Annotated in this window: 48 protein-coding genes; 30 read left to right on the top strand and 18 right to left on the bottom strand. The window is 72.5% G+C overall.

Translation table 11 applies throughout. The features are described from left to right. Window positions 1-67 precede the first annotated feature (67 nt). Window positions 68-388, bottom strand: a complete 321-nt coding sequence (locus ACGFX4_RS35735) for a WhiB family transcriptional regulator (RefSeq protein ID WP_393083839.1) — start codon at window positions 386-388, stop codon at window positions 68-70. A gap of 265 nt (window positions 389-653) precedes the next feature. On the opposite strand from ACGFX4_RS35735, the gene ACGFX4_RS35730 reads away from it, so the two are divergent. After that, the gene (locus tag ACGFX4_RS35730; RefSeq protein WP_393083836.1) at window positions 654-1,400 is read left to right on the top strand and encodes a type 1 glutamine amidotransferase; all 747 of its coding nucleotides are present in this window, start codon (window positions 654-656) and stop codon (window positions 1,398-1,400) included. A gap of 189 nt (window positions 1,401-1,589) precedes the next feature. On the opposite strand, the gene ACGFX4_RS35725 is transcribed toward ACGFX4_RS35730, so the two are convergent. Together ACGFX4_RS35725 and ACGFX4_RS35720 are read right to left on the bottom strand one after the other, a co-directional pair. Beyond that, window positions 1,590-2,921: an RNA polymerase sigma factor gene (locus ACGFX4_RS35725; RefSeq protein WP_393083834.1), complete on the bottom strand. Its 1,332-nt coding sequence runs from the start codon at window positions 2,919-2,921 to the stop codon at window positions 1,590-1,592. Continuing rightward, entirely contained in the window at window positions 2,894-3,313 is a 420-nt protein-coding gene (locus tag ACGFX4_RS35720) for a YciI family protein (protein ID WP_393083831.1), read from the bottom strand. The genes ACGFX4_RS35725 and ACGFX4_RS35720 overlap by 28 nt, the downstream gene beginning before the upstream one ends. Before the next feature lie 417 nt (window positions 3,314-3,730). Here ACGFX4_RS35720 and ACGFX4_RS35715 point away from each other — a divergent pair, with 417 nt between their 5' ends. The 3 genes from ACGFX4_RS35715 to ACGFX4_RS35705 all read left to right on the top strand — a co-directional run bounded on the left by ACGFX4_RS35715 (window position 3,731) and on the right by ACGFX4_RS35705 (window position 6,965). Continuing rightward, entirely contained in the window at window positions 3,731-4,033 is a 303-nt protein-coding gene (locus tag ACGFX4_RS35715) for a hypothetical protein (RefSeq protein WP_393083828.1), read from the top strand. Between the two features lie 632 nt (window positions 4,034-4,665). Next, complete coding sequence (locus ACGFX4_RS35710; protein ID WP_393083825.1) at window positions 4,666-5,085, top strand: hypothetical protein; 420 nt, start codon at window positions 4,666-4,668, stop codon at window positions 5,083-5,085. A gap of 290 nt (window positions 5,086-5,375) precedes the next feature. Further along, window positions 5,376-6,965 carry an MFS transporter gene (locus tag ACGFX4_RS35705; RefSeq protein ID WP_393083822.1) on the top strand — a complete coding sequence of 530 codons (1,590 nt, stop codon included), beginning with the start codon at window positions 5,376-5,378 and terminating at the stop codon, window positions 6,963-6,965. Window positions 6,966-7,016: 51 nt separating this feature from the next. Here ACGFX4_RS35705 and ACGFX4_RS35700 read toward each other — a convergent pair whose 3' ends face one another. Beyond that, on the bottom strand, window positions 7,017-7,463 hold the full coding sequence (locus ACGFX4_RS35700; RefSeq protein ID WP_393083819.1) for an anthrone oxygenase family protein: 447 nt from the start codon (window positions 7,461-7,463) through the stop codon (window positions 7,017-7,019). Between the two features lie 90 nt (window positions 7,464-7,553). Here ACGFX4_RS35700 and ACGFX4_RS35695 point away from each other — a divergent pair, with 90 nt between their 5' ends. From ACGFX4_RS35695 to ACGFX4_RS35680, 4 genes are all read left to right on the top strand, one after another. Continuing rightward, window positions 7,554-8,144, top strand: coding sequence for a TetR/AcrR family transcriptional regulator (locus ACGFX4_RS35695; protein WP_393083816.1), 591 nt, complete (start codon window positions 7,554-7,556; stop codon window positions 8,142-8,144). Window positions 8,145-8,287: 143 nt separating this feature from the next. Further along, the gene (locus ACGFX4_RS35690) at window positions 8,288-9,715 is read left to right on the top strand and encodes a sialate:H+ symport family MFS transporter (protein WP_393083813.1); all 1,428 of its coding nucleotides are present in this window, start codon (window positions 8,288-8,290) and stop codon (window positions 9,713-9,715) included. Window positions 9,716-9,808: 93 nt separating this feature from the next. Then, entirely contained in the window at window positions 9,809-10,540 is a 732-nt protein-coding gene (locus ACGFX4_RS35685; RefSeq protein ID WP_393083848.1) for a FadR/GntR family transcriptional regulator, read from the top strand. Window positions 10,541-10,704: 164 nt separating this feature from the next. Beyond that, a complete protein-coding gene (locus ACGFX4_RS35680) occupies window positions 10,705-11,673 on the top strand; it encodes an acetylxylan esterase (protein ID WP_393083810.1) in 969 nt (322 codons plus the stop codon). Window positions 11,674-11,721: 48 nt separating this feature from the next. Here the strand turns inward: ACGFX4_RS35680 and ACGFX4_RS35675 are convergent, their stop codons facing one another. After that, window positions 11,722-13,326, bottom strand: a complete 1,605-nt coding sequence (locus tag ACGFX4_RS35675; RefSeq protein WP_393083807.1) for an ABC transporter substrate-binding protein — start codon at window positions 13,324-13,326, stop codon at window positions 11,722-11,724. A 225-nt stretch (window positions 13,327-13,551) separates the two neighbouring features. Beyond that, window positions 13,552-14,295: a FadR/GntR family transcriptional regulator gene (locus ACGFX4_RS35670; RefSeq protein ID WP_393083804.1), complete on the bottom strand. Its 744-nt coding sequence runs from the start codon at window positions 14,293-14,295 to the stop codon at window positions 13,552-13,554. Window positions 14,296-14,378: 83 nt separating this feature from the next. Here ACGFX4_RS35670 and ACGFX4_RS35665 point away from each other — a divergent pair, with 83 nt between their 5' ends. The 13 genes from ACGFX4_RS35665 to ACGFX4_RS35605 all read left to right on the top strand — a co-directional run bounded on the left by ACGFX4_RS35665 (window position 14,379) and on the right by ACGFX4_RS35605 (window position 32,956). Beyond that, the gene (locus ACGFX4_RS35665) at window positions 14,379-16,016 is read left to right on the top strand and encodes an ABC transporter substrate-binding protein (RefSeq protein WP_393083845.1); all 1,638 of its coding nucleotides are present in this window, start codon (window positions 14,379-14,381) and stop codon (window positions 16,014-16,016) included. A 110-nt stretch (window positions 16,017-16,126) separates the two neighbouring features. Further along, complete coding sequence (locus ACGFX4_RS35660) at window positions 16,127-17,077, top strand: ABC transporter permease (RefSeq protein ID WP_393083801.1); 951 nt, start codon at window positions 16,127-16,129, stop codon at window positions 17,075-17,077. A 1-nt stretch (window position 17,078) separates the two neighbouring features. Further along, window positions 17,079-19,028, top strand: a complete 1,950-nt coding sequence (locus ACGFX4_RS35655) for a dipeptide/oligopeptide/nickel ABC transporter permease/ATP-binding protein (RefSeq protein WP_393083798.1) — start codon at window positions 17,079-17,081, stop codon at window positions 19,026-19,028. Window positions 19,029-19,069: 41 nt separating this feature from the next. Beyond that, window positions 19,070-20,083: an oligopeptide/dipeptide ABC transporter ATP-binding protein gene (locus ACGFX4_RS35650; protein ID WP_393083842.1), complete on the top strand. Its 1,014-nt coding sequence runs from the start codon at window positions 19,070-19,072 to the stop codon at window positions 20,081-20,083. Next, the gene (locus ACGFX4_RS35645; RefSeq protein ID WP_393083796.1) at window positions 20,080-20,997 is read left to right on the top strand and encodes a dihydrodipicolinate synthase family protein; all 918 of its coding nucleotides are present in this window, start codon (window positions 20,080-20,082) and stop codon (window positions 20,995-20,997) included. Before ACGFX4_RS35650 ends, ACGFX4_RS35645 begins: the two co-directional genes overlap by 4 nt. Then, the gene (locus ACGFX4_RS35640; RefSeq protein ID WP_393083793.1) at window positions 20,994-21,923 is read left to right on the top strand and encodes an ROK family protein; all 930 of its coding nucleotides are present in this window, start codon (window positions 20,994-20,996) and stop codon (window positions 21,921-21,923) included. Before ACGFX4_RS35645 ends, ACGFX4_RS35640 begins: the two co-directional genes overlap by 4 nt. Next, window positions 21,896-22,570 (top strand): N-acetylmannosamine-6-phosphate 2-epimerase, encoded by a 675-nt coding sequence (locus ACGFX4_RS35635; RefSeq protein ID WP_393083790.1) that lies wholly within the window; start codon window positions 21,896-21,898, stop codon window positions 22,568-22,570. The genes ACGFX4_RS35640 and ACGFX4_RS35635 overlap by 28 nt, the downstream gene beginning before the upstream one ends. A 245-nt stretch (window positions 22,571-22,815) precedes the next feature. Further along, window positions 22,816-23,781: a DUF4862 family protein gene (locus ACGFX4_RS35630; RefSeq protein ID WP_393083787.1), complete on the top strand. Its 966-nt coding sequence runs from the start codon at window positions 22,816-22,818 to the stop codon at window positions 23,779-23,781. Next, window positions 23,778-25,049, top strand: coding sequence for an MFS transporter (locus ACGFX4_RS35625; RefSeq protein WP_393083784.1), 1,272 nt, complete (start codon window positions 23,778-23,780; stop codon window positions 25,047-25,049). The genes ACGFX4_RS35630 and ACGFX4_RS35625 overlap by 4 nt, the downstream gene beginning before the upstream one ends. Before the next feature lie 133 nt (window positions 25,050-25,182). After that, window positions 25,183-27,000 (top strand): exo-alpha-sialidase, encoded by a 1,818-nt coding sequence (locus tag ACGFX4_RS35620; RefSeq protein WP_393083781.1) that lies wholly within the window; start codon window positions 25,183-25,185, stop codon window positions 26,998-27,000. Window positions 27,001-27,192: 192 nt separating this feature from the next. Further along, a complete protein-coding gene (locus tag ACGFX4_RS35615) occupies window positions 27,193-28,290 on the top strand; it encodes a right-handed parallel beta-helix repeat-containing protein (RefSeq protein ID WP_393083779.1) in 1,098 nt (365 codons plus the stop codon). 899 nt (window positions 28,291-29,189) lie between these two features. Beyond that, on the top strand, window positions 29,190-30,923 hold the full coding sequence (locus ACGFX4_RS35610; RefSeq protein ID WP_393083776.1) for a NaeI family type II restriction endonuclease: 1,734 nt from the start codon (window positions 29,190-29,192) through the stop codon (window positions 30,921-30,923). 473 nt (window positions 30,924-31,396) lie between these two features. Further along, a complete protein-coding gene (locus tag ACGFX4_RS35605; protein ID WP_393083773.1) occupies window positions 31,397-32,956 on the top strand; it encodes an alkaline phosphatase family protein in 1,560 nt (519 codons plus the stop codon). A gap of 55 nt (window positions 32,957-33,011) precedes the next feature. Here the strand turns inward: ACGFX4_RS35605 and ACGFX4_RS35600 are convergent, their stop codons facing one another. Further along, window positions 33,012-33,593 (bottom strand): TetR/AcrR family transcriptional regulator, encoded by a 582-nt coding sequence (locus tag ACGFX4_RS35600; protein WP_393083770.1) that lies wholly within the window; start codon window positions 33,591-33,593, stop codon window positions 33,012-33,014. A gap of 102 nt (window positions 33,594-33,695) precedes the next feature. On the opposite strand from ACGFX4_RS35600, the gene ACGFX4_RS35595 reads away from it, so the two are divergent. Beyond that, window positions 33,696-34,931: an FAD-dependent monooxygenase gene (locus ACGFX4_RS35595; RefSeq protein WP_393083767.1), complete on the top strand. Its 1,236-nt coding sequence runs from the start codon at window positions 33,696-33,698 to the stop codon at window positions 34,929-34,931. Between the two features lie 32 nt (window positions 34,932-34,963). Here ACGFX4_RS35595 and ACGFX4_RS35590 read toward each other — a convergent pair whose 3' ends face one another. Both ACGFX4_RS35590 and ACGFX4_RS35585 read right to left on the bottom strand, forming a co-directional pair. Further along, complete coding sequence (locus ACGFX4_RS35590; protein WP_393083764.1) at window positions 34,964-35,245, bottom strand: hypothetical protein; 282 nt, start codon at window positions 35,243-35,245, stop codon at window positions 34,964-34,966. A gap of 624 nt (window positions 35,246-35,869) precedes the next feature. Then, window positions 35,870-36,388: an SsgA family sporulation/cell division regulator gene (locus tag ACGFX4_RS35585; RefSeq protein WP_393083761.1), complete on the bottom strand. Its 519-nt coding sequence runs from the start codon at window positions 36,386-36,388 to the stop codon at window positions 35,870-35,872. Window positions 36,389-36,603: 215 nt separating this feature from the next. Between ACGFX4_RS35585 and ACGFX4_RS35580 the strand changes: the two genes are divergently transcribed. The 5 genes from ACGFX4_RS35580 to ACGFX4_RS35560 all read left to right on the top strand — a co-directional run bounded on the left by ACGFX4_RS35580 (window position 36,604) and on the right by ACGFX4_RS35560 (window position 42,369). Further along, window positions 36,604-37,170, top strand: a complete 567-nt coding sequence (locus tag ACGFX4_RS35580) for a TetR/AcrR family transcriptional regulator (protein ID WP_393083758.1) — start codon at window positions 36,604-36,606, stop codon at window positions 37,168-37,170. Between the two features lie 8 nt (window positions 37,171-37,178). Next, window positions 37,179-37,463, top strand: coding sequence for a YciI family protein (locus ACGFX4_RS35575; RefSeq protein ID WP_393083755.1), 285 nt, complete (start codon window positions 37,179-37,181; stop codon window positions 37,461-37,463). Window positions 37,464-37,651: 188 nt separating this feature from the next. After that, on the top strand, window positions 37,652-39,406 hold the full coding sequence (locus ACGFX4_RS35570; RefSeq protein ID WP_393083752.1) for an FG-GAP repeat domain-containing protein: 1,755 nt from the start codon (window positions 37,652-37,654) through the stop codon (window positions 39,404-39,406). A 149-nt stretch (window positions 39,407-39,555) separates the two neighbouring features. Beyond that, on the top strand, window positions 39,556-40,434 hold the full coding sequence (locus ACGFX4_RS35565; RefSeq protein ID WP_393083749.1) for a hypothetical protein: 879 nt from the start codon (window positions 39,556-39,558) through the stop codon (window positions 40,432-40,434). Window positions 40,435-40,719: 285 nt separating this feature from the next. Then, window positions 40,720-42,369 (top strand): WD40 repeat domain-containing protein, encoded by a 1,650-nt coding sequence (locus ACGFX4_RS35560; protein WP_393083746.1) that lies wholly within the window; start codon window positions 40,720-40,722, stop codon window positions 42,367-42,369. A gap of 174 nt (window positions 42,370-42,543) precedes the next feature. On the opposite strand, the gene ACGFX4_RS35555 is transcribed toward ACGFX4_RS35560, so the two are convergent. Next, on the bottom strand, window positions 42,544-43,494 hold the full coding sequence (locus tag ACGFX4_RS35555) for an SDR family NAD(P)-dependent oxidoreductase (RefSeq protein WP_393083743.1): 951 nt from the start codon (window positions 43,492-43,494) through the stop codon (window positions 42,544-42,546). Between the two features lie 175 nt (window positions 43,495-43,669). Here ACGFX4_RS35555 and ACGFX4_RS35550 point away from each other — a divergent pair, with 175 nt between their 5' ends. Then, window positions 43,670-44,263 (top strand): TetR/AcrR family transcriptional regulator, encoded by a 594-nt coding sequence (locus tag ACGFX4_RS35550; RefSeq protein WP_393083740.1) that lies wholly within the window; start codon window positions 43,670-43,672, stop codon window positions 44,261-44,263. 66 nt (window positions 44,264-44,329) lie between these two features. Here ACGFX4_RS35550 and ACGFX4_RS35545 read toward each other — a convergent pair whose 3' ends face one another. The 4 genes from ACGFX4_RS35545 to ACGFX4_RS35530 all read right to left on the bottom strand — a co-directional run bounded on the left by ACGFX4_RS35545 (window position 44,330) and on the right by ACGFX4_RS35530 (window position 48,555). Then, entirely contained in the window at window positions 44,330-45,388 is a 1,059-nt protein-coding gene (locus ACGFX4_RS35545) for a LacI family DNA-binding transcriptional regulator (RefSeq protein ID WP_393083737.1), read from the bottom strand. A gap of 92 nt (window positions 45,389-45,480) precedes the next feature. After that, the gene (locus ACGFX4_RS35540) at window positions 45,481-46,476 is read right to left on the bottom strand and encodes an ABC transporter substrate-binding protein (RefSeq protein ID WP_393083735.1); all 996 of its coding nucleotides are present in this window, start codon (window positions 46,474-46,476) and stop codon (window positions 45,481-45,483) included. A 151-nt stretch (window positions 46,477-46,627) separates the two neighbouring features. Continuing rightward, window positions 46,628-47,704, bottom strand: a complete 1,077-nt coding sequence (locus tag ACGFX4_RS35535) for an ABC transporter permease (RefSeq protein ID WP_393083732.1) — start codon at window positions 47,702-47,704, stop codon at window positions 46,628-46,630. Further along, complete coding sequence (locus ACGFX4_RS35530; protein WP_393083729.1) at window positions 47,701-48,555, bottom strand: ATP-binding cassette domain-containing protein; 855 nt, start codon at window positions 48,553-48,555, stop codon at window positions 47,701-47,703. Before ACGFX4_RS35530 ends, ACGFX4_RS35535 begins: the two co-directional genes overlap by 4 nt. A 229-nt stretch (window positions 48,556-48,784) precedes the next feature. Here ACGFX4_RS35530 and ACGFX4_RS35525 point away from each other — a divergent pair, with 229 nt between their 5' ends. Continuing rightward, on the top strand, window positions 48,785-51,895 hold the full coding sequence (locus ACGFX4_RS35525) for a GH92 family glycosyl hydrolase (RefSeq protein ID WP_393083727.1): 3,111 nt from the start codon (window positions 48,785-48,787) through the stop codon (window positions 51,893-51,895). Between the two features lie 177 nt (window positions 51,896-52,072). Here the strand turns inward: ACGFX4_RS35525 and ACGFX4_RS35520 are convergent, their stop codons facing one another. Further along, window positions 52,073-52,984: a hypothetical protein gene (locus ACGFX4_RS35520; protein ID WP_393083725.1), complete on the bottom strand. Its 912-nt coding sequence runs from the start codon at window positions 52,982-52,984 to the stop codon at window positions 52,073-52,075. Then, window positions 52,981-53,514: a SigE family RNA polymerase sigma factor gene (locus tag ACGFX4_RS35515; protein ID WP_393083722.1), complete on the bottom strand. Its 534-nt coding sequence runs from the start codon at window positions 53,512-53,514 to the stop codon at window positions 52,981-52,983. The genes ACGFX4_RS35520 and ACGFX4_RS35515 overlap by 4 nt, the downstream gene beginning before the upstream one ends. Before the next feature lie 382 nt (window positions 53,515-53,896). Here ACGFX4_RS35515 and ACGFX4_RS35510 point away from each other — a divergent pair, with 382 nt between their 5' ends. Further along, window positions 53,897-54,295, top strand: coding sequence for a hypothetical protein (locus ACGFX4_RS35510; protein WP_393083719.1), 399 nt, complete (start codon window positions 53,897-53,899; stop codon window positions 54,293-54,295). On the opposite strand, the gene ACGFX4_RS35505 is transcribed toward ACGFX4_RS35510, so the two are convergent. Beyond that, entirely contained in the window at window positions 54,290-55,129 is an 840-nt protein-coding gene (locus ACGFX4_RS35505) for an IS5 family transposase (RefSeq protein WP_393083716.1), read from the bottom strand. The genes ACGFX4_RS35510 and ACGFX4_RS35505 overlap by 6 nt on opposite strands. Window positions 55,130-55,597: 468 nt before the next feature. Further along, window positions 55,598-55,892 (bottom strand): transposase (locus ACGFX4_RS35500; protein ID WP_393083713.1); only part of this gene is annotated, 295 nt, incomplete at its 5' end.

The raw sequence follows: 55,892 nt of genomic DNA, 5'->3' as shown, positions 1-55,892 counted from the left end.
GCGCGCGCCGCCCGGCCGGCCCCCCCCCCCCCCCCCCCCGCCGCCCCCCCCCCCCCCCACGGCGGGGTCAGCCGGCCAGCGGCAGCCCCCGCCGGGGCCCCGCGGTGTGCTCCGTGTGCTCCGCCCGGGCCCGGCGCAGGAGGTTGTCCCAGGACTCGACGGTCGGCCGACGCCGCAGCAGGGCGCGCCGCTCGCGGTCGGTCATGCCACCCCAGACACCGTGCTCGATCCGCTGGTCGAGTGCGTAGGCCAGGCACTCGGTGCGTACCGGACAGCCGGTGCACACGGCCTTCGCACGGTTCTGCCCCGCGCCGTCGACGAACAGGGCGTCAGGGTCCGAGGTCCGGCACGACCCGCGCTGGACCCAGTTGGCGTCGATGGTTTCCATGTCTCCCCCTCAGGTGACCGTCGCGCGGCGCGGATTCGCCGTCCGACGGAGCCCCCGACGCTAGGCCATGGACATGACGGACAGAAAGCGGACCATCACCCGATCGAGTGGTGAAGCGCCGGTTCCGCAGTCCCGGGCGCCATCCGCACCCCCGCCCCAAGGTCGCCGGCCACCCGTTCCGCCCCGAGCGGGGACGTGAGAGCATCGGCGCTCCCCGCGGGTACGCAATCGGGCCGCCCGCACCGGACCGGTGAGGTGGACGGCCGTGGCAGGAACGACGGGCGGCGCGCAGGTGCTGGTGGTACAGCACGAGGACGGCACCGGGCCCGGCCTGGTCGGCGAACACCTGGAGCGGACGGGCCTGCGCCTGCACACGGTCCATCCCTGGGCGGGCGAGATGCTGCCGGCCCGCCTCGACGGCTACGCCGGGCTGCTGGTCCTCGGCGGCGCACCCAACTGCGAGGACGACGACAGGGCGCCGTGGCTGCCGCAGGTCCGGGAACTGATCCGGCAGGCAGTCGCGGACCACGTCCCGCTGCTGGGAATCTGCCTGGGCGGGCAGCTGATGGCCGTGGCCCTCGGCGGCAGCGTCGCCCCCCGCGGCCGGGTGCCCGAGGTGGGCGCGATACCGCTGCGCCGACTCCCGGCCGCCGACCGGGACGCGGTGTTCGGAGCCGTGCCCGAAGGGGCACTCGCCGCCCAGTGGCACTGGGACGAGATCACCGCCCTGCCGCCGGACGCGGTGGCGCTGCTCGGCGGGGACGACTCCAGGCACCAGGCGTTCCGGGTCGGCGGATGCGGGTGGGGCGTGCAGTTCCATCCGGAGGTGCTGGCCGCCGTGATGGCCGACTGGGCGGGCTCCGACGGGCCCGCCGTGCAGGCCGCGGGCGGCGACCCGCAGACCGCGGTCGACTCGGTCCGCGCCGCGGAGCGGGAACTGCGCGCGGTCTGGGGCGCGATGGCCGAGGCCTGGGGCGGAGTCGTCCGCCGGACACGGCCGTCACCGGCGTGAGTCCCGGGAGGCGGGGGGAACGGACGGTCGGAAGTGCTGCCCTGCGCTACGGTTCCGCCGGGCCGTCCTCGCAGTGCGCACGGACGGGCAACCGACGACATGGCCGTGACCGGAGTGACGAATTCAGTGGTCGCTCGTGAGGCTGACCGGTCGAGGGGCAAGCAGGACGGCTGTGCTGCTCGGACGGCGTCACCCCAGGGCGGCCACCTTGCGCAGCAGCACCGCCCGCTCGGGGGCGTTGCGGCACAGGCGGGCGGCGAGTTCGAGCTCGGCGCGGGCCTCGGCGGTGCGGCCGAGGCGGACCAGCAGTTCGCCGCGCACGCTCGGGAGCAGGTGCGAGCCCGACAGGCGGCCGGAGGCGAGCAGGTCGTCGACCAGGGCCAGTGCCTCGTGCGGTCCGCTCGCCATCGCGACGGCCACGGCCCGGTTGAGCTCGACCACAGGTGACGGGGCCACGCGGCCGAGCGCCTCGTACAGCAGCACGATGCGTTCCCAGTCCGTCTCCTGCACCGAGGGCGCCGCTGCGTGGCACGCCGCGATCGCGGCCTGCAGGCCGTACGGCCCGAGGCCCCGCCCGAGGGCGGAGGCCCGGCCGAGGGCTGCCAGGCCACGCCGGATCGCGGAACGATCCCACCGGCGACGGTCCTGGTCCTCCAGCAGCACCGCCTCGCCGTCCGGCCCGGTGCGCGCCGGGAAGCGCGCGGAGGTGAGCTCGAACAGCGCGAGCTGGCCGTGCACCTCCGGCTCACCCGGCAGCAGGGCAGTCAGCATCCGGGCCAACCGCACGGCCTCGTAGGCGAGGTCGGGGCGCAGCAAGTCGTCGCCGGAGGTCGCCGTCGAGCCCTCGGTGAAGATCACGTACAGGACGCTCAGGACGGCGCCGAGCCGTGCCGGCCGGTCATGGGCCGACGGCAGTTCGAAGGGGACGCGGGCGGCGGTGATCGTCTTCTTCGCCCGGGTGATCCGCGCCTGCACGGTCGGGGTGGGAACGAGGAACGCCCGCGCGATCTCCTCGCTGGACAGGCCTCCCACCACACGCAGCGTGAGCGCCACCCGGGCCTCGGGCGAGAGGACCGGATGGCAGGCGGTGAACATCAGCGCGAGGACGTCGTCGTCGACCCGGTCGGGATCCCACGGCAGTTCCTGCGGAGCCGTCGGCGCGGCCGGCGCACCGGCGGTGAAGCCGCCGTCGGACAGCTCCGCCCCGAGCACCGCGTAGCGCTCCCCGAGTGCCGAGGCACGGCGGAAGGCGTCGATGGCCCGCCGCCGCCCGGTCGCCAGGAGCCAGCCCACCGGGTCGGTCGGTGTGCCGTCCCGCGTCCAGGCGACGAGCGCCTCCGCGACCGCTTCCTGGGCGGCGTCCTCGGCGAGTGCGAAGTCCCCGGTGTAGCGGGCCAGGGCGGCGACGATCCGCGCGGACTCGATCCGCCAGACGGCCTCGACGGCCCGCCGCGCCGCCTCGGCGACCGGCGGGCCGTCGACTGCTTCCGGCATCAGAGCTGGCCGGTCCGCTCGCGCCACGCCCGCTCCTTGACGATCCACTCGTTGTCCTGCGGGAACTCCTCGATGCCGGGCACACGGCGGACCTCGCACTTCGAACCGGGGAACGCCGGGAGCCGCTTGGCCCACTCGACCGCTTCCTCCTTCGACGAGACGTCGATCAGGTAGAAGCCGCCGAACAGCTCCTTCGTCTCACCGTACGGCCCGTCGGTGACCACCGGGGTCTCCCCGCCGAAGTCGACCACCACGCCCTGGGACGGGTCGTCCAGGCCCTCCGCGGCGACGAGCACTCCCGCCCGGATCAGCTCCTCGTTGAAGCGGCCCACCGTCTCCAGCATCTCCTCGAACGGCGTGGACATCATCTTCGCCATCGACTCGTCCGTACCACGCATGATCAGCATGTACTTCGCCATCATCGGCCTCCTTCATCAGGGATCGTCTCTCGACCCTCTCAGTCCCAGGTCGAACGGCGCGGCTCCGGATCGACACGTCGGAAGAAAATCTTTCAGGTTTTCGCGCCATGGCCCGGTGTCGGCGAAAGCCGGGAGACGGTCGTGTCAGCGATAGCCGAGGAGCACGGAGGCCCGCTCGGACGACGGCGACCAGCCGGTCGCTCCCGACCTGCCGGTGGCGGATGCCGGGGACCGCCGTAGGGCCGGAACCGGTCCAAGGCCGCGAGGTCGAGTTTCCCCATCTCCTCCGCCGGGACGGCTTCCGGCCCTTCGCCGTCACCGTCGCCCGCCGACCCCGGATCCGCGGCCGCACGCACCCTGGTGGCCCCGGGGACGGCGGGTGTGTACGGGGAACCTGCCGCATCGGGGGAGGGGCGCATGCCGGAGCCGGAGGCGTCCGAGCCGGCGCCCGCGGAGGAGCCCTGGCTGAGCAGCGGAGAGGTCGCCGCGCTGTGGCCGGTGCGGGAGAGGCAGGCCGCGGCGGCCGTCGTCGAAGGCCGCATCGACATCCCGTCGGTCCGGCGCACCGACACCCCCGACGGCCGACGGGCGGAGTTCTGGAACCGCCTGGGCGAGCGTGTCACCTGCACGATCGCCATGATCATGGTCCTCGGCGGCCTGGCGCTGCTGGTGGGCTCCCCGGGGTTCGCCACCTACAAGGTGATGACCGATCACCTTTGATCTCCCAGGATGCCCCGGCCTTCAGGCCGGGGAGATGGGGTCCCTGAGCTCCCGTACCCGTCCGTGCGGCCGGAGTCCGGTGTGACGGAGCACCGTAGTTTGCGAGTGGAGCAGCTTGGCGTGCGACTTCGGCCCCCGCATTGCCAGGGCCCGGAGGGGCCGGCCGATCCGCTCCTGGTTGAATCAGCGGATGAGCGAGCCCTTTGTCGACCTCGGAGTCGTCACAACACCGTCCGGCGTGCTGGTCCTGGGGATGGCCGGCTGGATCGACCAGTGGCTCGTGCACGGCGACCCGCTGTCCGTGCGGGCAACGGCTGTGGCGGAGCAGGGCGGCGGCCACCTCCACGAGCCTGCGGACGGCCCGAGCCAGGAGTGGTTCTGCGAGGCGGTCGCGGTGCCGGCCGCGGCCGGTCGGCCGTTGACGGTCCGCGCGCAGACGGGGGACTCGTACGACGGGCCGGTCATCGCGGTCCTGGAAGTCGACCTCGGCCTGCCCTGGCCGGGCGATCCCGGCGGAGAGCCGGTCCGTCTCGGCGACCTGCCGGTCGACCGGTGCGGCATGGTCCTCGGGGACGCCCGCGCCCTCGACTCGTTCGTCGGACTGGACGGTGAATCCATCGACGGACTCTCCGATGTCACCTACTGGGGGAAGCACGCGGACGACGCCCACGCCCGCTTCGGCGGCGAACGGACCCCCCACATACGGCGGCCAGGGGCCCTACGGGAGGCTCGACCTCCCGCTGCGCGAGGCCCACGAGTTCGCCGACCGGATCCGCAGCTGGGCGCCCCGCTCCGGCCTGGTGGTCTCCGTGGATGCGCACACCCACTTCCACCTGCTCCAGCGGGACGGCGAGATGCACCCCCTGCTGGCCGGACAGATCGAGATCGACGGATGCCAGGTCCTGCAGTTGGGCTGGGAGCCGGGTGATCACTCCATGCGCCACCACGGAGAACGCGCCTGGGACCAGGTCTACGCCGTCACCCTGGAACGGGCCGGCACCACCACCGTGCTGCGCTGGACCATCCCCGCAGAGACCGACGATCCCGAATAGGCAGGCAAGCCGCAGCGCAGTCGGCCGCGCGGAGCAGCGGCGGGCAGACAACCGGACGGCACCGCTTCGTAAGGCAGCGCGCTCCACCCTCGCGAACTGCCCTGCACCGCCATGGTGCTGACCAGCAAGTTCTCAACGATCACTCGCAAAGTACGGTGCTCCGTCACAGTGGGCTGTTCGGCGGAGTGGGGCCGCCGCCGAGGGTGTCGCGCCGCTGCGGGAGACCCGCGGCCGGGAGAGTGGGGTGGTTCGCCCGGCGGAGGCGGACCAGATCCATGGGAGTCGCCCGCATGGCCCGTTCGACCGGTGTGCCGCACGACGGATACTCCGAGCACCGCTGGAAAGCGCTGGCCGGCATGTGCGTCGCGGCCGGGATGGTGTGGCTGTCGTTCGCCGACTTCGGGGTGGCCGTTCCGACGATCTCGCAGGAGCTGGATGCCTCGCTGCCCGATCTGCAGTGGGCGAACAACGCGTTCAGCCTGTCCACCGGCGCCCTGGTGCTCGCCGCGGGCCGCCTCGGCGACGTGTACGGGCGCAAGCGGATGCTGGGCGTGGGCCTGCTGGTGATGGGTGCGGTGTCGTTGGTGGCGGCGTTCGTTCCGGGTGTGACGGGGATGATCGTCGGCCGCGCGGCGATGGGTGTCGGCGCGGCGCTGATCCTGCCCGCCACCCTGGCCCTGATCCCGCCGATGTTCCCGCCGGACGAGCAGCCCCGGGCGTTCGGCGCCTGGATGGCCGTCGCCTGGGTCGGGCAGGCGGCCGGTCCCGCGGTCGGCGGCGTGCTGACCGGTCTGCTGGGCTGGCGCTCGACGTTCTGGATCAACGCCCCGCTGGCGCTGGTCGCGCTGTGGCTGGTGCGCCGCTTCGCCGAGGAGTCCACCGACCCGAACGCCTCTCGGCACATCGACCTGCCCGGCCTGTTCACCAGCGCGCTCGCGGCGTTCTGCCTGCTGTACGGCTGCACGGCCGGCCAGGAGGAGGGGTTCGACGACCCGGTGATCATTGCTCTGCTGGTCGGCTCCGTCGTGCTGGCCGCGCTGTTCGTCCTGCTGGAGAAGAAGGTGAAGGACCCGCTGATCGACCTGCGGTTGTTCTCCTCACGCCCGTTCTGCGGCGCACTGGCGGCGAACTCCGTCATGAACATCGTCTTCGCCGGCGTCAGCTTCCTGCTCACCCTCTATCTGCAGCAGGTCCGCGGTTACGGCCCGATCGCCGCCGGCCTCCTGTTGCTGCCCTCGACCGCCACCATCCTGCTCCTCAACCCGATCGGCGGCCGGGTTTCCGCCCGCCGCGGCCCCCGCCTGCCCGTCGTGGTCGGGGTCCTGCTGCTGGGCGTCGGCACTCTGGTGACCGCGCTGATCGGCCACGACTACAACTACCTGCTGCTCGCCCTCGGCCTGCTGGTGCTCGGCGCGGGCCTCGGCCTGATGTCCATCCCGCTCTCCGACACCGCGGTGGCCGGCCCGCCCGAGGAACTCGCGGGCACCGCGTCCGGCATGTTCAAGGTGACCAGCATGCTGGGCGGGGCCTTCGGTGTGGCGATCACCGTCGCCGTCCAGCAGGCGGTGGAGAGCAACCAGGCCGCGGACAAGGCGAAGGCGGCCGGCTTGAGCTCCTCCGAGGTCAACGAGCTCAGCAACGCCGTCACCGACTCCAACCTCGCCAACCAGATCCTGTCGTCCGTCGACCAGGCGACCCAGGACGCCCTCACCGCGGCCTTCCGCGAGGTCCAGGCCGTCGCCGCGGGCCGGGCGATCGCGCTGTCCGGTCTGCTGGCCGTCGTCGCCGCGCTGCTGCTCCCGCTGCTGTGGCGGCGCAGCGAGCCCGCCGGGCCGCCGGAGCCGGCCGCCGAGCCGCCGGAGGCGCTGGAGGCGGCCTGACCGTCCCCCGCCGGACGAGCCGGACGAGGTGCGTGACCTCGTCCGGCGGGCTCAGACGAGCGCGGTGACCAGGACGGCGAAGGCGGCGACGATGACGGCGACGCGGGCGTAGTGGTAGCGGTCCCAGCGGTTCTGCTGCTCCTTCCAGTCCGCGGGCCGGTTCTCCGGGGTCCAGGTCTTTCCCCGGTTGTTGATCGGGACGAGCACCAGGACCGACATCAGCACGCTCACGATCAGCAGCGCGGCGGCGACGACGACCAGGCCGGCGCCCGGGTGGTGCCATCCGGCGACGGCCCAGACCGCGGCGAGGACCAGTGAGCTGATGTACCAGACCGGCATCACGGCGCCGAGCATCCGGCCGCCGTGGGCGCGGGCGAGCGTGGCGCTGTCCTCGGGCAGTCCGGCGAAGATCCGGTTCATCACGAAGGCGACGGAGAACTCCACCCCGACCATCAGGCCGACGGACACGACGGTGAAGACCTCAAGTGCGGTGAGCATGGTTCCCCTCCAGGGATCTAGCGCTGCTAGCTGATGAAGCAACGCTAGTACTGCTGCCGCTCGATTGTCTAGCGGTGCTAGAATCGAGTCATGTCGGTACAGGAACGCAAAGAGCGCGAACGGGCGGACCGCGAGCGCCTCATCGTGGCGACGGCCCGTGAACTCGCCGAGCAACAGGGCTGGGACGCGGTCACCACCCGTCGGCTCGCCGAGCGCATCGAGTACAGCCAGCCCGTCCTCTACAGCCACTTCCGCGGCAAGCGCGAGATCATCGGCGCCGTCGCCCTCGAAGGCGCCACCGAGATGGCCGCGGCGCTGCGGGCCGCGACCGCCGCCGCGACCGTCACTGCGGACGGCACGCGCGCCCGGGTCGCCGCCCTCGCCCGCGCCTACCTCGCCTTCGCCGAACGCAACCCGGCGGTCTACGACGCCATGTTCCGGCTCGACGGCGGCCTGGCGTTCGCGCAGGAGGACACCCCCGAACCGCTCAAGGACGCCTTCGCCTCCCTGCTGGAGACCCTCACCGAGGTCGCCGGCGACGGCGTCCACCCGGGGGTGTTCACCGAGACGTTCTGGGCCGCCCTGCACGGCCTGGCCACCCTGACCCGGGCCGGACGCCTGCCGCCGGAGTACGCCGAGCAGCGGCTGCAGCTCGTCGTGGGCCGCCTCGCCGTGCTCTGACCCGCCCGGCCGCCCAGCCGCCCAGCCGCATCGGCCGCCCGGCTCCCGGTCGTCCTCCGGCGCGGGTGCGCCGGGCCGGGGGCGTCCGGCGGCTACTGTGCACTGTGCCGGCGCAGGTGGCCCGGCCAGCGGCGGGAGGACGGTTGAGCGGTACGGATCGGCCCGGGCACCGGGTCGCCTGGTTCCGCGAAGTCGGCGCGGTGCGGTGGCGGGCCTTCCTGGCGGCGTGGGTCGGGTACGTCCTCGACGGCTTCGACTTCGTGCTGATCACCCTGGTGCTGACCGAGGTGACGAGCGCCTTCGACCTCACCGGCGTGCAGGCGGCGTCCCTGGTGTCGGCGGCGTTCGTCACCCGCTGGCTCGGCGGGATGGTGATCGGCGGCGTGGGCGACCGCTACGGCCGGCGGACCGCCATGACGGTGAGCATCCTGCTCTTCTCGGCGGGCACCGCCGCCTGCGGCTTCGCCTGGGGCTACGCCTCGCTCTTCGCCGCGCGCCTGGTGATCGGGCTCGGGATGGCGGGGGAGTACAGCGCGAGCGCCACGTACGTCATGGAGAGCTGGCCGACGCGGATGCGGGGGCGGGCCAGCGGGCTGCTGATCTCCGGCTACTCGATCGGCACGGTGCTGGCGGCCCAGGTCTACAGCTGGGTGGTGCCGGCGCTGGGCTGGCGGTGGATGTTCTACCTCGGCGTGCTGCCGGCCGTGGTGGCGCTGTGGATCCGCCGGGTGCTGCCGGAGGCCGCGGACTGGGAGGAGGCGATCGCCGAGACGGCCGCGCGCCCGAGCCCCTTCCGCCCACTGTTCGCCACGCCCCGCCGGGGCTGGGTGAACGCCGCGCTGGCGGCCGTCACCACCGGCTCCCTGCTGCTGGTCTTCACCGGGCAGGCCGGCGGCGCGGGCTGGGCCCTCGCCGTGTCGGCGGGAGCGTGCCTCGGGGCGTTCGCGGTGCAGTTGGGCGGCCCGTCCGGCCGGGTGCTGCTGCCGGCCCTGATCGTCACCGTGTTCGCGGCGTTCCTCTACTCCTGGCCGATCCAGGCGCTGCTGCCCACCTACCTGAAGACCGAACTGCACTACAGCCCCGCCCAGGTCCGGGACGTGCTGTTCTACGCGGGCTTCGGCACCGCCGCCGGGTGCGTCGCGGCCGGATTCACCGGCGACCGGTTCGGCCCCACCAGGGCGTACGCCGTCACCCTGACCGCCTCGCTGGCCCTGGTGTTCCCGGTGTTCGCGGTGCGCGACAACCTCGTCCTGCTCGGCGTCCTGCTGTTTCTCCTCCAGGCGACCAGCTTCGGCATCTCCGGGCTGCTCCCGCGCTACCTGGGGGGACACTTCCCGACCGAGCGGCGCGCGGCCGGGCTCGGCTTCGTCTACAACGTGGGCGCACTCGGCGGAGCCGTCGCCCCGGTGCTCGGCGCCCGGCTCGCCGAGGGCATGACCCTGGGCACCGCCCTCGCCGTGCTGACCTGCTCGCTCAGCCTCCTGGTGGTACTGCTCATCGGCCTGGACGTCCCCGGCCGGCTGCACCGCCGCTTCGACGCTCCCGGGATCCGGGACCACCTCGGCGGCTGACGTCTTCCGCGGTGATCGGGACATCTGACGTCAGGGGCGTTGCTAGGCTGGACCCACGTCAACGAGGAGGGTCATCAGGTGGGCAGTCTGCCGATGCCGGCCGCCGGCAACCGACGGTCGCTGCGCCGACACGAGGTAGCGGAGCGGATCAAGCGCTACATCATCGACGAGCGGCTGCGCCCCGGCGACCTCATCCCCACCGAGAACGAGCTGTGCGAGGCGCTCGGGGTGAGCCGGTCCAGCGTCCGCGAGGCGGTCAAGACGCTCGACGCGCTGGACATCGTCGAGGTGCGGCACGGCCACGGCACCTACGTCGGCGGGCTCAGCATGTCGGCCCTGGTCGAGGGGCTGACCTTCCGCGGGCTGCTCAGCCCCGAGGACGACTTCAAGGTGCTCGAGGAGCTCATCGACGTACGGGAGCTGCTGGAGCGGGGCATGGCCCGGCGGATCCTGGACACGCTGCACGCCGACCACATCGACAGTCTGGAGGAACTGGTCGGCGAGATGGAGGAGCGGCTCGCCCGCGGCGAGGACATCGTGGCCGCCGACCGGCGCTTCCACGCCCTGCTCCTCGACCCGCTGGGCAACGACCTGGTCAGTCAGTTCTCGTCGGCCTGCTGGGACGTGTACGGCGTGGTCTCGCCGCACCTCCAGGTGATCACGAAGGCGGACGAGATCGACACCATCGCCGCGCACCGGGACATCATCGCCGCCGTGCGGGCCTTCGACCCGGCCGCGTTCGACGGAGCGGTGGAGCGGCACTACAAGCCCGCCCGTCGCCGCATCGCGGCAGCGCGCGCCGCGCAGGCCGCCAAGAGCGGGTGACGGCAGAACCGCCGTCCTGATCAGGCCCGCCGTTCCGCACAGGGGCGGCGGGCCTCGGCCTGTCCTCGTGCAGACCCGACCAGCGACCTATCTGGACATAGAACGTCTGACGTCCGATAACATGCGGGCACATCGTCCGCCGTTCAGTCGACCCGAGGACCGCCATGCCGCTCACCGACCTTCCGCTGGCCGAATGTCTGGAGTTCCGACCGGAGCTCACCGCCCCCGAGGACCTGGACGCCTTCTGGACGCGGACCCTCGCCGAGGCCGAGTCGCAGGCCGGCGAGCCCGTCCTAGCCCGGGTCGGCAACGGGCTGGAGCTCGTCACCACGTACGACATCACGGTCACCGGCTACGCCGGCCAACCGGTCCGCGGCTGGCTCAGGCTGCCGGCCGGCGCCCGGGAACCGCTCGGCTGCGTGGTGGAGTACCTCGGCTACGGGCGCGGACGCGGGCTCGCGCACGAGGACCTGACCTACGCGAGCGCCGGCTACGCCCACCTGCTGATGGACACCCGGGGGCAGGGCTGGTCGGCCGCGCCCGGCGACACCCCCGACCCCGGCGCGCACGACCCGGGCGCCGTTCCCGGCTTCGTCACCCGCGGGATCGCCTCCCCGGAGACCCACTACTACCGGCGGGTCTTCACCGACGCCGTCCGGTTCGCGCGGACCGCCCGCAGCCTGCCGATGGTCGACCCCGAGCGGGTCGTGGTCACGGGCATCAGCCAGGGCGGCGGGATCGCGCTGGCGACCGCCGCCCTGGTGCCCGGGCTCGCGGGCGCGATGCCCGACGTGCCGTTCCTGTCCAACTTCCGGCGGGGCGCGGAGATCGCCGCGCAGCCGCCGTACACCGAGATCGCCGAGTACCTGCGTCTGCACCGGGACCGGTCCGCGGACGTCTTCCGCACGCTGTCGTACTTCGACGCCGCGGTGCTGGCGAGGCGGGCGAGCGCCCCGGCGCTGTTCTCGATCGCCATGATGGACCCGATCTGCCCGCCCTCGACCTGCTTCAGCGCCTACCACGCGTACGGCGGGCCGAAGGAGGTGGAGGTGTACGAGTACAACGGCCACGAGGGCGGCCAGCAGGTGCACCTCGCCCGGAAGCTCGCCTGGCTCCGCCGCCGGATCGGCTGACCGGCACGGCGCGGAACCGTGCCGTGCCGAGCGGCCCCCGTCGACGCCCTACCGTCCCGGCAGGGCGTCGACGTCGAGGAAGGACAGGCCGGTGGTGGGCAGGGCCTGGAACCCGAGGAGCCGCTGCAGGCGCCAGGCGGTCGGGAGCTTGCGGTGGACGACCGGGTAGAGCGGGACCTCGTCCGCGATCAGGTCGAAGGCCGTGCTCCACAGTGATCGGCGGCGCGTGCTGTCGGTGGTCTGGACGGCCTGGTCGAGGAGCGTCCGCAGCTGGCGGTCCTGGGCGGAGCCGGCCCAGCGGAAGCGCTTGGCGGGCCAGGTGCCGGCGTAGAACCAGCGCAGCAGCAGGTCGGCGTCGTTGCCGAAGACCGAGGGGTCGCCGGGTGCGGCGAGCACCTGGAACTCGCCGGCGTCGACCTTCCGGTACTGGTCGGCGGAGGGCGCGGTGTCGAGGGTGGTGGTGACGCCGACGGCGTCCCAGGCCTCCTTGACCAGCGGGGTGATCGCGGCGACCCACTCGTGGTCGGTGGCCGACAGGGTGAGGTCGAGTCCGGTCGCCCCGGCGGAGGCGAGCAGGGCCCTGGCCCGTGCGGGGTCGTGCCGGTACACCGTGGAGGCCCGGATGTGGGCCGGGTGGCTCTGCGGGAGGTAGCCGACGACGGGCGAGCCGTTGCCGTGCATGGCCTCGGCGACAATCCTGTCGACGTCGAGCGCGTAGTGCAGTGCCTGCCGTACCCGCTTGTCGTGGAAGGGCCGCCGGGCGAGGTTGAACATCAGGAAGAGGTTGCCGAAGGACTCCACCGGCTCGACCTGGACCTGACGGGCCATCGTCTCGACCTCGGCGTACGGGACGTCGTCCACGGCGGCCACCGTTCCGGAGAGCAGGGCCCGGTCGCGGGCCGCCCCGTCGGGCAGCAGCTGCCAGACCATGTCCGGGACCTTGGCGGGCTTGGGGCCGTTGTAGGCCTCCCAGCGCCGGAAGGCGACGCGTTCGGGGGAGGGGTCGGCGGCCAGGCGGTACGGCCCGGATCCCACCGGCCGGGCGTCGAAGGTCTTCGGGTCGGCCTCCACCGCGTGCCGCGGCACGATCTTGACCACCGAGAGGCGGGACGCGAAGAACTCGAACGGGTACTTCAGCCGGAACTCGACGGTGGAGCCGTTCAGCGCCCGGACGGTGTCCAGGAACGGGAGGAACTGCGTCATCAGCGAGTTCGCGGACGGGTCGAGGATCCGGGCGAAGCTGTACTCCACGTCCCCGGTGGTCACCGGCGTGTTGTCGTGGAAGGTGGCCGAGGGGCGCAGGTCGACGCGGTAGGTGGTGGCGTCCACCCTGGTGGGCAGCCGGTCGGCGAGGGCGGCGTAGGGGCGTCGCCCGGCCGGTTCGAGGTCCACCAGGGCCTCGAAGAGGTGCGTGTTGGCCGCGACCGGGGTGACGCCGCTGGCGCGGACCGGGTCGAACCCGGTCGACAGGACGCCGGAGATCCCGGCGTCGATCCGGTCGCCGCTGCCGCGCGCGGCGCGGTCCGGGCCGTCGGCGCCGTCGGGGTCGTCGCAGGCGGCCAGTTGGCCGGCCAGCGCGGCCGCCGCCGAGGTGGCGCCGGCGAGGCGGAGGAAGCGGCGGCGGTCGGCCGTTCGGCCGGGGGAGGGGGACATCGGCGGTGGACTCCGTCGGAGACGCGGGCCCGCCGGGGCGCTTCGACGCCGGTACGGGCCGGAGGCTTGCCGTGCCTGCCGTTGCGAGAGCACGGGACCCAGAGCTGCCCGGACATCGGACATGTGATGTCTGGTCGGCGCAGACTCTAGGAGCCCGGCACGGTGACCGTCAACGCGCGGCGTGGGCGGACGTCGCCGCGCGGTGCGGGCGGCCGGGCGTCGATCTCAGAGAACGGCGAGCCGCCCCGCGCGGGCGGCGGCGATGCGCCGCCGTACCGGTGCGTAGTGCGCGCGGACGGCGTCGCGGAATGCGGCCGCGTCCGCCCGGCGGACGGCCGCGACCATCGCGCGGTGGGCGGCGACGGTGTCGGCCTCGTCCTGCCCGGTGACCAGGTTGAGGTGGGGCGCGACGATCGCGTGGACGTCCCAGCAGGCGGCCGAGAGCTGGCCGACCAGCTCGTTGGCGAGCGGTTCGAGCAGCATCGCGTGGAAGCCGCGGTCGGCGGCGACGATGTCCTGGCCGCGGCGCAGGCGCTCGGCCATCTCGTCGACCAGCGCGTCGAGGGCGTCCAGGTGGGGCGTGGTGAGGGTGGCGACGAGGCGGTCGGCGGTGCCCTGCTCGAACAGTTCGCGGACGTCGACGAGGTCGGCGAGGACCCGGAAGTCGTCGTCGGGGCTGAGCAGCCCGCGGAAGGTGAGCCCCTCGACCAGGGCGGAGAGGCTGAGCCGGCCGACGTAGGTGCCGTGCCCGTGGCGGACCTCGACGATGTCCAGGGCGTCCAGGGTCTTCACGGCCTCGCGGATGCTGGAGCGGCTCGCGCCGAGCGCGGCGCAGAGCTCGATCTCGGTCGGCAGCGGGTCTCCCGGCCTCAGCCGGTTGTCGAGGATGTAGCGCTTGATCTGCTCGGTCACCTCGCTCCGGCGCAGCGAACGGCCGTTGCCAAATCGTGCGTTGTCCCGACTGATCATCCCTTGACCCCTCCCGGTGTGACGGCTACGGTCACCCTAACAGCGTCGGACATCAGATGTCCGATGGGTTCCCCCTCCTCTCGATCATTGATCTCCGCCCCCAAGGAGCACCCGTGTTGGATCGGATGAACAAGGAAGTCGACCGCAGAGGCTTCCTGCGCCTGGCGGGCGCCGTGTCGGCGGCCGCCGCCTTCACCGGCTCCCTCGCCGCCTGCGGCGGCCCGTCCTCCACCGCCGGCACCAAGAGCGGCGACGGCGCCGCGCCGAACCCGAACGGCACCATCGAGGCGGGCATCTCCTACGCCCTCTCCACCGGCTTCGACCCGATGACCTCCTCCGGAGCCACCCCGGTCGCGGCGAACATGCACGTCTTCGAGGGCCTGGTCGACCTCGACCCGGTCACCCGCGAGGCCTACGCGGCGCTGGCCACCGCCATGCCGCAGAAGGTGAACGACACCACCTACCGCGCCTCGCTGCGCCAGGGCGCCACCTTCCACGACGGCTCGCCGGTCACCGCGGACGACGTCGTGTTCAGCTTCACCCGCATCCTGGACCCGAAGAACGCCTCCCTGATGGTCCAGTTCCTGCCCTTCCTGGACAGCGTGAGCGCGGTCGACGCCGCCACCGTCGAGTTCCGGCTGAAGTACGCCTTCCCGCTCTTCCCCAGCCGGATCTCCGTCGTGAAGATCGTGCCCAGGAAGGTCGTCGAGGCGGATCCGAAGGCCTTCGACGCCAAGCCGGTCGGCTCCGGCCCGTACCAGCTGATCGAGGCCACCCGCCAGGACAAGATCGTCTTCAAGCGCTGGGACGCCTACAACGGCCCCCGCCCGGCCAAGGCCGCCGCCATGAACTGGCGCCTCGTCAACGACAACACCGCCCGGGTCAACTCCCTGGTCTCCGGCCGCGTCCAGGCCATCGAGGACGTCCCCTACGTCGACGTCGCCGGCCTCAAGGGCAAGACCACCACCGACTCGGTCGCCTCCTTCGGCAACCTCTTCCTGATGTTCAACTGCTCGCAGAAGCCCTTCGACGACAAGCGCGTCCGCCAGGCCCTGCACTACGCCCTGGACGTCGAGAAGATCGTCACCACCGCGATGTACGGCCAGGGCATCGCCTCCACCAGCTACCTGCAGCCCAGCCACCCCGACTACCACCGGGCCGCCACCGTCTACACCCACGACCAGGCCAAGGCCAAGGCGCTGCTCGCCGAGGCCGGTGCGAGCGGCCTCGCGGTGACCCTGCTGACCACCAACACCGGCTGGGTCGCCGACATCGCGCCGATCATCAAGGAGAGCTGGGACGCCATCGGCGTCACCACCACCCTCGACATCGGCGACTCCTCCGGCCAGTACAAGAAGGTCGACGCCGGGTCCTTCCAGGTGATGGCCGCCCCCGGCGACCCCTCGGTCTTCGGCAACGACACCGACCTGCTGCTGCGCTGGTTCTACGGCGCCGGCGTCTGGCCCACCAAGCGCTTCCGGTGGGCCGGCTCCGCCGAGGACACCCAGGTCCGCGGCCTCCTCGACCAGGCCGCCCAGAGCGCCGACAAGGACGCCCGCGCCAAGCTCTGGAACCAGACCATCGACCTGATCGCCGACCAGGCCGCCCTCTACCCGATCGTGCACCGCAAGCTGCCGACCGCCTGGGACGCCAAGAAGCTCACCGGCTTCAAGCCGCTGCCCACCACCGGCCTGTCCTTCCTCGGCGTGGCCACCGCCTGACCGGACGGGGCCGGCGCCCACAGGCCCGACCCCGCACCCGACCGGACACGGGCCGGCCCGCCGCACCGGGCCGGCCCGCGTCCCCCCTCCCGCTCGACCAAGGACTCCCGATGCTCGTATTCCTCCGGCTCGCGCTGCGCCGCGTCGCGATGCTGCCGGTGATGGTGCTCGGCGTGGCCGCGCTGGTCTTCGTGGTGATGCAGTTCTCACCCGCCGACCCCGCGTACAACGCCCTCGGTGACAGCGCCACCCCCGAGGCCCGCGCCGCGTTCGCCGCGGCCAACGGCCTCGACGACCCGCTGCCGGTCAGGTACCTGCGCTTCCTCGGCAACCTGCTGCACGGCGACCTGGGCGTGACCGTCCCGCCCAGCCAGCCGGTCGCCGACCGGATCGCCACCGCCTTCCCGCTGACCCTGCAGCTCACCCTGCTCGGCCTGGTGATCGCGGTCGCGCTCGCCCTGCTGCTGGGCATCACCGGCGCCCTGTACCGCGACCGCTGGCCCGACCAGCTGACCCGGCTGCTGTCGATCTCCGGCGTGGCGATCCCGTCGTTCCTGGTCGGCATCCTGCTGATCCAGGAACTCGCCCTGAACCACCCGCTGTTCCCGACCGGCGGCTACATCAACCCGGCCGACGACCCGGCGGGCTGGCTGAACTCCATGACCCTGCCCGCGATCTCGCTCGCCGTCCCGGTCGCCGCCTCGCTCGCCCGGCTGGTCCGCACCTCGATGGTCGCCGAACTCGACCGCGACTACGTGCGCACCGCCACCGGCAACGGGCTGCCCCGCTCGGTGGTGATCCGCGGCGTGCTGCGCAACGCCATGGTCACCCCGCTGACCGTCCTCGGCCTGCGGGTCGGCTACCTGCTCAGCGGCGCCGTCGTCATCGAGGCCATCTTCAACCTGCCCGGCATGGGCCAGCTCATCGTGCAGGGCGTCACCGGCGGCGACGTCGCCCTCGTCCAGGGAGCGGTGATCACCATCGCCGTGGTCTTCCTGACGGTCAACGTCGTCTCGGACCTCCTCGTCCTGCTCGCCAACCCTCGTGTCAGGACGGTGTGACATGCGAACCGGACTCCTCCGCAGCCTCGCCCGGCCCGGCATCTCCTTCCGCCGGCTGCCCCTCGCCTCCCGGATCGCCGCCGCCGTCCTGCTGGTGACGGCGCTCGCCGCCGCCTTCGGCCCACTCCTCACCCAGGACCCGCTCGCCACCGGCCTGCCCGTCCAACCGCCCAGCGGCGCCCACTGGTTCGGCACCGACCGGCTCGGCCGCGACGTCCTCGCCCGGGTCGTGGCCGGCGCCCGCTACTCCCTGACCATCGGCCTCGGCGCCACCGCCGTCGCCCTCGTCGCCGGCGGCGTGCTCGGCGCCCTCGCCGCCACCTCCCGCAAGGCCGGCGACGAGACGGTGATGCGGACCCTGGACATCGTCATGGCGTTCCCGCCGATCGCCCTGGCCGCCGTCCTGGTCACCATCTTCGGCACCAGCGTCCCGATCCTGGTGCTCACCATCGCCTTCGTCTACGTCCCCATGCTCACCCGGGTCGTACGCGCCAACGTCCAGTCCCAGTACGGCGAGGACTACGTCGCCGCGCAGAAGGTGATCGGCGCCCGGCGCAGCCACATCGTGCTCCGGCACGTCGCGATCAACTGCGCGGCCCCCGTCGCGGTCTTCGCCACCGTGCTCGTCGCCGAGGCCATCGTCTTCGAGGCCAGCCTGTCCTTCCTCGGCGCCGGCGTGCAGCAGCCCAACCCCAGCTGGGGCAACGTCGTCTCCTACGGCCAGCAGATCCTCCAGGCCGGCGGCTGGTGGGCCCCGATCTTCCCGGGCCTCGCGATCCTGGTCACCGTCCTGGCGCTGAACGTGCTCGCCGAAGGCCTCACCGACGCCTCCGCCGCACCCGCCAAGGCCCCCGGCCCGGCCACCACCGTCCCGGAGGCCGCCACCACCGCCGCAGCGCCGGACCAGGACGAGGTGGACACCGCCCTCGCCGTCCTCGCCGAGCGGATCGCCGCCCGGCCGCCGCGGCTGAAGCCCGTCCGCGACGGCGCCCCCGAGCTCCTCGCGGTCCGCGACCTGTCCATCCGCTTCCCCGACCGCTACGGCGACACCACGGTCGTCGACTCGATCTCCTTCACCGTCCGTGAGGGCGAGACGCTCGGCCTGGTCGGCGAGTCCGGCTGCGGCAAGTCCATCACCAGCCTCGCCGTGATGGGCCTGCTCGCCCGCAACGCCACCACCACCGGCCGGATCGACTACCGCGGCCAGGACCTGCTCACCCTGGACGCCAAGCAGCGCCGCACCCTGCTCGGACCCGAGATCGCCATGGTCTACCAGGACGCCATGTCCTCCCTGAACCCGTCGATGCTGGTCGGCACCCAGCTCAAGCAGCTCACCTCCCGAGGCGGCACCAAGACCCCCGCCGAACTGCTGGAGCTCGTCGGCCTCTCCCCGGAGCGGACCCTGCGCAGCTACCCGCACGAGCTCTCCGGCGGCCAGCGCCAGCGCGTCCTGATCGCCATGGCCCTCTCCCGCGACCCCCGCCTGCTGATCGCCGACGAGCCCACCACCGCCCTCGACGTCACCGTCCAGGCCCAGGTCGTCGAACTCCTGGTGCGGCTGCGCGACGAACTCGGCTTCGCCATGGTCCTGGTCTCCCACGACCTCGCCCTGGTCGGCGACCTCGCCCACCGCGTCGCCGTGATGTACGCCGGCCAGGTCGCCGAACTCGGCGACACCCGCGCCGTCCTCACCGACCCCGCCCACCACTACACCCGCGGCCTGCTCGGCTCCGTCGTCTCCCTGGAGTCCGGCGCCGACCGGCTGCACCAGATCCGCGGCGTCGTCCCCGCACCGCAGAAGTTCAACACCGGCTGCCGCTTCGCCACCCGCTGCCCGGCCGCCACCGACCTCTGCCGCACCACCCCGCCCCCGCCGGCCGACCGCGCCCCGGACCACGGCTTCGCCTGCCACCACCCCGCCGCCGCCGTCCTCGAAGGGAGCCCCCGTTGAACCCCACCGGCACCGTCCGAGGCCCCCGAAGGGAGCCCGCGATCCCCCCGACCGACCGCGGCCCGCAGCCCGTCCTCGCCCTCGACGGCGTCCACGTCCGGCACCGCGCCCGCAGCGGCGGCCTGCTGCGCCGCGACTCCGTGCACGCCCTGACCGACGCGTCCCTCCAGGTCCGCAAGGGCGAGATCGTCGGCCTGGTCGGCGAGTCCGGCTGCGGCAAATCCACCCTCGCCAAGGTCCTCACCGGCCTCCAACCGCCCACCGAGGGCACGGTCTCCTTCCGCGGCGAGGACCTGTGGGCGCTGCCCGCCGGACGCCGCCGCAGCGAGTTCGGCTCGGCGATCGGCATGGTCTTCCAGGACGCCTCCACCGCCCTCAACCCCCGCCTGCCCGTCGCCCGGATCCTCCGCGACCCGCTGGACGTCCACCGCCGCGGCACCCGCGCCGAGCGCGAACGGCGCGTCGAGGAACTCCTCGACCTCGTCGGCCTGCCCGGCCACGTGCTCGGCAACCTGCCCGGGCAGCTCTCCGGCGGCCAGCGCCAGCGAGTGGCCATCGCCCGCGCCCTCGCCCTGGAACCCGAGATCATCATCGCCGACGAGCCGACCAGCGCACTGGACGTCTCGGTCCGCGCGCAGGTCCTCAACCTCCTCGTCGACCTGCGCGAACGCCTCGGCCTGGGCATGGTCTTCATCTCCCACGACATCCAGACCGTCCGCTACCTCGCCGACCGGCTCGCCGTGCTCTACCTCGGCCGGATCGTCGAGGAGGGCCCCGCCCCGGAGGTCACCGGCAACCCCGCCCACCCGTACACCAAGGCCCTGCTGTCCGCCACGCCCAGCCTGCTGGAGGACACCGAGCGGATCGTCCTGCACGGGCCCGTCCCCTCCGCCACCAACCCGCCCACCGGCTGCCCCTTCCGCACCCGCTGCTGGAAGGCCGACGACGCCTGCGCCACCGCCTTCCCGGAGCCCAGCCGCTCCGGCGGCCGCGCCTGGCACTGCGTCCACCCCGAGCCGGTCCCGTCCGCACACCCCGCAAGGAGCACCGCATGACCCGCCAGCCCCTGTTCACCGGCGTCATCCCCCCGGTCGTCACCCCGCTGACCGCCGAGGGCGACATCGACACCGCCTCCCTGGAGCGCCTCGTCGAGTTCCTGCTGGAGGGCGGCGTGGACGGCCTGTTCGCCCTCGGCAGCTCCAGCGAGACCGCCTACCTCACCGAGTCCCAGCGCACCCGCGCCCTGGAGGTGGTGGTCAAGGCCAACGCCGGCCAGGTCCCGGTCATCGCCGGCTGCATCGAGACCACCACCAACCGCGTCATCGAACGGGCCAACACCACCCGCGACCTCGGCGCGGACGCCGTCGTCGCGACCGCCCCCTTCTACACCCGCACCCACCCGGCGGAGATCGAACGGCACTTCCGGCAGATCGCCGCCGCCGCCGAACTCCCGGTCCTCGCCTACGACATCCCCGTCTGCGTGCACACCAAGCTGGCCGGCGACATGCTGCTGCGACTGGCCGCCGACGGCGTCCTCGCCGGCGTCAAGGACTCCAGCGGCGACGACGTCGCCTTCCGCTACCTCTGCCTCGGCGCCGCCGACCTGGACTTCGCCGTGCTCACCGGCCACGAGGTGGTCGTCGACGGCATGCTGCTCGGCGGCGCCGACGGCGTCGTCCCCGGCCTCGGCAACGTCGACCCGCACGGCTACCGGCGCCTGGTCGACGCCGCCCGGGCCGGCGACTGGGCCGCCGCCCGCGCCGAACAGGACCGGCTGGCCCAGCTGTTCGAGATCGTCTTCGCGGCGAAGGACACCTCCGGCACTGCCGCCGGCCTCGGCGGCTTCAAGACCGCCCTGATGCTGCGCGGCATCATCGCCACCAACGCCGTGAGCAGCCCGATGGCCGCCCTCGACGAGGAACAGACCGCGGCCGTCGCCCGCATCCTCGACCGCGCGGGCCTGCGATGAGCCACGTCGCCGGCGTCGACATCGGCGGCACCAAGACCTCGGCCGCCCTGATCGGCCGGGGCGGCGAGGTCGGACGGACCGTCACCGTCCCGACCCCCGCCGCCGACGGACCCGCGGCGGTCCTCGCCGCCGTCGCCGACGCGGTGCACCGGCTCGGCGGCGATCCCGCCGCGGTCGGCGTCGGCAGCGCCGGGGTGATCGACCCCGACAGCGGGTACGTGCTGTCCGCCACCGACGCCATGCCCGGCTGGGCCGGCACCGACCTGCGCGGCGGCCTGCACGACCTGCTCGGCGTCCCCGTCGCGGTCGAGAACGACGTCCACGCACACGCCCTCGGCGAGGCCTGGACCGGCGCGGCCACCGACACCGGGACCGTCCTGCTGGTCGCCGCCGGCACCGGCATCGGCGGCTCCCTGCTGATCGACGGCGTCGTCCACCACGGCGCCCGCCACGTCGCCGGCCACGTCGGACACCTCGCCGTGCCCGCCGCGGCCGGACGGCCCTGCACCTGCGGCGGCCGCGGCCACGTCGAAGCGGTCGCCGCCGGCCCCGCCCTGCACGCCGACTACCTCGCGCAGGGCGGACACCCCGCGGCCGGCGACCTGCGCGCCGTCGCCGCCCGCGCCGAGCAGGGCGACGAGATCGCCGTCCGGACCCTCGAACGCGGGGCCACCGCCCTGGGCCAGGCCCTCGGCGGCCTCGCCAACGCCCTCGACCCGGACCTCGTCCTGGTCGGCGGCGGAGTCGCCGGCTGCGGCGAAGCCTGGTGGCGGCCGCTGCGCGCCGCCTTCACCGCCGAGCTCCTGCCCCCGCTGCGCGGCCTCGACCTCGCGGCCGGCCGGCTCGGCACCGCCGCGGCCCTGGTCGGGGCCGGCCGGATCGGATGGGAGGCGGCCGCATGCGCGACGACCTGCTGCCTTCACTGAAGGGGCGTCTGATCGTCTCCTGCCAGGCCTACCCGGGGGAGCCGCTGCGCGACCCGGACGCCATGCGCCGGATGGCACTCGCCGTCCTGGAGGGCGGAGCGGCCGGGATCCGGGCCCAGGGACTGCGCGACCTGTGGGCGATCCGCGGGGCCACCGACGCCCCGCTGATCGGGCTCTGGAAGGACGGCGCGTCCGGGGTCTTCATCACCCCGACCGCGATGCACGCCCGCGAGGTCGCCCGCACCGGGGCCGACATCGTCGCCCTCGACGCGACCGCCCGGCCGCGCCCCGACGGCCGGCCGCTCGCCGAGTCGATCGAGGCCGTCCACGCCGAGGGGCGCCTGGTGATGGCGGACGTCGCCACCGAGGCGGAAGGCGTCCGCGCCGCCGAACTCGGCGCCGACCTGGTCGGCACCACCCTCTCCGGCTACACCGACGACTCGCCGAAGACACCCGGACCCGACCTGGGACTGGTGGAACGCCTGGCCCGCACCCTCGACGTCCCCGTCGTCGCCGAGGGCCGCATCCACACCCCCGACCAGGCCGCCGCCGCCCTGGCCGCCGGTGCGTACGCCGTCGTGGTCGGCACCGCGATCACCCACCCCACCACCCTCACCCGGTGGTTCGCCCGGGCCGTCCAGGCCTGACCCGCCGCCGGCCCACACCCGGCCGCCCGGGCCACGAGCCGCTGCGCGCATCGGAGGAGGCGGCGCTGCACCCCCGATGCGCGCAGCGCCGCCGCCGGCGCCCTGCGCACGCCCGGTCGGCCGGACGCGCCCTGCGGTCAGCCGCCCTCTCCGCGTTCGCCCGGCCGGCCGGAGGCGCTCCCGCTTCCGACCGTACGCGCGCCCGGCCGTCGCCCACCGAACACCACCCCGAAGGCACCCCACCGATGAAGAAGATCATCGCCGGCTACACCTGCGCCCCACCCCACCGCCGCTCCGAATCCGCCTACTACCGCCGGCTCGCCACCACCCCGCACGCCGAAGGAGTCGCTCTCGCCTGGCAGGACGCCTCCACCGCCGCCCAGATCGGCGACATCCTCGACGTCCTGCCCCCGGACTGGACCGTCGCCCTCACCGCGATTGCCGCCACCTACCCCGCCTGGTTGGCCGCCCCAGCCTTCGGCCTGGCCTCGCCCGACCCCGACGGCCGCGAGGCCGCGACGGCGATGGCCCGGCAGATCGCCGAAGGCGTCCGGCGGATCAACGACCGGGCCGGCCGGGCCGCCGTCCTGGCCGTGGAGTTCCAGTCCGCACCCGGCTACGGAGGCCACCCCCTGCGGCCTGACGCCGAGGCCTTCCGCCGTTCGCTCACCGAGATCGCCGCCCTCGACTGGGACGGCGCCGCCCTGCTCGTCGAGCACTGCGACGCCCCCAGGCCCGGACGGACACCGGTCAAGGGCTTCCTGACACTCCGCCAGGAGATCGACACCGTCGCCTCGCTCACCGGCTCCGGCATCGGCCTCAGCCTCAACTGGGGACGCTCCCTCCTCGAACTGCGCGACCCGGACCGCGTCCACGACCACGCCGCCGAGGCCGCCGCCTCCGGGCTGCTGCGCGCCTTCACCCTCTCCGGCAACGGCGACCGCGCCAGCACCCACGGCGCGGCCTGGGACGACACCCACCTCCCGTTCGCCGACACCCTCGACAGCCGCTACGCCGAGCCGACCTCCCTGCTCACCACGGCCAGGGCCGCCCAGTCCCTCGCCCACCTGCACGACCCGCTGTTCGTCGCTGTCAAGACCGGCTGGCCCGCGGAGCGCACCGACCCGGCCGAGCGCGCCGCCGCGATCCGGGTGAACTTCGCCACCGCCGTCGACGTCCTCCGCCGGTCCCGCCCGCCGGGGAGGCCATGACACCGCACCCGCCGCCCCGGACACCGCAGCCCGCACGACCCTGGACGTACGTCGCCCTCGCCGTGCTCTGCTGCGGCTGGGCCGGTAACCAGTTCTCCCCGCTGCTGCCGATGTACCGCGAGCTGGGCGGCTACTCCGAGGTCACCGTCGACGCGTTCTTCGGCGCCTACGTCCTCGGGCTGGTCCCCGCACTGCTCCTCGCCGGGCCGCTCTCGGACCGGTACGGCCGCAAGCCGCTCATGGTGTTCGCGACGGCGACGGCCGGTACCGCCAGCCTGGTCCTGGCCACCGGCGGCCTCGGGCCGCTGCCGCTGTACCTGGGACGGCTGCTCAGCGGGACGGCGGTCGGCGCCGCGATGACCGCGGGCACCAGCTGGATCAAGGAACTGTCGGGCCCGCCGGACGGCCGGGGCGCCGACCCCGGAGCGGGAGCGCGCCGGGCGTCGGTCGCGCTCACCACGGGGTTCGGCCTGGGGGCCGCGGTCGCCGGGTGCCTGGCCCAGTGGGGCCCCTGGCCGACGGCGCTGCCCTACCTCGTCCACGCGGCGACGGCCGGCCCCTGCCTGGTCGCCGTCCTGCGCGCGCCCCGGCCCGAACCCGTCGGCCGCGGCCGACCACTACGGTCCGGCCTCGCATCCGCGGTCGGGAACCGCCGGTTCCTGGGCGTGGTCCTGCCGTTGGCCCCCTGGATCTTCGGCGCGGCCGGGATCGCCTACGCGGTCACGCCGCAGTTGGAGGCCGCGAGGGTCGGCGACGCCCGACTCGCCTACGCCGCACTGATCACCGTCGTCACGCTGGGGACGGGCGTCGCCGTCCAGCCGCTGGCCAGGCGACTCGACCGGGCCTCCGACGCCAGGGCGAGCGCGGCGGCCCTGCTCCTCATCGCCCTCGGCACGGCGGCCGCCGCCGCCAACGCCGGGCCCCGCTCACCCCTGGCGGCCCTGGCGAACGCCGCGCTGCTGGGGGCCGGTTACGGCATCGCCCTGGTGTCGGGCCTCCTGGAGGTCCAGCGCATCGCGACGCCGACCGAGCTCGCGACCCTGACCGGCGTGTACTACGCGCTGTCCTACGCCGGGTTCCTCCTGCCCGTCGGACTGGCACTCGCGTCGTCGGTGTTCTCGTACCCGCTCCTCCTCGCCCTGGTCGCCGTCGGGGTGCTCTGCAGCCTGACGGTCGTCCTGCGCAATTCGACCCGTCATCTTCCCGTGCGCAAGGCCTTGACCGGGCCGGCGGCCCTGCCTAAGGTCTCGACAACATCGGATATCTGATGTCCTATCACTGGCCCTGAACGGCACACCCCCCACGTGCCCGGACCGGATCGGACCCGATGTCAGCCCGCCCGCGCCGGATGCGCAGCAGCACGACGGCCGGGCGGCCCCTACCAGAGAAATGTGAACCCCCATGGCATTCCTCCGTAGATCCCGATCGTCCCGGCGCCCCCGCGTTGCCGCCCTCGTCGCCGCGAGCGCCCTCGCCGGGGCAGCCCTGCCGCTGGCCGGCCAGGGCGCCGCGGCCGCGGCCGGCGGCCAGTCGGCCGTGGTCAGCCAGGACTGCGCCTCCGGCGGCCGCATCCAGGAGACGGTCGTCAACGACACCGCGACTCCGACCACCTTCACCCTCAGCTGGCCGGGCCAGGGCACCTGGACGGCCACGGTCGCGGCCCACGACAGCGGCCACTTCTACTTCACCAAGCCGTCCGGCACCGCCTACACCTTCCGCACCACGACGCCGCAGGGCTACGACAACACCGTCACCGGCACCCTCGACTGCGGGTCCGCCCTGCACGCGCTGGTCAGCCTCGACTGCCCGCGCAACGCCGACGGTTCGCTGCCCGCGACCCACCGGCTGCGGGTCACCCTGGACAACCGCTCCGCCGTCGCGCAGACCTTCACCGTGGCCTGGCCCGGCCGGCCGTACGGCCCGTGGACGGTCACCGTCCCCGCGATGTCCGGCGACTCCTCGCTCTACTGGACCGTGGCCAACGGCACCCCGTACAGCTTCACCACCACCGCCGGGACCTGGAGCCACAGCGATTCCGGCACCGCCACCTGCGGCACGGCCGCGGGCACCCCCGGCATGAACGCCCAGACCGTCCTGACCACCACCACCCCGATCAGCGGCGTCAACACCCGCAACGCCGACGGCACGTACGCCGAGACCACCACCACCGCCAAGTCGGTGCGCATCCCCGCGCTCGCCGTCGCCAACTCCGGCACCGTCGTCGCCACCATGGACGCCCGCATCGACGGCGCCCAGGACCTCGGCGGCGGCACCAACAACATCCAGATCGCCATGGTCCGCAGCACCGACGGCGGCGCCACCTTCGGCGCCCCGCGGATCATCGCGCACCCCCCGACCACCACCGAGGGCTACGGCGACCCCAGCCTCCTGGTGGACCGCACCACCGGCCGGATCTACTGCTTCTTCACCTACGCGCCCAAGGTCGGCGCCGGCTACTACGGCTCCGTCGCCGGCGACACCACCGCCACCAACACCACCAACGCCCACATCCGGTACGTCACCTCGGACGACGACGGCGCCACCTGGAGCGCCGCGGTCGACCTCAACCCGCAGGTGCGCAACCCCGCCTGGGCCGGCATGTTCGCCTCCTCCGGCCACGGCATCCAGCTCGCCTCCGGCCGCCTGGTCCAGCCGATCGTCTACCACGACTCCGCCGGCGACCACGCCGCCGACATCTACTCCGACGACCACGGCACCACCTGGCACGCCGGAGCCTCCGCGGCCACCGGGGTCAACGAGAACAAGGCGATCCAGCGCGGCACCGGCAAGGTCGTGCAGAACATGCGCTCCAACGCCGGCGGGAACCGCTGGTACGCCACCGCCTCCGACACCGGCGCCGCCGACGTCGCCTCCCCGTACGGCACCGCCTGGAACTCCGGCCTGCTCGACCCCGGCTGCAACGGCGACGAGATCTCCTACCTCAAGCCCACCGACGTCGACGCCGCCCACAACCCGCTGCTGAGCAGCGTCGCCGTCCACAGCAACGTCGCCGCCACCTCCCGCACCGACCTCACCGTCCGGGTCAGCCGCGACGACGGCGCCAGCTGGCCCCACGAGGTCCTGCTCGCCGCCGGCGGCAGCGGCTACTCCACCACCGCGGTGCTGAACAACGGCACCATCGGCGACCTGTACGAGATCGGCGCGACCGGCGGCATCGTCTTCACCGCCTTCACCCTCGACTGGGTCGAGACCGCCTGACCCACCGCTCCACCCCCGGGGCCGCCGGCAACCTGCCCGGCGGCCCCGCCCCGGCACCCGTCCGAGAGCCGCCCCTCCTGGCCGCCGCTGCTGCTCGCCGGACCCGATCTCGTACCGGGGCCGAGAACTCCACTCCCTGCGCAGCCGCTCTCCCGACCTCTGCGCCCGCACCGCACCCACCGAAGGGCCGACATGACGCGTCCACACGACGGACACCTGACCAGACGGCTCGCCCTCGCGGGCCTCGGCGCCGCCGGGGCCGTCGGGGCCCTCTCCCGCGCGCAGCCGGCCGCCGCGGCGACCGCCGCCGAAGGACTGCCCGTCCTGCAGCCCGGCGACGACTGGGCCACCACCCTGGCCGCGCACCCGCAGGTCCAGTTGACGCCGGGCGCGACCTACACCCTGCCCGCATCCGTGGATCTCCCCGACGGCTGCCTGATCCAGGGCAACGGCGCGACCGTGACCGTCACCGGAACCGGCTTCGGCGCCCTGCGGGTGGCCGGCCGCAGCGACGTCAGGCTCTCGAGCATCACGTTCCTCGGACAGCCGACCGCTCCCATCGGCACCGCCGAGGTCGCCACCCACGTCGCCCTGACCATCAGCCGCAGCACCAACGTGCGGGTGGACGACTGCGACTTCACCCACTGGCGAGGCGCCGGGATCGTCGTCACCGGCTCAGCCCTCGACGACTACTTCGCCTACCGGGTCAAGCTCCGCGGCAACGCCTTCCACCAGTGCTACATCGGCGTGTCGACGGCCGACCGCAGCGAGTACTCGACGCTGAACGGGAACAGCTTCACCTACTGCCGCCTGGCGATCTGGAACTCCTCCGGCAACTGGACCGTCCACGGCAACACCGTCGTCGGCTGCCACGGCGCCTACTACGCCTTCAACCGGACCAGCCCCCACGGTGCCCTGACCAGCGACAACTGGGCCCACGGCTCGCTGGTCGGCAACACCTTCAACCACTCCAACGGCGGCGCGAAACAGCTCTGGAACCAGAACGCGGCCTTCCCCGTCGGCGGCACGCCCCAGGACCCCGGCAGCGGAATCGTCGTCAGCGGTGTGCTGCCCCCGACCTTCACCGGCAACACGCTCTGGTACACCGACCTCCGGGGCACCGACCTGCTCGGCACCCGCTGGCTGCTCTCCGGCTGCACGCTCTCCAACCTCACCGTCACCGGCACGGGAACCACCCCGATCCAACTCTGCGGCACCCAGTCCAACGGCCCGGCCAACGCACCGGTCCTGAGCGGGAACGCGCGGGACCTCCTTGCGGCGCTCTACTGACACGGCCCCGGCTCCACCCGATCGGACGGTTCGAGCCCACTTCTCAGGTCTGCTCGGCCTGCGGGACCAAGGACGGACTCAAGCCCCTGTCGGTCCGGACATGGACCTGCGGGGACTGCGGGAGCGTCCGGCCACCACCCCTTCTTCTCCCAACCCGCCACCCTCACCGACCTCCTGCTGCGCCTGTAGTGGCCCGCCCCAGGCGTGCGGCAAGCCACGCAGGCGGGGTTTCCGCCGCACCACAAGGACTCGCCCAGCTGCGCGACGGCCTCCTCCCCGCGCGCAGGGAGGAGGAGATGTTCACGACCATCGCCACCGACGTGAAGCTCGGCGGACTCCCGCTCGCTGTCCGGGCGCACCGGGTGGACCTGGCGCCGCTGCTCCTTCTGATGCTGGACGTCACCACGGCCCGGGTGACGGCGGAGGCCCGGTCTGCCTCAAGCCGGTTCGACGGGCGGCGCGTTCGTCCGGCCCGCCCTGTCATCGAGTTCTGCGCCGACGGCCCGGGGCAGACCCGCGCAGGCCACCATCGCGTCGGGACTCGTGCATCTCCGACGTGCGTGACCATTTCAGCCGCCACCACTCCAGTCGGTCTGCTGATTCCTGCGGGAACACCACGTGGAGGGCCCCCAGCACGGCGGCCACGGCCTCGCCCACGACGATCGCCCACCACGGCGCACCGGCCAGCGCGGCCGCGCCGGCCGTCCCTACGGCCCCCGCCCCGACGGCGGTGCGGACCAGGGACCGTGTCGACGACTGATGGCGCGGCATAGAGTTTCCCTCCGAGGATTCACTGGCGGTGTGTCATACCGATCCTCGCCAAGGGGAACGCGTTGCTGCACGCGCACACCGTTGCACGCTCCCCGCAACACAGCGGTCCACCGAGCGGCGGGGAGTAGATGGGGAACCAGGACGACACCGAGATCGACCTCGCCGACGGCCAGTGGCTGCCGCCACGCGGCACACGCACCATGATCTTCCAGAAGGACCTCGACCCCGACAGCCTCACCCCGGAGAGCTACGCCCTCGCGATCGAGCTCCGCACTCTCGCCCAGAGGGTCGGAACCTCTCTCAGCACCTACGCCAGACACGTCAACTGGGACCGTTCCACAGTTTCCCGCTATTTCAGCGGTGTCCTGGTCGCGCCGGCCGAGTTCGTCGAACGCCTGATCGCCGACGGCGATCGCCACCTCGGCGTCGAACTCACCACCGACGCACGCACCCTGGTGCGCCGGCTGCAGCGCGAGGCGCTGCGCGCCACGAGCCCCACCAGCGCCGACATCCAAGACCTGAAGGACGACCTGGCAGAGGCGGAACGGCACCGCGAGCTCCTCCACCAGGAGACACGCCTGCTCCGCGACATGGTCAAGGCCGCGCACACCAAGGTCGAGGAGCAGGATGTCCAGCTCCGGGCCCTCGAACGGTCATCGGCGGCCGACCGCCTCACGGCAAGGGCGGAACTGGCCCTCCGGTCGGCCGACTACGAGGACCTGCGCTCCGAACGCGACCGCCTCCGAAACCTCCTCGACAAGCTGAAGGAAGAACTCGCCGGGGCCGAGCGACGAGCCGTGGCCGCGGAGGAGCGCTGCGCCGTACTGGAGCGCCAGCTGGAGGCCGCGGAGGAAGAGGAGGACGAGGAGGACGCGCGGTGGGAGGCCCGCGAGGACACCTTCGACGGTGAGATGCCTCCGCGGTTCGCGTCGGACTCTTCCGCAACCGGTGCCCGCACGGTCGGCGCCGATGCCGATGCCGATGCCCAGGCCGTGGTCCGCGAACTCGAACGCCTGGACCCGAACGGCCAACGAATGACCTCCGTTCTGGTGGCAGCCATGGACAGAGTGATCGACGCGGTCCACACCGGCCGCTTCCGGCTCGCGCAGGCCTCGGTGCTGGAGCGGACCTCGCTGCATGCGATCACCGCCAACCTCATCCAGCACGAGTTCGGTCTGCCCGACGGCGAGCCCGCCCACTTCCTTGTCGCCGGCTGCCCGGTCCGCTACTGCTTCAGCACACACGCGAGCTGGGCTTTTTCGGCGAAGGCGATGCACCAGCACCAGATCTGCCTCCTGGTGAACCTCAACGAGGAGGACCGGCACTGGAGCATGGGGGTGGTGCTCGCCACTCCTGATCATCTGGTCCCGTACGGCAACAACGTCGGCAAGCGCCGCCTGAATGCCACAGGCGTCGCGGCGATCCATTGGCTGCACCGCAAGGCCGAGCTGCCTGTCAGTGCCCTGTGCGGACTCTCGGACGATCTGATGGCGGACATCATGTCCGGCCAGTCCGCCCATGCCCGGGTCACAGCCCTGTTCCGCTCCATCCAGGGCCGACCGATCGACCTTCGGACGATCGAGGCCGTCGTGCGGCGCCCTGAGCCGATTCGCCGGATTCGGGAGGTCCGCCCTCAACTTGCTTCCGAGGGCATCGTCGTTCTGGGCCACCGGCCCAAGGACAATCGGCTGGCCCGTGATCTCGGCCTTCCGGTACCAGGACGCCAGGAGTGGCTCGCCGTCCGCCTCGCCAGGATGCGGAGTGACCACGGATCCGTGCGCTGGGTCCTCCTGGCGGGAGAGCGCTGGTGTGTCGCCCGCCCCGCCGACCCTGTCGAGCCCCTCCCGCCCTCCAACTGGTGAGCCGGCAGGATACGGGCCCACAGCCTGTCCCATCTGCCCGGAGAGGAGACTTCGGCGTGGCGGTTCCCCCCGCTTCCCGTGGGCTCGGGCAGCGTCCACCTCTACGGGCGGCGCCGACCTCCCCGCTCGCCCGGAGAAGAGGACTCCTGACCGGGGCTGTTCGGACGGTTCGCGTTTTTGCCTTGCCGCTCGGCGTGGACATCCGTCCGCCGTGACCTCGGTGGGGCGGGTGGGTTGTGCGGCATGCCTGGCGTCTCCGTGCGCTACTGAGCGGCTCGCCGACCGGGCGGAAAGCCCGCGCGGAGCGGCCCCGTCCCGTGCCGCGTTGCCCGGATCATCGGGCGGGTGTGTGCTGGGTTGAGGTGATGCCGCGGTCGGCAGTCTCCGCTCGCGGACGGCTGCGCCGTGGCGGGGACGTGCCCGGGGCGCCGGCGGACGGGACCGGCCTCCTCGGGGGTGAGGAGTTCCGCGCGATGTCTGTACTTGATCGGAGCCAGGCGCTGGACCACGTGGTCGTGGTCATGTTCGAGAACCGGTCGTTCGACAACCTGCTGGGGCGGCTGTACGAGCCGGGCGAGGTGCCGAGCTTCGAAGGCGTCATCGGCAAGGACCTCGCCAACCCGGTCCCGTCGTGGGCCGAGGACGGCGCGGACCGCGGACCGGTGCCGTACGCCGTGGCACCGACCATGGACACCCCGAACCCGGACCCGGGCGAGGAGTACCAGCACCTCAACACCCAACTCTTCGGCACCATCGACCCGCCGGACAACCGGGGGGTCCTCGCCGAGCGGATGCTCCCGCCCTACAACGCACCCGCCGAGGCGGGCCGCGTACCCACCATGGACGGCTTCGTCACCGACTACATCAGCGCCTTCACCGCCGAGACGGGGCGCCGGCCGACGTACGACGAGTACGCGCAGATCATGACCGGCTACACGCCCGCACAGATGCCCGTCCTGTCGGCCCTGGCCCGCGGGTTCACCACCTTCGACCACTGGTTCTGCGAGGTCCCCTCGCAGACCTTCACCAACCGGTCCTTCTTCCACGCGGGCACCGCCTCGGGCTACGTCGTCAACATGTCCCCGATCGACTCCTTCCCGGTGCACAACACCGCCGAGACCGTGTTCGACCGGCTGGACGCCAACGGGCTGACCTGGCGGGTGTACTGCAGCCCGCCCGCGCGGCTGCCGTTCACCGGAATCATCCACGCCGCCCGGCTGCGCGATCGGTTCGACCACTTCCACAGCACCGACCGGTTCCTGGAGGACGCGGCGAACGGGACACTGCCCACCTACTCGTTCGTCGAGCCCGCCCTGATCTACGGCCACAACGACATGCACCCGCCCGAGGGCGCCCTCTTCCCGGGCCTGAGCCTGGACACCCCGTCCTCGCTGCTCGGCGGCGAGGCCCTGCTCGCTCAGCTCTACGACGCCGTCCGCACCTCCGCCTCGCCCACCGGGTCGAACGCCTACAACACCCTGTTCCTGGTCACCTTCGACGAGGCCGGCGGCACCTACGACCACGTCCCGCCCCCGTCGGCGGCGCCCCCCGAGGGGGCCGCACCCGCAGGCCAGTACGGATTCCGCTTCGACCGCCTCGGCATCCGCGTCCCCGCCGTCGCCGTCTCCGCATGGGCCCCGGGACAGACGGTCGTCACCGACCTCCACCACAGCACCTCGCTCATCCGCGCGCTGCGCGAGCGCTGGTCGCTCGGCGCGCCGTTCTCCGGGCGGGAGGCCACGGCCCCCGACCTCGGGGCCGCCCTGTCGCTGCGGACCCCGCGCGACCCCGCGGACTGGCCCGAGGTCCACCCTCGGCCGGTCCCGGCGTTCACCGAGGCCGTGCTCCCACCGGACCGGCCGCTGTGCGGCCTGCCCAGATCCCTGTTCTTCGCCTTCCTGGGCCTCGGCCGCGAGCTCGGGCAGTCCGTGCCCGACATCGCGCCCGACGCCGATCTCACCGGGGGCGAGGGCCTCGCGATGCTCCACGAGATGTTCGGTCACCTGTTCCCCAACCTCCGCGACGGCCGCTGACCGGGGCGGGGCCGGTGTCCGGTTCGACCGTCAGCAGCGTCGGCAGGCGGGCCTGTCAGGGCTGCTGGGCCTGCTCCCGGGCCGTGCGGATCGCCATGATGTTGTCGACGAGGCGGTCGGCGTCGGTTGCGGGATCCATCGGGAAGGCGAGCAGGGCGCGTACGTAGACCGGGGCGAGGATCAGTTCGACGATGTCGCTCCAGGTGAGCACGGTTGTGCTGCTTGCTTCCAGGGTGGCTTGGAGCTGGCGGACTCGGGGTTCGACGAAGGCGAGGCTGCTCTCGCCCTGCTCCCCGGCGCGGAGCATGGCGCGGAAGAAGGCCAGGTGCCCGGGCTCGGCCACGTCGGCGAGCAGTTGGCTGGTCCAGGTGTGCAGGTCGGCCCGCAGGTCGCCGGTGGCAGGGATGGGTGAGCGGCGGCCGAGCTCCTCCACGACGGTGTCGATGACCAGGCCGTCTGCGGTCCGCCAGCGGCGGTAGATGGTGGCCGGGTGGACACCGGAGCGTGCTGCCACCTCCGCGATCTCGACGGTGCCGTCGCTGGATTCGGCCAGCAGTTCGCGGGTGGCCGCGTGGACGGCCTCTCTGGTGCGGGCGGTCCGGCCGCCGGGCCGGGACGTCCCCGATGCTTGCGTCACCGCTCCAGCTTATCGCGAATCTGTTGCGTTAGGTGGGTTCGGCGTGGCACGCTAAATGCGAAAGATTCGCGTCAGTGCGGTCGAGTCGAACGGGAGGGTGTCATGGCACGGGTACTGGTGGTGGGTGGCGGGATCGCGGGGGACACCCTCGCGCTGATGCTGGAGCGGGCGGGTTGGGCGGTCACCGTCGCCGAGATCGCCCCGGCGCTGCGGACCGGCGGGCAGACCGTCGACCTGCGCGGCGACTGCCGCGAGGTCCTGGACGGACTCGGCCTGCTCCCGGCCGCGTTGGAGTGCCTGGTCCCGCAGGCGGGGGCGGCGTGGATCGACGCGGGGGAGGGGCGGCTGGCCGAGATGCCGGTGACCGCTTTCGACGGGGGCGGCCTGGTGTCGAAGGAGGAGCTCCTGCGGACCGATCTCGCCCGGATCATCCACAAAGCGGCCGGTCCGGGAGTCACGCACCGGTTCGGCGAGACCGTCGACGCCCTGGAGGACACCCCGACCGGTGTTCTCGCGCGGTTCCGCAGCGGCACGGTGGAGGAGTTCGACCTCGTGGTGGGCGCCGACGGCGCGCACTCGCGCGTCCGCGCACTGAGGTTCGGCCCCGAGGAGCGCTACCGCAAGCCGCTCGGGTTGGCACACGCCTGGTTCACCCTCCCCGAGGGCCCGGGGACGCCCGCGCTGGACGGCTGGTTCCTGATCCACAACGCGCCGGGCCGGCGGAGCGTGGAGGCCCGGCCGGGGCGGGCGGGGGAGCAGGAGGTCGGGCTGACCTTCGCCGCCGACTCCCTGCCGCCCCGACACGACCGGGAGGCCCGCCTCGCGCTGCTGGAGCGGACCTTCGCCGACGTCGGATGGCGCACCAAGGAGTTCCTGGCCGCCGCCCGGCAGGCGGAGGACTTCGCGTTGGACACGTTCGACCAGGTGCGGATGGCGAGTTGGCGCGACGGCCGGGTGGTGCTCCTCGGCGACAGCGCCTGGTGCGCCAGCCCGCTCAGCGGCCTGGGCACGGCGCTCGCGCTGCGCGGCGCGGCCGAACTGGCCGCCGCGCTGGACGAGGCCGGCGTCCTGGCCGACCTCGACCGGCTGCCCGCCGCACTGGCAGCCTTCGAGCAGGCGATGCGCCCGCGGGTCGCCTCGGCCCAGCAGCTGCCGCCCGGCCGGATCGCCTCCGTGGCACCCAAGTCGGCGCTCGGAATCCGGGTCAACGCGCTGGCGATGCGGGCGCTCCAGTCCCGGGCGCTGCGGCCGCTGGTGCGGCGGGCGATGGCGGACACCGAGCACGGCCGCGCCCCGAAGCGGGCGGCGGAGACCCCGGCCGCGACAGCGGCGGGGTGACAGTTCACCCTCCAGGCGCCCGCGTCGCGCGCTTACCAGCCTGCGCTGTCAGGGGCTACGGCCGATTCCCGAACCTCTCGTTCGGCCTTCGCGGTGGCCAGAGCGGGACCGATGATCTCGTACATGTTCGGGCCGAGTTTGCGGATTCGGGCGCGTTCGGTCTCCGCGAGTCGTGCCCGCCACAGATCGTCGCGGTCGAGCGCGCAGCCCGGTGCGGTCTCGATCCACGTCCGCACCAGTTCCATCTCCTGCACGGTCAATTTTGGCGAGGCCATCACGGGACCCTTCTGTCGCAGCGTGATTTCTCTGCTCACGCACGGCTCACGCACGGCGATCGTCGCCGACGTCCCCACCCGCACGGGTGCCTCGCGGGTGTGCGTGCGGCTGACCCGGGACGGACCGAACGCTGACAGCCCGGGAGGACTCCCGGAGCCCCTCGGCGGTCAGGTGGCCGGGTGTACGCCAAGCGGGCGGGCTGCGAGGACGGGCCCTGCACCTGCGGCAGGTGCGCTGGTCGGGGCGTCCATGCTGCGACTGTGCAGCGCTTCGCGCCATGCGCCAAAGCGCATCGGTTCTGCAGCGCTTCGACGACCCTGACCGCCGTAGCGAGGGCCTGCCGTTGGTGGCCGGGGAAGATCTGATCATGCTCCGTGAGTGAGACGGTTCTCGTGGTTCCGAAGGCTCCGCCGTCGATCTTGCGAAGGCGGGAATTGCGGGCGGGCTGCGCGCTCGCCGTGCTGGCTTCCGAGCAGTCGCCGGCCGCAGTGGCTCGGCTTGACGGCGAAGTCGGGACCGCCCGACCCGCCGCCCCACCTCGCCCTTCACCCCCGGGGGGGGGGGGGGGGGGCGGCGGGGGGCCCCCCCCCCCCCCCCCGCCGCCCCCCCCCCCCCCCGCGCCCCCCCCCCCCCCCCCCCCCCCCCCCCCCCCCGAGGTTCGCTCAGTCACCCTCGTCCGCGTCCTCCTCGGGACGGCGCCAGAGCCGGTGGAACCTCGGGCGCGAGGGTGGCCGGTCGTCGAACAACGGCCGCAGGTTGTTGGCCACTTCGACGTGGTGGTGCTCGTCCCCGATCGGCACGATGCGCTCGCTCCGCGCGAGGAAGGCCCGGACGACCGCGGTCGGCACCCGGAGCACCGCGGTGCTCTCCTCCCCGGTCAGGGAGATGAAGACCGTGTCACGCTCCGCGTCCGGGGCCGGGTCGGGGAAGACCGACACGTCGCCCCCGCCGGCCCAGGTGGTCGTGCCGGTGGCGAGGAGGTCCCGGGCGAAGGTCCACCGCACCGGCGCACCCGCGTACACCTGCATGTCCAGGTGCACCGCGTACGGCTCCGCCGGGTCGTAGCGCAGACAGGCCGGGACGGGCACGGTCAGGCCCGGCGCCACGACGACCTCCGTGTCGATCCGGTCCACCACGCCGCCCGCGGCGGTGCGCTGACGGGGAATGCGTCCGCCGCTCACGACACCACCAGCGCAGAGAACGGCGGACGGTGCAGGGGAAACGTTTCCGCAGGCCAGTTGAAGAATTCATCAATTTCCACACCGCATCCAACGAGGCAGCCCGCCCCGGGTCACGCGCCGTCCGTCACCCCGTCGGCGGTGCCGACCACTTGACGGTCTAGGACGCCTGACCTAGGTTCTGGGTCAGGCGTCCTACGACATCGGAGGGAATCACCGTGACCGCAGTGGCGACCCGGGAGCAGATCGTGGCGGCGGCCGACCGGCTCTTCTACCAGCAGGGCTACGAGCACACGTCGTTCGCGGACATCGCCGGAGCGGTCGGGCTGTCACGGGGCAACTTCTACTACCACTTCAAATCCAAGGACGCGATCCTGGACGCGGTGATCGACGTCCGCCTCGCCGCCACCCGGCGAATGCTGGAGCAGTGGGAGGCCGAGGCCCCGACCCCGGCCGGCCGCATCATGCGGTACGTCGAGATCGTGCTGACCAACCGCGCCGACATCCAGGACCACGGCTGCCCGGTGGGCACCCTCACCACCGAGCTGGCCAAGCTGGAGCACGCCATGCTCGGGCGGGCCGGCCTCCTGTTCACCCTGTTCCGCACCTGGCTGCGCGAGCAGTTCGCACTCCTCGGGCACGCCGAGCAGGCCGACGAACTGGCGATGCACGTCCTGGCCTTCAGCCAGGGTGTCGCCGTCATGGCCAACGCCTTCCGCGACGAGGCGTTCATCCAACGCGAAGTCGACCGGATGCGCGACTGGCTCCACACCTACGAGAAATGAGAGATCGCATGTTCGTGGTCCTGCTCCGGTTCTCCGACAACAGGTCCGCCGCCGGCGAGCACATGGCCGGCCACCAGCAGTGGATCCAACGCGGCCTGGACGACGGGGTGTTCCTGCTCGTCGGCAGCATCCAGCCGGGCCTCGGCGGCGCCGTCCTCGCCCACGACACCTCGCGCGAGGAACTGCAGAAGCGCGTCGACGAGGACCCGTTCGTCGCCCAGGACGTCGTCACCGCGGAGGTCGTCGAGATCGCGCCCGGCATGGCGGACGAGCGGCTCGCCTTCCTGCTGTGACAGCCCGGTGGGGCTGTTCCCGCTCGGGTGCCTGCCGGAGCGGGAACAGTCCCACAAGGAATTCACAGGATCGGTCCCTACGGTGCGGGACAGGAAGTGACGGACCGTCACGCACGGGACGCGTGGCCCGGGTTGCGCTCAACGAGGCGCCCGGGTGGGTCCGCACCACTCGATCCTGAGGGGGGATCTTGACCTCATCGCACCGTGGACGCCTGAGGATCGCTGCCGCCGGGGGAGTCCTCGCCCTGGCCGTCGGCGCTCTCGCCACCGCCCCGAGCACGGCTGCCGCGCAGCACCGTGCGAGCGACTCCGCCGTCGTGCTGCCCGTGTCCGACTCCGCGCCGGTGTCGGAGCCCGACGCCGCGCCGCCCGGTGGCGGCAAGTACCCGACCGTCGTCCTGCCCAACCGGTCCGAGCCGTCCGAGCAGCCGGAGGCGAAGGCCAAGCCGCGGCACGACGTCGACGGCGACGGCATGAGCGACCTGATCGTGATGGAGTACGACCAGACCACGGCGGTCTACCTGTCGTCGCTCAAGATGTGGGCCGAGTACACGATCTCCAAGGTCGACCCGGACGCGTCCTTCAAGGACATCCTGCCGATCGGCGACGCGGGCGGCACGACCAATCCGGAACTGCTGTCCCTGTCCTTCGACGGCGTCCTCACGCTCTACGGGGCCGGCGTGAGCTCCACGACGGCGCCCCTGTGGTCGGGCACCGGCTGGCAGAAGTACAACCGCGTCATCGCCACCGGGGACGTCACCGGAGACCACCACCCGGACCTGCTGGCCCGCGACTTCGCCGGTGACCTGTGGCTGTACCCGGGGACGGGCACGCTCACCAAGCCCTTCGACGCGCGGGTCAAGGTCGCTTCCGGCTGGGGGATCTACGACCAGATCGTCGGCGCCAGCGACGTCGACGGCGACGGGATCGGCGACGTGCTCACCCGCACCCTGAACGGTGAGCTGTGGTTCCACAAGGGGGCCGGCAGTGCCACCGCCCCGCTCAAGGCCCGGGTCAAGGTCGGCACCGGCTGGAACGCGTACAACGTGATCACCGGCTCGGACGACCTCGACGGCGACGGCCTCGGCGACCTGCTCGCCCGCGACGGCGACGGCGTGGAGTACTCGTTCAAGTCGACCGGCGGCGGGCACTTCGGCGCGGCCCAGTACTTCGGCAGCGACTGGGAGTTCAACACCTTCATCGTCGGGGCGGGCACCACCCAGCTCTACGGCAAGGCCGAGAACCTCATGACCCAGACCAATGGCAAGCTGGTCAAGTACTACGCCCTGGCGAACGGGACCTACCTCACCCCGCCGGTCAACGCCGGGCCCGAGGAGCCCGGTTCCCGCAACACGTACGCCACCGCGCTCAACAGCCACAACCACGCCGCCTACGTGCAGAACATCGGCAGCGACCTGTACATCCGCGGCACGAAGATCAACTCCAACTGGAACTACACCATGATGGTCGGCCCCGGCGACCTCACCGGCGACGGCAAGGGCGACCTGCTCAGCCGCGACGCGGCCGGAGTCCTGTGGCTGCACCCCGGTGACGGGGCGGTCTACACCAAGCTCGGCACGCCCATCAAGGTCAGCAGCGGCTGGAACGCCTACAACACGCTCGTCGGCGCGGGCGACTACTCCGGCGACGGCCGGGCCGACCTGCTCGCCCGGGACACCTCCGGCCGCCTGTTCCTCTTCAAGGGGACGGGGGTGTCCACCGCGCCGTTCGCCGCCCGGGAGCAGATCGCCAGCGGCTGGGACGTCTACGACATGCTCCTCGCGCCGGGTGACATCACCGGCGACAGCAAGGGCGACATCCTCGCCCGCACCCCCAACGGCGTCCTGTACCGCTACTCCTCGACCGGCAACGCCGGCACCGCGACCTTCGCCCCCCGGGTGAAGTTCGGCACCGGCTGGGACGCCTACCGCACCATGCTCTGATCCCCACCGACGCGGCCCTCGCCCCGATCCACCGCTCCGCCCGCGGAGCGCACCGGACCGGGGCGGGGGCCGCCCGCTGGGCGCGGCCAGTCGTCCGAGCCGCCCGAAAACAGCTCGTCGACAGCGCCCCGGCACGTCATCCTGACCCCATGGGAGACAGAGCCAACGTCATCGCGGTCCGCGAGGACGGTACGTACGAGCTGTACCGGAGCGGCTGGGCGGTCGGCATCGACCTCGACCTGCTCGACGGGCCGGAGGCGGTCCTCGCCATGCTGCCCGGACTCCGCCAGGACGGCTGGTGGCTGGACGACACCATGGCCCAGGGCGGGGTCCTGCTCGACCTCGGCCGGAAGGTACTCCTGTTCTTCGCCTGGGAGGGGCCGAGCACCGAACTGCGCCACCGCGCGGCCACGTTCGAGCTGGTCCGCGCGGCGTGGCCGGGCTGGGAGGTCCGCTGGCTCTACGACGGCGCGGCAGAACTGCGCGAGTACGTCGGGCTGGACCCGGAGTTCGTCCGCGACCGCGGTGCGCGCCTCTCGAGGGCACCGTTCCTCGCCCCGGGAGACGAGGACCTGGCCGGCCCCGACCCGGGCGGTGTGGTGGTCACGGTCGGCGACCGGGGCTGCCACATCGCCTCCGACGCCTTCGACCACCCCGTCCGCGAGGGGGAGCACCTGCTCGGCCGACTGGCGGACGCGCCCGAGCACGGCGTCTGCCGCCTGCACGTCAACTCCGGCATCCACCTCGACCCGGAGCGCCGCCGACTGGGCTGGTGGTCCCTCTACTCCTCCCCGCAGGCCTACCGGGTACCGGAGTTGTGGCCGGGCTGGACGGTCGAGTTCTGGCAGGACGCATGGGAACGGCACGTCCGGGCCGCCGGCCGCTTCTCCCCGGCGCCGTTCGACGACGGAGCGGAAGCCGTCGCCGCGGTACTGGCCGAGGCCCAGGAGCGCCGGGACACCCGGGCCCGCCACCGCGCGGAGGTCATGCGTCTGCGAACCGCGTCGGCCCGTCCCCGGGCGGACTGACCGGAACCGGCCCGGCGGAGTTCCCCGACGACGGCAGCGAAGAGGGCTTCACGTCGGCTGGAGGGCCGACTTCACGTCGAGCCGGTCCGGTCCGGAGTCGCCGGACATCGCGGAGTCGCGGATCCAGCTGTCGCGCTCGACCGTGTGCCGCGGCGGCCGCCAACCGGGCGGTTCCGGTCCGGCGGTGGCGGGGGTGCCGGATGTCCGCCGGCGGCGCAGAGCCGGTGTTCTTCGGGCGGGGAGCTCTGGTTGACTGTCCGTCAGCCGAGCGCGGAGGGGCAGCGGATGAGCTGGTTGAGGCGGGGACAGCGGCAGGAGCGGGCCGAGGCCGCGCGGGCGGAGGCCCGCTCGGCGGAGTGGGGCGGTGGTGCGGACGGGGAGGCGCTGGCAGACCTCCACTCGTTCCGGGACGAGGTCCTGGCGCTGACCGCTCTGCCTCCCGACGTCGAGATCCTGATGTCCGACCTCGCGGTCGGGTGGGCGGACGTCACGCCGGAGCGCCCTGCCCTGACGGTCCTGCCGATGATGGAGCGCAGGGGGCTGGTGACCCTGCCCCGGGGCGGCGACGGCGTGCGGCGGCTCACTTTCCCCGGACGGCTCCACGCGCTCCTCTCCTCCCGTCGGACCGAGGAGGAGATCCGGGCGGGGCACCGCCGCGTCCTCGCCCGGGCCCGGAGCCTGCTGCCGGAGGGCGGCCACTGGTGGCAGCTGCCGGTCGCGGAGACCTACCTCTGGCACCACCTGCCCTGGCACCTCGCCGGCGACGACCCCGCTGCCGCCGGGCGGCTGGTCGAGAACCCCCGCTGGCTGGCCGCGAAGGTCAGGGTCTGCGGGGTGGCCGCCGTGCGAGCGGACCTGGCGATGGTCGACACCCCGGAGACCGGCACGGCCCGCCGGGTGGTGGAGCGGATCGCCGACCGGCTGGAGTTCCGGGCCTGCCCGGATCCGGTCGTCCGGGCCGGACTGCTGCTCGATGCCCTGGCCGAGGAGACCGTCCTGCGGGCGGAGGTCGACCTCGTGCGGCAGGAGCCGGAGGAGCAGGATCCGGGGCGCGTCGTCGCCGACCTGTCGCGCGCCCTGGTGAGGGTGATGCCGTCCCCGTCGTACGTCAAGGACGTCGCCCTGTCGGCGGACGGGAGCTGGATGGTGACCGCCTCGGGCCACAAGGCCAGCCGGATCCACGGCATCGCCGACCGGAGCGTGCGGCACGTCCTGGGCCCGACCGAGGGGACCAACGAGGTCTGCGCGATCATGCCGGACGGGCAGCGGGTGATCACGGGGGACTACGACGCCGCCCGCTGGTGGGACACGGCCACGGGACGGCTCCTGCGGACGGTCGACGGCTGGACCACCGAGCTCGCCGTCGACCCCGGTGGTGCCTGGTGCGCCACCGACACCCCGCCCCGCCCCGCGGTCATCGACTCCACGACCTACGCGATCCGAAGGCTCGGCAAGAAATCGGACCCCCGCGACCCCATCAGCGCGATGGCCTGCTCCCCGGACGGGAGAACCGTCGCCATCGGCGACCTGAACCGGCGGATCCGGCTGTGGGACCCCGTCTCCGGCAAACTGCGGGCAGAACTCCCGCAGTCGCCCGAAGCCGTCCTCCGGCTGGCCTTCGCCCCCGACGGGAGCTGGCTGGCCACCGCCTGTCGGGACGGGGTTCGCATCCTGGGCCTGCCGGACGGCCGGGAGCGCCTGCACATCCCCGCCTCGCACCGGTTCGCCGTCGGCGACGGAGGCCGCTGGCTCGCAGTCCCGGGCGAGACCGTCCGCATCCACCTGGCCGACACCGGCGAACTGCTCGGCGAGTTCACCCCGGACCGCGGCCCGGCCCACGAGGTGCGGGCCTCGCCCGACGGCCGGTACCTGGCCACCTGGCACCTGGGCAGCGCATCCGTCCTCGTCTGGGACGCCCGCCGCCTCGTCCGCTGACGCCGCCGCCGAGGACCACCGGCTCCGGAGGCCGGGCGGGTCGTGAAGCGCAACGGCTTCCCAGCGGAAGTTCCAAACCCCACCGACGCGGCCCTCGCTCCGCTCCGTCGCTCCGTCGCTCCTGCTGCGGACTGCACCGGACGGTGGTGGGGGCCTCGTCGCCCGCGGGTGCGATCACCGTTCCGACGGGGCCACGCTCGCGTTCGTGTGCGCGGCCAGGCCGTCCAGGAGCGTGAGGGCCGCGCGCTGGGCCTGCTCGTCGCGGGAGGCCGGCGAGGTGCGGGCGGGCCGGCCCCGCGCGTCGAGGTAGAGCCCGGTCCGGCCTTCCAGTTCGGCCGCCGTCGCCGCCGCGAGCGGGGAGAGGGCGGCGGTGTCGGGGCTCCGCCGGGCCGGGCCGAGCCGGTAGTACAGCGCCCAGCCCGCCCGCATCGCCGGCGGCAGGAACGTGCGGTCCATCGAACGCGTCATGCCCGTGTCCGCCGGCCCCGGGTCGACGGCGGCCACGCTCACCGGGCCGCCGCCGAGTTCCCGGGCGAGGGCGAACCCCGCCATCAGAGCGAGCAGCTTGCTGCGGGCGTACGCGGTCATCGCCACGTAGGGGGCGGCCTGGGCCTGCGGATCGCCGAGCGCGTCGGCGGCCCGCCGGACCATCTTGTGCGCGGAGGAACTGACCAGCACGACCCGGGAGGCGCGGCCCGGCTCCGCGCTCGCGGCCAGGCGGTCGTGGAGCAGCCGGGTCAGCAGCACCGGGGCCACCGCGTTGACGGCGAGGTTCTCCTCCAGGCCGTCCGGGGTCGTCCGCCGCGAGCCGTTGTTGACACCGGCGTTGTTGACCAGCAGGTGCAGCCGGGGGTGGTCGGCGAGGACCTCGTCGGCGAGGCGCCGCACGTCGCCGAGTACGCCGAGGTCGGCGATCCTCAGCCGGACGGCCCCGGGCGCGACCCCGGCGGCCTCGGCGATCGTGCGGACCGCGTCCCGCCCGCGCCCGGGATCCCGGCCCGTGACGATGACCTCCGCCCCGCGCCGGGCCAGGCCGACGGCGGTGCTCATGCCGATGCCGCCGGTACCGCCGGTGACCAGCGCGACCCGCCCGGCCAATGAACGGTCGGGGACTCTGGTGTCCACGGCCGCCCCCTTTCCCTGTGTTCGTCAGAACTTGTGATATGCACTCGCTGCATTCGATGCATTGAGTGCACTGAGATGGATGCTAGGCCTCGACCGGCACAGAGTGCAATGTCTGCATGTCGTGCGGCCGCCGCACTCGGTGCACTGGATGCACCAAAGGGCTAGGGTGGGGCGCATGGACCAGCGACCCACGCTCCGCGAACGCGAGCGACAGCGACGGCACCTGCTCATCGCCGACACCGCACTCCAGCTGTTCGCCGAACGCGGTTTCGAGGACACGACCGTGCAGGACATCGCCGCCGCCGTCGGCATGGCTCCGCGCACGTTCTTCCTGCACTTCCCCAGCAAGGACGACGTGCTGTTCGACCTGGACGTCCGGCGCTGCGCCGATCTCGCCGACCGGCTCGCCGAGCGCCCCGCCGGTGCCGGAGCGCTGGAGATCGCGGAACGGGTCGTCCACCGCTGGATCACCGAACGCGGCCCGGAGACCGAGCAGTTGCTCGCCCGGATCATCGGCGGTTCGCCGCCGCTCGCCGCCCGTGCCCGGCTCCAGGCGTCCCGCTACCAGGACCTGCTGACCGTCGCCCTCCGCGCCGACCTCGGCGCCGGTCCGGACGACCCTCGCCCCGCCATGGCGGCCGCGGCGGCCCTCGCGGGCTGGGAACACGCGGGCCGCCGCCACGCCCGCGGCGAGGCGACGGCAGCCGTCCTGCCGGGACTGCTCGTTCGCGCCTCCGCGGCCGCGTCCGCCGTGCTCGCCACCGACTGAGGAGGCGCTCCGACCCGGGGGTATCCCTCGACGCCGGGGCGTGGAGCGATCACGCTCCGGCGGGGATCAATCCTCCAGCGGCGTCCCGGTGTCGGGCCGGCGGGCTGGTCTCTCGCCGGAGCGGCGTGCGATGAAGCGGGTGAGGAGGACGACGTTGCGGGGGGCGGAGCGGTCGCCGGCTATCCGGGTGAACAGCAGGTTGGCCGCGGTGCTGCCGATGGCGATCGGGTCCTGGCTGACGACGGTCAGGGGCGGGTCGAGCCGCTTGGCGAGGGGCAGGTCGTCGAAGCCGACGACGGCCATCGGGGCGGGGCGGCCGGTGGTCTGCGGTCCGCCGTCGTCCTCCATGCCGTCCAGGACGCCCTGGGTGATCAGGTCGTTGCTGCTGAACAGGGCGGTCGGCGGCTCGGGCAGGGCGCCCAGTGCGGCGAGGGCGAGCCGGGTGTCCAGTGGGGAGCGCAGCCCGTGTTGTACCAGGGCGGGGTCGGTGGGCAGGCCGTGGGCCGTGAGCGCGTCCTGGTAGCCGGCGTAGCGCTCGCTCTGGGTCCAGATGTTGTGGCGGTCGCCGAGGTAGGCGATCCGGGAGTGGCCGTGGTCGAGCAGGTGGGTGACGGCGCGTCGGGCCCCGTCCCGGTTGTCGACCGTGACGGTGTCGACGTCGAGGTCCTTGGCGGGGCGGTCGACGCAGACCACCTGGGTGCCCGCCTCCAGGGCGGTGCGCAGGAAGCCGTGGCTGCCGATGGTGGGAACCATGATCAGGCCGTCCACCTGCCGCGCGGTGAAGGCGGCGATCACGTCGCGCTCGCGGCGCGGTTCGTCGTTGGTGCTGCCGACCAGGACGACGTAGCCGCGCCGGTGCGCCTCGTCCTCGATCGAACGGGCCATCAGGGCGTAGAAGGGGTTGGCGAGGTCGTCCACGACCAGGCCGATGGCGGAGGTGCCGAGCCGTTTCTGCCGCAGGTTGCGGGCGTTGTCGTTGCGCTGGTAGCCGAGTCGGCGCACGGCCTGTTCGACCTTGGCGGCGGTGTCGGGCGAGACTCCCGGGGTCTGGGAGACGACCCGGGAGACCGTCATCAGACTGACCCCTGCGGCCTGGGCCACGTCCTTCATCGTCGGGCGCTTCAACAGGCTTCCTCCTCGGCGGGCCCGGTACGTCCGCCGGCCGGGGCGGGCGTCGGCGAGTGAATCCTACGACGCCCGCCGGCCGGTTCCGGGGGTCAGCAGGCGGCCCGGTAGACGTACTTGGCCACCGCGGGGTCGTCGATGTTCGCCTTGGTGATGGCGACCATGGTGGTGCCGATCCGCGCGGTGACCGGCTTCTTGCCGATGGCGGCGAGCGCCTGGTCGACGCCCTGGACGCCGATCCCGGCCGGGTCCTGGGCGACCAGGATGTCCAGGGTGCCGTTCTTGAGGGCGGTGACCTCGTCCGGTTCCGCGTCGAACGCGGCGACCTTGACGGTGCCCTGGCGGCCCGCGGCCTGGAGACCGGTGGCGACGCCCTGCGCGGTGTTGGTGTTGCCGGCGAAGACCCCGCCGAGGTCGGGGTGGGCGGCCAGGGTGGCCTGGATCTGGGTGGCCGCGGTCGCGGGAAGGTCGTTGTCGTAGAGGACGGGCAGCAGCGTGATGCCCGGGTGCTTGGCCTTCATCTCCTCGGTGAAGCCCTTGATCCGGGCGTCGGTGGTGGAGACGCCGGGCTTGACGCTGATGACGATGGCGGAGCCCTTGTCGCCCATCAGCTCGGCCAGCGCCTTGGCGGCGGTGCGGCCGCCGGCCTCGTTGTCGGAGGAGATCCGGGAGACACCGATGGAGGCGTCGCTGACCTCGGTGTCCACCAGGACGACCTTCGTGCCGGCGTTCTGCAGCTGGGCCAGCGACGGGGTGAGGGCCTGGGTGTCGACCGGCGAGATCAGCAGCCCGTCGGGGCGGCTCGCGCCGACCGAGTCGACGATGGGCCGCTGTACGGCGACGTCCCACTGCGCGGAGCCGTCGACGGTGAGCTTGACGCCCTGCTTCTTCGCCTCCTCCTGGGCGGCGCAGGCCATGGTGATGTAGAACGGGTCGCTCTTGACGCCGGTGATCAGCTTCAGCGTGGTGCCCTTGGCACTGTCCGAGCCGCTGCCGGAGCCGCTGCTGCAGCCGGCGGTGGCGGCCGCGACCAGGGCGAGGACGGCGCAGCAGCGGACGAGGGTGTGCGTTCTGCCGGTTCCGGGCATGGCGGACTTCCTCCTGCGGTTGGGGGAGTGAGGGTGGACGGCCGGCGGCGCGGCCGGACGGTCGGCCGCTTGCGCGGCCCGGTGGTCGGCCGCGTTCGCGGCCCGGTGGTCAGCTGTGCCGGCGGCCTTGGCGGCCTGGCGGCCCCGGCGGTCAGCCGCGTTCGCGGCCGCGTCGGCGGAACTGGTCGAGGTACACCGCCGCGACCAGGACGACGCCGATCGCGACGTCCTGCCAGTACTGCTGGACGTCCATGATGATCAGACCGGTGGTGAGGACGGCGGGGATGAAGACGCCGATCACCGTGCCGAGCACGCTCCCGCGGCCGCCGAACAGGCTGGCCCCGCCGAGCACGACGGCGGTGATGACCTTCAGGTTGTCGGTGGAGTGCCCGGCGATCGAGGTGGTGCCGAAGTAGGCCAGCCACATGGTGCTGCCGAGCCCGGAGAGCAGGCCGGTCAGGGCGTAGACCTTCACCAGGTGGCGGTCGACGTCGATGCCGACCCGGCGGGCGGCCTCCGGGTTGGAGCCGATGGCGTAGGTGTGGCGGCCGAACCGGGTGCGGGCGAGGACCAGGCCGAACACCAGGGTGGTGGCGAAGGCGATGACGACCAGCCAGGGGATCTGGCCGAAGAGCTTGCCGAAGCCGACGGTGCGCTGGAGCTGCGCGGAGACCGCGCCGGTCGGGTCCTGGCCGCCGGTGATGATCTGGGCGATGCCGAGGGCCGCGCCGAAGCCGCCGAGGGTGACGATCAGCGGCGGGACCTTGGCCTTCGCCACCAGCCAGCCCTGCAGGGCGCCCCAGATCAGCCCGGTGACCAGGGCGATCAGCGTGGACACCGCGACGGTGCCCCAGCCGGCCGCCGCGCCGCCGTGGTGGATGGTGTACTCGGCCGACAGGACGGCGGAGAGCACCAGGACGGAGCCCACCGACAGGTCGATCCCGGCGACGATGATCACGTACGTCATGCCGACGCCCAGGACCAGGTAGATCGCGGCGTTGGTGGCGATCTGTGTGAGGTCGTAGCGGGTCAGGAAGGTGTCGGGCCGGGCGGCGGTGAAGAACGCGACGAGCAGGAGCAGGACGCCGAACGTCCAGACCTCGTTGACCGCGGCGAGCCGGCGCACCCAGGCGGGGACCGCGAACCGGGGCCGACCGCGGCCGACCTGACCTGACGCCACGTCGTCTGCCGCCACGTCGTGGACCTTGTCGGGCACGTGCGCACTCACACTCCACCGTCCTTCCCGAGGGTGTGTCCGTCGTCCGGTCGGGCGTCCGGTCGGGCGTCCGGTCCGGCGTCCGGTCCGGCGTCCGGTCCGGCGTCCGGCGGAGCGTCGAGGGCGCCGGTCATCGCGCCGACGAGTTCCTCGACCGAGGTCGTGGCGGCGTCGAGGACCGCCACCCGCCGCCCCAGCCGCAGGACCTCCACGCGGTCGGCGACCGAGAGCACCTCCGGCATGTTGTGGCTGATCAGCACGACCGAGATGCCCCGGTCGCGAACCCGTCGGATGGTCTCCAGCACCCGGCCGCGCTGGACCACGCCGAGGGCGGCGGTCGGCTCGTCCATGAAGACGACGCGGCCGGCGAAGGCGACCGCGCGGGCGACCGCGACCGACTGCCGCTGCCCGCCGGACAGCGCCGCCACCGGAACGGTCACGTCCCGCAGGTCGACGCCGAGTTCGGCGAAGGCGGCGACGGCGGAGCGGCGCATCGCGGCGTTGTCCAGCACCCCGAGCCGGCCCAGCAGCCCCGGGCGGAACAGTTCGCGACCGAGGTGCAGGTTGGCCGCCGCGTCCAGGTCCTGGGCGAGGGCGAGGTCCTGGTAGACCGTCTCCACTCCGTGGCGCCTGGCGTCGAGCGGGCCGGTGAGCCGGACCGGCACGCCGTCGACCAGGATCTCGCCGCCGTCGGGGGAGACGGTCCCGGAGAGGGTCTTGACCAGGGTGCTCTTCCCGGCGCCGTTGTCGCCGATCAGGGCCACCACCTCGCCCGGGTGGACGGTGAAGTCGGCCCCCTGGAGGGCGTGCACCTGGCCGTAGCGCTTGCTGACCTTCCGGGCTTCCAGGAGTGGTTGGGTCATCGGGCCGACCTCCGCGCCGCTATTGGGAACGTTCCCACAAGTGGTTGGAGTCTGATGATCTGATGACGAGCTGTCAATAGCTTCGACACGCCCCAAGGCATCGAGCACAACCCTTGTCCTGCAACGGAGTTGACATTCCGACAGGTGCTTGACGCGCACTCGACGGAACCCAACAATGCCACTTGCTCGGTAACGTTCACATCGCTGCCGGAAGGTGATCACGGTGCCCATGCCCGTACCCAAGTCCCGCGCCGCCGTCGTGGTCGGCGCACTCCTGCTGGCCGTCCTGGGCCCAGGTGTCGTCGGCGCGGCCCCCGCGGCCCACGCCGCGACGCCCGACCTCACCCAGTACGTCGACCCGTTCATCGGGACCGACGACAGCAACGCGCCGAACCCCGTCCCCGGCGGCGCGGGTGGTGCCACCTACCCGGGCGCCGTGGTGCCCTTCGGTGGGGTCCAGTTCAGCCCCGATACACCGACGGCGTCACCTTCCGGCTACCGCTGGTCCGACACCTCGATCGAGGACTTCAGCCTCACCCACTTCGACGGGGCGGGCTGCTCCAACAACGAGGACCTGCCGCTCCTCCCGGTCACCGGTGCCCTCGGGACCTCGCCGGGCAGCAGCTGGACCGGCTACGCCTCGGGCTACACCAAGTCCAACGAGACTGCCGCCCCCGGCTACTACAAGAACCGGCTCGACAAGTACGCCACCACGGTCGAACTGTCCGCGACCACCCGCACCGGCATGGGGCGGCTGACCTACCCGGCCACCAACACCGCGCAACTGCTCATCAACACCGGCCGCAGCGCCACCGGCAACCGCAGCGGCTCGGTGAAGGTCAGCGGCTCGGAGATCACCGGCAGCGTCACCGCCGGCGGCTTCTGCGGCTCCTCGAAGACCTACCAGATCTACTTCGACATCCGCTTCGACCGCGCGCCGAGCGGCTTCGGCACCTGGTCCGGCTCCACGGTCAGCGCCGGCTCGGCGAGCACGTCCGGCACCAACACCGGCGCGTACGTCACCTTCGACACCAGCGGCTCGCAGACCGTGCAGTTCAAGGTGGCCCTCAGCTACGTCAGCGTCGCCAACGCCCAGGCGAACCTGACGGCCGAGAACAACGGCTGGGACTTCGGCGCCGTGCGCTCCGCGGCCGGCAGCGCCTGGAACCGGATCCTCAACCGGGCCCAGGTCACCGGCGGCTCCGCCACCGACCTGAAGAAGTTCTACACCTCGCTCTACCACGTCTTCCAGAGCCCCAACATCGCCAGTGACGTGGGCGGCGACTACCGCGGCTTCGACGGCGCGGTCCACAACTCCGCGCGCCCGGTCTACCAGAACTACTCGGGCTGGGACATCTACCGCTCCTGGGCGGCGCTGATCGCATTGATCGCGCCGAACGAGGCGGCCGACATCGCCAACTCGATGGTCCTGGACGGCCAGCAGGGTGGCCTGTTGCCCAAGTGGTCGCAGCAGACCAACGAGGACTTCGTGATGACCGGCGACCCCGGGCCGATCATCGTGGCCAGCATGTATGCCTTCGGGGCCCGCGGCTTCGACACCGCGGCCGCGCTGGCGTTGATGAAGAAGTCCTCCTCCGGCGGTACCACGCAGGGCTCGGCGATCCGCGGGAACCAGGGCACCTACACCAACCTGCACTACATCCCCGGCGCCCCGTCCGACTCGCTGGAGTACTCGGCCTCCGACTTCGCCGTCGCCCAGTTCGCCAAGGCGCTCGGCAGCACCGCCGACTACAACACCTTCATGGCCCGGGCGCAGTGGTGGCGCAACACCTACGGCACCGAGGCCGGGTACGTGCAGCCGCGCAACTCCGACGGCACCTGGAAGTGGCCGCTGGACCCGGCCGCCCAGGCCGACTTCACCGAGGGCAACGCCGCCCAGTACACCTGGATGGTCACCTATGACTTCGCCGACCTGATCAACTCCATGGGCGGCCGGCAGAGCGCCGTGCAGCGGCTCGACCACCACTTCACCCAGGTCAACGCCGGGCAGAGCCTGCCGTACTACTACATCGGCAACGAGCCCGAGCACGGCGTGCCGTGGGCCTACAACTACGCCCGCCACCCCGCCGGGGCGTCCGCGGCGGTCCGCAAGGTGATGACCGACTCCTTCACCACCGGCGCCGGCGGCCTGCCCGGCAACGACGACCTCGGCGCGACCTCCGCCTGGTACGTCTGGGCGGCGCTCGGTCTGTACCCGGCCACCCCGGGCGCCGACACCCTTGCCGTCCACGGCCCGGCGTTTCCCTCGGTCCTGATCCAGCGCCCGGGCGGCAACATCACCGTCAACGCGTCCGGCAGCGGCTCCTACGTCCAGGGCCTGAAGGTCAACGGGACGTCCACCAGCCACAACTACCTGCGCTACCCGGACCTCGCGGCCGGCGGCACGCTCGACTTCACCATGGGCGCGGTGCCCAGTGCGGGCTGGGGTACCGGTGCGGGTGATGTCCCGCCCTCGTACCAGGACGGTGCGGCCCCGGTGCCCGCCGCCCCGGAACTCGGCGCCGACCTGGCGCTCGGCAGGCCGACCAGCGCCTCCGCCGCCTGCGCCGCGGCGGAGTCCTCCGACAAGGCCGTCGACGGCAGCCTGCAGAACAACAGCAAGTGGTGCTCGCAGGCGTCCGGGGCGAGCATCCAGGTCGACCTCGGCTCCGCGCAGACCGTCGCGTCCGTGGTGATCGACCACGCCGGACTCGGCGGCGAGAACACCGCCTGGAACACCGCCGCCTTCCAGGTGCAGACCAGTACCGACGGTGCCGCCTGGACGACCGCCGCCACCGTCACCGGATCCCGCTCCAGCCGCACCTACAGCCCGTTCGCGGCTCGCTCGGCCCGGTACGTGCGCGTGGTGGTCCAGGCCCCGAGCAACACCGGTGGCAACACCGCCACCCGGCTCTACGAACTGGAGGTCCACGCCACCGGACCGGGTGCCGGGTCCGGGCCCGTCACCTCGGGCCTGAACAGCGCGAAGTGCCTCGACGACTCCGCCGCCGGGACTGCCAACGGCAACAAGATCTCCCTGTGGGACTGCAACGGCAGCGCCGCCCAGAACTGGACGCCCACCGGCGGCACCCTCCAGGTCGTCGGCAAGTGCCTGGACGTCTCCGGCGCCGGGACCGCCAACGGCACCCTGGTCCAGCTGTGGGACTGCAACGGCAGCGCCGCCCAGCAGTGGCAGTCCACCGGCGGCACCCTGGTCAACCCCAACTCGGGCCGCTGCCTCGACGTCCCCAACTCCGACACCACCAACGGCCTGCAGGTGCGCATCTGGGACTGCAACGGCACCGCCGCCCAGAAGTGGAACCTCCCGGCCACCACCTGACCACCCCCGCTCCCCGCCCGACAACGCCGCCCGTCCCTCCCCGGGGACGGGCGGCACCGCCGTACCCGCACCAGCCCGGCGGCCTGCGGCGGGGGAGTCCGCTGCGGGCCGCCGGGGTGGTGCGGGTGGTGCGGGGTGGGCTGGTGTGTCTGACGTGGGGTCGGTAGCAATCCGGTGTCAGTCGGTCAGCATGTGCTCGCCTGTGTCGGGGAGTTCGGTGCCGTGGCGGTCGAAGAATCGCCACGATGCGACTTTCTTGCCGGGCTGTTCGGCCACCACGAGTCGGCGGTAGGGGGATTCCCCGATGGTGACCAGCGGCGGTTCGGTGACCGTTCCGTCGGTCCAGGTCACCGCCACGTTGCCGATGCCCGGGCCGACGGCCATGACCGCGAGCCTGATCGGCAGCGGGCCTGGGGTGCCGGACTTGTCCTGGCTGCCCAGGACGGTGCCGCTGAAGGTGTCCGCCGTCCGCGGGTCGAGGTACCCGGGTGCGGGGTAGCTGCTCTGGGTGTCGTGCGGTCGGCGTACGCCGTCCAGGGTGACGTAGGTGTTCACCAGGTCCTCGGTGGGCTGCCAGTACTGCCGTACGAAGTCCTCCGTCGGCTTGGCGAGCGAGGGGTCCACGGCGCTGCGGTCCTGCCAGAGGGCCACCGCCTGCTCGTAGGCCCGTTCCGGCGGGGCGACCGGCCACAGGGCTGCCCAGACTTTCCATTCCTTGCCCTCGACCGTGCCCAGCCCGATCATGACCCGGACCGGTGCGAGCGGATCCCGGTCCGCCTGCGACGGCTGGGACGGCTGGGACGGGGATCCGCCCGTGCGGCCGGCGGCGGGGGCGAGCGCCGGTGCGCCGCCGCGGCCGCCGGGGGAGCCGTACAGGCCTTCTGCCGTGGCGCTGCCCAGGACCACCACCGAGGCCAGCGCGAGTGCGCCGATCACCGTCCGGCGGCGGTTGCGGATCCGCCGGCCGCCGGCCGTGATGCCCTCCACCGGGACCGGGCCGACCGTCACCTCTGCTGCCGCCTTGGCGAGCTCGCGCCCGATCCACAGGTCCCCGTCGCCCGCCGTCACGCCGTTGCCGATCCCGGTCACACCGCACCCCCGATACGTGTCATGTCCTTGAATTCCCGTAGTGCCGCGATGTCCCGCAGCTTCGCTATCCCCTTGGCCGCGTGGCTGCGCACGGCCCCCGCCGAGCAGCCCATGGCCGCCGCTGCCTGGGCGTCGCTCAGGTCCTCCCAGTGCCGCAGCACCACGGCCTGGCGCTGCCGGGCCGGCAGCGATGCCAGTGCGGCCATCAGCATCCGGCGCTGGTCGGACCGGGCGTACCCGTCCTCGGTCCCGGCCGCGTCCGGGACTTCCTGAACCAGCACTTCCGGACTCCGGCGCCGCCACCGGCGGGCGTGCTGATTGACCATGATCCGCCGCACGTAGCTGTGCGGATCGTCGGCCCGGCGCACCCTCGACCAGGCCGCGCAGGTCCGCTCGGCCGCGGACTGCGCGAGGTCCTCGGCGGCGTGCCGTTCTCCGGTCAGCAGGTAGGCCGTCCGCAGCAGCCACGGCCAGGCCGCGACGATGAAGGCCCGGAACTCCTCGTCCCGTCCGCTGTCGTTGTCGCTCATGAACACCTCCTCAACCAACCAGAGGCCGGCGGAGGGGCAAAACGCTTACCCGGTCCGGAAACGCGCGGCCGCGCAAAGGTGTTGAGCAGCCCTGTCCTGGCGGGGCGTGAAGTCCTTGGGGACCACGAGACGTGGGACGAAGAGGTCCCGAGCCGTACTTCGTCCGGCACCGGGACGGCTGGGGCGAGCTGACGATGAACTGGGTACCCGCAGAGGGAAGGGATGCCTCCGCGGAGGAGCGCCTCGACCATCTCCGGCGCATCACGCGCCGCCACAACGGCAGCTGGTACCTCAAAGAGCGTTTTGTCCTGGCAGGGATGTTTGGTAACTGGTGTGCGTCGGCGTCTTGGGGTGGACTGCGCTGACGTGTGAGGATCCGCCGGTGGAGTGCGATGTGTGCGGACAGGCGATGTGGCGGTGGCCGGTGGCGCCGACGGCGTGGGCGGAAGAGATTTGGTCCTGCTTGTGGTGTCACTCCGCCACTCATGTGGGTGGCGAGTGGTTCGAGGTCTCGCGGCCGCCGTACCTGCCCAGGGATATGCGTTGGGAGAGGGCTGTCGCTGATGGTCTTCCAGTTGAGGTCTCCCACGCCTTCGGCGTCTTCGACAAGACGCTGTGCGGGATCCAGGAAGCCGGAATGTCGCCGTCCGACGACTGGTGGTCGCCGGAACGGGAGAACGCCTGCGCCGCCTGCCGGGTGGAGGCCGACGTCATCGACGATCGTTGGCCGCAGGCGATGAGAGGCGAGGATGCGCGTGTCAGTGTGGCTCGCAGCCTATGAGTCCTTCCAGTTCGGAGTCGACTCCCGGGTGAGCCGGCGGCTCATCAGGTCGATCATCGCGAGGCTGATCATGGCTTCGGAGCGGTGCGGATGGGTTTCGTAGTCGCGGGCGAGTCGGCGGTGGTTCATCAGCCAGCCGAAGGCCCGTTCGACCACCCATCGCCGCGGGATGACCTTGAATCCCTTCTCGCCTGGGGCGTGTCGGGTGATCTCGACGTCGATGCCAAGGGTGGCGCCGTGGTCGATGGCCTTGGTCCGGTAGCCGCTGTCGGCCCAGGCCTTGGTGACGTAGGGGTGTGCCGTCCCGATCGTCGAGAGCAGGTGGATGCCTCCGACGTTGTCGGAGACGCTGGCCGCGGTGACCCAGACGGCGAGGAGAAGGCCGAGAGTGTCAACACCGATATGGCGCTTGCGGCCTGCAATCTTCTTGCCGGCGTCGATGCCCTGCCCGGTAGTTGGAACGTTGACGGAGGTCTTGACGCTCTGCGCGTCGAGGACACACGCGCTCGGCTCCGCTTCCCGGCCTGCAGCCTCCCGGACCAGCCGGCGGAGGAGGCCGTTGAGCTGGTCGAAGACGCCGTCCTTCTGCCATGCGGCGAAGTAGCCGTAGACGGTCTCCCATGGTGCGAAGTCGTGCGGCAGGTACCGCCAGGGGATGCCGGTCCTGTCGACGTAGAGGACCGCGTCCATGATCCGGCGGAGATCGTGCTCGGGAGGCTTGCCGATATCCAGGCCCTTCACTCTCCGCTCGGCCCGCCAGGCCGACAGAGTGGGTTCCAGAAGATTCCATCGGGCATCGGACAAGTCACTCGGGTACGGCCGCTGACGAGTCATGTTTCGGTAGTACCGCCGGCCGCCCTCCCGCCACAGGGCGCAAACAGGGTTGAGTGGGGGCGTCTTGGGATCAGACAGGAGCGAAAGGATTGAAACGGGCACCTGCCAGTTGTCTCCAGCCTCCGACGACACGGCAATCGCGGGACACCTCAGCCGCCCCAGACAGGCTATCCACCCAAACCACAACTAAACACCCCTCCCAGGACAAACCGCTCTTTTAGAGGATGTTCGCGTCGCCGATGTGCAGGTTTGAGCTGATTTGCCGCACGCCTGAAGGCTTCATTAATGAGTCTTTTGTCGGGAATATCGCCACCACTCGAGGGCTGAGGCCGCTGCCGTTCGTCCCGTTTCAACCCGAAAGCTCCTGTCCGGTTCGAAGACCTCCCGAATAGTCTGCAATAGTTCACTCGGACGAGTGATGGTCGAACCTAACTCCCTTATGTACTGAACTTGAATTCGTGATGTCGGTCAGCCGTCGAGGATGAGGCCCGTGCCGGCGAGGCATCCGTCGACCAGGTCCGGACGGTACTGGATCTGCTTGAGCCTGCGCTTGACGGCACGGGTGATCTGGCCGAGGTCGGCTGCGGCGAGGTTGCCGATGTCGCGCTTGACCAGCGACCAGATACCCTCCTGCGGGTTCAAGTCCGGCGAGTAACTCGGCAGTTGGAAGACGGTGAGCCACTCTGCGTGGTCGGCGATGAACTGTCGCATCGGTTCGACCAGGTGCATGCGCAGGTTGTCCCAGACGAGCACGATCGGGCCG

The organism is Kitasatospora sp. NPDC048365 (genome assembly GCF_043200835.1).
Classification (GTDB): domain Bacteria; phylum Actinomycetota; class Actinomycetes; order Streptomycetales; family Streptomycetaceae; genus Kitasatospora; species Kitasatospora terrestris.
The sequence above is the reverse complement of the archived record's forward strand: the minus strand, read 5'-3'. Positions and strand labels throughout refer to the sequence as shown.

Bases quoted from the DNA above. Each gene is read 5' to 3' on its own strand.
- ACGFX4_RS35735 (WP_393083839.1), bottom strand. From the start codon at position 388: ATGGAAACCATCGACGCCAACTGGGTCCAGCGCGGGTCGTGCCGGACC.
- ACGFX4_RS35720 (WP_393083831.1), bottom strand. From the start codon at position 3,313: ATGGCGAAGTACATGCTGATCATGCGTGGTACGGACGAGTCGATGGCG.
- ACGFX4_RS35715 (WP_393083828.1), top strand. From the start codon at position 3,731: ATGCCGGAGCCGGAGGCGTCCGAGCCGGCGCCCGCGGAGGAGCCCTGG.
- ACGFX4_RS35710 (WP_393083825.1), top strand. From the start codon at position 4,666: ATGTCACCTACTGGGGGAAGCACGCGGACGACGCCCACGCCCGCTTCG.
- ACGFX4_RS35705 (WP_393083822.1), top strand. From the start codon at position 5,376: ATGGCCCGTTCGACCGGTGTGCCGCACGACGGATACTCCGAGCACCGC.
- ACGFX4_RS35700 (WP_393083819.1), bottom strand. From the start codon at position 7,463: ATGCTCACCGCACTTGAGGTCTTCACCGTCGTGTCCGTCGGCCTGATG.
- ACGFX4_RS35695 (WP_393083816.1), top strand. From the start codon at position 7,554: ATGTCGGTACAGGAACGCAAAGAGCGCGAACGGGCGGACCGCGAGCGC.
- ACGFX4_RS35685 (WP_393083848.1), top strand. From the start codon at position 9,809: ATGCCGGCCGCCGGCAACCGACGGTCGCTGCGCCGACACGAGGTAGCG.
- ACGFX4_RS35680 (WP_393083810.1), top strand. From the start codon at position 10,705: ATGCCGCTCACCGACCTTCCGCTGGCCGAATGTCTGGAGTTCCGACCG.
- ACGFX4_RS35675 (WP_393083807.1), bottom strand. From the start codon at position 13,326: ATGTCCCCCTCCCCCGGCCGAACGGCCGACCGCCGCCGCTTCCTCCGC.
- ACGFX4_RS35670 (WP_393083804.1), bottom strand. From the start codon at position 14,295: ATGATCAGTCGGGACAACGCACGATTTGGCAACGGCCGTTCGCTGCGC.
- ACGFX4_RS35660 (WP_393083801.1), top strand. From the start codon at position 16,127: ATGCTCGTATTCCTCCGGCTCGCGCTGCGCCGCGTCGCGATGCTGCCG.
- ACGFX4_RS35655 (WP_393083798.1), top strand. From the start codon at position 17,079: ATGCGAACCGGACTCCTCCGCAGCCTCGCCCGGCCCGGCATCTCCTTC.
- ACGFX4_RS35645 (WP_393083796.1), top strand. From the start codon at position 20,080: ATGACCCGCCAGCCCCTGTTCACCGGCGTCATCCCCCCGGTCGTCACC.
- ACGFX4_RS35640 (WP_393083793.1), top strand. From the start codon at position 20,994: ATGAGCCACGTCGCCGGCGTCGACATCGGCGGCACCAAGACCTCGGCC.
- ACGFX4_RS35635 (WP_393083790.1), top strand. From the start codon at position 21,896: ATGCGCGACGACCTGCTGCCTTCACTGAAGGGGCGTCTGATCGTCTCC.
- ACGFX4_RS35630 (WP_393083787.1), top strand. From the start codon at position 22,816: ATGAAGAAGATCATCGCCGGCTACACCTGCGCCCCACCCCACCGCCGC.
- ACGFX4_RS35625 (WP_393083784.1), top strand. From the start codon at position 23,778: ATGACACCGCACCCGCCGCCCCGGACACCGCAGCCCGCACGACCCTGG.
- ACGFX4_RS35620 (WP_393083781.1), top strand. From the start codon at position 25,183: ATGGCATTCCTCCGTAGATCCCGATCGTCCCGGCGCCCCCGCGTTGCC.
- ACGFX4_RS35615 (WP_393083779.1), top strand. From the start codon at position 27,193: ATGACGCGTCCACACGACGGACACCTGACCAGACGGCTCGCCCTCGCG.
- ACGFX4_RS35610 (WP_393083776.1), top strand. From the start codon at position 29,190: ATGGGGAACCAGGACGACACCGAGATCGACCTCGCCGACGGCCAGTGG.
- ACGFX4_RS35605 (WP_393083773.1), top strand. From the start codon at position 31,397: ATGTCTGTACTTGATCGGAGCCAGGCGCTGGACCACGTGGTCGTGGTC.
- ACGFX4_RS35595 (WP_393083767.1), top strand. From the start codon at position 33,696: ATGGCACGGGTACTGGTGGTGGGTGGCGGGATCGCGGGGGACACCCTC.
- ACGFX4_RS35575 (WP_393083755.1), top strand. From the start codon at position 37,179: ATGTTCGTGGTCCTGCTCCGGTTCTCCGACAACAGGTCCGCCGCCGGC.
- ACGFX4_RS35565 (WP_393083749.1), top strand. From the start codon at position 39,556: ATGGGAGACAGAGCCAACGTCATCGCGGTCCGCGAGGACGGTACGTAC.
- ACGFX4_RS35560 (WP_393083746.1), top strand. From the start codon at position 40,720: ATGAGCTGGTTGAGGCGGGGACAGCGGCAGGAGCGGGCCGAGGCCGCG.
- ACGFX4_RS35550 (WP_393083740.1), top strand. From the start codon at position 43,670: ATGGACCAGCGACCCACGCTCCGCGAACGCGAGCGACAGCGACGGCAC.
- ACGFX4_RS35540 (WP_393083735.1), bottom strand. From the start codon at position 46,476: ATGCCCGGAACCGGCAGAACGCACACCCTCGTCCGCTGCTGCGCCGTC.
- ACGFX4_RS35530 (WP_393083729.1), bottom strand. From the start codon at position 48,555: ATGACCCAACCACTCCTGGAAGCCCGGAAGGTCAGCAAGCGCTACGGC.
- ACGFX4_RS35525 (WP_393083727.1), top strand. From the start codon at position 48,785: ATGCCCGTACCCAAGTCCCGCGCCGCCGTCGTGGTCGGCGCACTCCTG.
- ACGFX4_RS35515 (WP_393083722.1), bottom strand. From the start codon at position 53,514: ATGAGCGACAACGACAGCGGACGGGACGAGGAGTTCCGGGCCTTCATC.
- ACGFX4_RS35505 (WP_393083716.1), bottom strand. From the start codon at position 55,129: ATGACTCGTCAGCGGCCGTACCCGAGTGACTTGTCCGATGCCCGATGG.